General features: G+C 50.1%; 49 protein-coding genes and 1 rRNA gene (1 of these 50 only partly in view). 20 read left to right on the top strand and 30 right to left on the bottom strand.

Features of this window, described 5'->3' with window-relative positions:
- Positions 1 to 87 (bottom strand): 16S ribosomal RNA (locus BZG84_RS01640); the annotation flags it as partial.
- A 419-nt stretch (positions 88 to 506) separates the two neighbouring features.
- On the bottom strand, positions 507 to 1055 hold the full coding sequence (gmhB, locus tag BZG84_RS01635; RefSeq protein ID WP_077480456.1) for a D-glycero-beta-D-manno-heptose 1,7-bisphosphate 7-phosphatase: 549 nt from the start codon (positions 1053 to 1055) through the stop codon (positions 507 to 509).
- 124 nt (positions 1056 to 1179) lie between these two features.
- Here gmhB and tsaA point away from each other — a divergent pair, with 124 nt between their 5' ends.
- Positions 1180 to 1905: a tRNA (N6-threonylcarbamoyladenosine(37)-N6)-methyltransferase TrmO gene (tsaA, locus tag BZG84_RS01630; protein ID WP_077677948.1), complete on the top strand. Its 726-nt coding sequence runs from the start codon at positions 1180 to 1182 to the stop codon at positions 1903 to 1905.
- A 46-nt stretch (positions 1906 to 1951) separates the two neighbouring features.
- A complete protein-coding gene (locus BZG84_RS01625) occupies positions 1952 to 3667 on the top strand; it encodes a proline--tRNA ligase (RefSeq protein ID WP_069588640.1) in 1716 nt (571 codons plus the stop codon).
- A 46-nt stretch (positions 3668 to 3713) separates the two neighbouring features.
- On the opposite strand, the gene BZG84_RS01620 is transcribed toward BZG84_RS01625, so the two are convergent.
- On the bottom strand, positions 3714 to 4325 hold the full coding sequence (locus BZG84_RS01620) for a superoxide dismutase (protein ID WP_077480454.1): 612 nt from the start codon (positions 4323 to 4325) through the stop codon (positions 3714 to 3716).
- A gap of 169 nt (positions 4326 to 4494) precedes the next feature.
- Between BZG84_RS01620 and BZG84_RS01615 the strand changes: the two genes are divergently transcribed.
- From BZG84_RS01615 to BZG84_RS01600, 4 genes are all read left to right on the top strand, one after another.
- Positions 4495 to 5625: a patatin-like phospholipase family protein gene (locus tag BZG84_RS01615; RefSeq protein WP_077480453.1), complete on the top strand. Its 1131-nt coding sequence runs from the start codon at positions 4495 to 4497 to the stop codon at positions 5623 to 5625.
- 118 nt (positions 5626 to 5743) lie between these two features.
- A complete protein-coding gene (locus BZG84_RS01610) occupies positions 5744 to 6598 on the top strand; it encodes a GGDEF domain-containing protein (RefSeq protein WP_069588634.1) in 855 nt (284 codons plus the stop codon).
- Between the two features lie 61 nt (positions 6599 to 6659).
- Positions 6660 to 6863, top strand: coding sequence for a YaeP family protein (locus tag BZG84_RS01605; RefSeq protein WP_077480452.1), 204 nt, complete (start codon positions 6660 to 6662; stop codon positions 6861 to 6863).
- A 1-nt stretch (position 6864) separates the two neighbouring features.
- A complete protein-coding gene (locus BZG84_RS01600) occupies positions 6865 to 7053 on the top strand; it encodes a DUF4250 domain-containing protein (protein WP_069588631.1) in 189 nt (62 codons plus the stop codon).
- A 76-nt stretch (positions 7054 to 7129) separates the two neighbouring features.
- On the opposite strand, the gene BZG84_RS01595 is transcribed toward BZG84_RS01600, so the two are convergent.
- The 19 genes from BZG84_RS01595 to rpsB all read right to left on the bottom strand — a co-directional run bounded on the left by BZG84_RS01595 (position 7130) and on the right by rpsB (position 29086).
- A complete protein-coding gene (locus tag BZG84_RS01595; protein ID WP_069588629.1) occupies positions 7130 to 8479 on the bottom strand; it encodes a sodium-dependent transporter in 1350 nt (449 codons plus the stop codon).
- A 123-nt stretch (positions 8480 to 8602) separates the two neighbouring features.
- Positions 8603 to 9919 carry a tRNA lysidine(34) synthetase TilS gene (tilS, locus tag BZG84_RS01590; RefSeq protein ID WP_077677947.1) on the bottom strand — a complete coding sequence of 439 codons (1317 nt, stop codon included), beginning with the start codon at positions 9917 to 9919 and terminating at the stop codon, positions 8603 to 8605.
- A gap of 100 nt (positions 9920 to 10019) precedes the next feature.
- Positions 10020 to 10979: an acetyl-CoA carboxylase carboxyl transferase subunit alpha gene (accA, locus tag BZG84_RS01585; RefSeq protein ID WP_069588627.1), complete on the bottom strand. Its 960-nt coding sequence runs from the start codon at positions 10977 to 10979 to the stop codon at positions 10020 to 10022.
- Between the two features lie 55 nt (positions 10980 to 11034).
- Positions 11035 to 14514, bottom strand: a complete 3480-nt coding sequence (gene dnaE, locus BZG84_RS01580; RefSeq protein ID WP_077677946.1) for a DNA polymerase III subunit alpha — start codon at positions 14512 to 14514, stop codon at positions 11035 to 11037.
- 46 nt (positions 14515 to 14560) lie between these two features.
- A complete protein-coding gene (gene rnhB, locus BZG84_RS01575) occupies positions 14561 to 15160 on the bottom strand; it encodes a ribonuclease HII (RefSeq protein ID WP_077480448.1) in 600 nt (199 codons plus the stop codon).
- Positions 15150 to 16307: a lipid-A-disaccharide synthase gene (gene lpxB, locus BZG84_RS01570; RefSeq protein WP_077480447.1), complete on the bottom strand. Its 1158-nt coding sequence runs from the start codon at positions 16305 to 16307 to the stop codon at positions 15150 to 15152. Before lpxB ends, rnhB begins: the two co-directional genes overlap by 11 nt.
- On the bottom strand, positions 16307 to 17095 hold the full coding sequence (gene lpxA, locus BZG84_RS01565) for an acyl-ACP--UDP-N-acetylglucosamine O-acyltransferase (RefSeq protein ID WP_077480446.1): 789 nt from the start codon (positions 17093 to 17095) through the stop codon (positions 16307 to 16309). The genes lpxB and lpxA overlap by 1 nt, the downstream gene beginning before the upstream one ends.
- A gap of 2 nt (positions 17096 to 17097) precedes the next feature.
- Positions 17098 to 17550 carry a 3-hydroxyacyl-ACP dehydratase FabZ gene (gene fabZ / locus BZG84_RS01560; RefSeq protein ID WP_069588651.1) on the bottom strand — a complete coding sequence of 151 codons (453 nt, stop codon included), beginning with the start codon at positions 17548 to 17550 and terminating at the stop codon, positions 17098 to 17100.
- Positions 17551 to 17634: 84 nt separating this feature from the next.
- Entirely contained in the window at positions 17635 to 18660 is a 1026-nt protein-coding gene (gene lpxD, locus BZG84_RS01555) for a UDP-3-O-(3-hydroxymyristoyl)glucosamine N-acyltransferase (protein WP_077663042.1), read from the bottom strand.
- 18 nt (positions 18661 to 18678) lie between these two features.
- Positions 18679 to 19188, bottom strand: a complete 510-nt coding sequence (locus BZG84_RS01550) for an OmpH family outer membrane protein (protein ID WP_069588615.1) — start codon at positions 19186 to 19188, stop codon at positions 18679 to 18681.
- Positions 19189 to 19208: 20 nt separating this feature from the next.
- Positions 19209 to 21647 (bottom strand): outer membrane protein assembly factor BamA, encoded by a 2439-nt coding sequence (gene bamA / locus BZG84_RS01545; RefSeq protein ID WP_077480444.1) that lies wholly within the window; start codon positions 21645 to 21647, stop codon positions 19209 to 19211.
- A gap of 32 nt (positions 21648 to 21679) precedes the next feature.
- Positions 21680 to 23035 carry a sigma E protease regulator RseP gene (rseP, locus tag BZG84_RS01540; RefSeq protein ID WP_077480443.1) on the bottom strand — a complete coding sequence of 452 codons (1356 nt, stop codon included), beginning with the start codon at positions 23033 to 23035 and terminating at the stop codon, positions 21680 to 21682.
- The gene (ispC, locus tag BZG84_RS01535; RefSeq protein WP_077480442.1) at positions 23032 to 24228 is read right to left on the bottom strand and encodes a 1-deoxy-D-xylulose-5-phosphate reductoisomerase; all 1197 of its coding nucleotides are present in this window, start codon (positions 24226 to 24228) and stop codon (positions 23032 to 23034) included. Before ispC ends, rseP begins: the two co-directional genes overlap by 4 nt.
- Positions 24229 to 24246: 18 nt before the next feature.
- Complete coding sequence (locus BZG84_RS01530) at positions 24247 to 25098, bottom strand: phosphatidate cytidylyltransferase (protein ID WP_077663040.1); 852 nt, start codon at positions 25096 to 25098, stop codon at positions 24247 to 24249.
- A gap of 15 nt (positions 25099 to 25113) precedes the next feature.
- Positions 25114 to 25884, bottom strand: coding sequence for an isoprenyl transferase (locus BZG84_RS01525; RefSeq protein ID WP_077675160.1), 771 nt, complete (start codon positions 25882 to 25884; stop codon positions 25114 to 25116).
- Positions 25885 to 25959: 75 nt separating this feature from the next.
- Positions 25960 to 26517 carry a ribosome recycling factor gene (gene frr, locus BZG84_RS01520; protein WP_077482095.1) on the bottom strand — a complete coding sequence of 186 codons (558 nt, stop codon included), beginning with the start codon at positions 26515 to 26517 and terminating at the stop codon, positions 25960 to 25962.
- 53 nt (positions 26518 to 26570) lie between these two features.
- Positions 26571 to 27299 carry a UMP kinase gene (pyrH, locus tag BZG84_RS01515; protein ID WP_069588604.1) on the bottom strand — a complete coding sequence of 243 codons (729 nt, stop codon included), beginning with the start codon at positions 27297 to 27299 and terminating at the stop codon, positions 26571 to 26573.
- A gap of 83 nt (positions 27300 to 27382) precedes the next feature.
- Positions 27383 to 28225 (bottom strand): translation elongation factor Ts, encoded by an 843-nt coding sequence (tsf, locus tag BZG84_RS01510; protein WP_069588603.1) that lies wholly within the window; start codon positions 28223 to 28225, stop codon positions 27383 to 27385.
- Positions 28226 to 28357: 132 nt separating this feature from the next.
- Positions 28358 to 29086 carry a 30S ribosomal protein S2 gene (gene rpsB / locus BZG84_RS01505; RefSeq protein WP_069588601.1) on the bottom strand — a complete coding sequence of 243 codons (729 nt, stop codon included), beginning with the start codon at positions 29084 to 29086 and terminating at the stop codon, positions 28358 to 28360.
- 458 nt (positions 29087 to 29544) lie between these two features.
- Here rpsB and map point away from each other — a divergent pair, with 458 nt between their 5' ends.
- The 3 genes from map (at position 29545) to BZG84_RS01490 (ending at position 33492) form a co-directional block, all read left to right on the top strand.
- Complete coding sequence (gene map, locus BZG84_RS01500; protein ID WP_069588600.1) at positions 29545 to 30339, top strand: type I methionyl aminopeptidase; 795 nt, start codon at positions 29545 to 29547, stop codon at positions 30337 to 30339.
- A 53-nt stretch (positions 30340 to 30392) separates the two neighbouring features.
- Entirely contained in the window at positions 30393 to 33014 is a 2622-nt protein-coding gene (gene glnD / locus BZG84_RS01495) for a bifunctional uridylyltransferase/uridylyl-removing protein GlnD (protein WP_077480085.1), read from the top strand.
- A 100-nt stretch (positions 33015 to 33114) separates the two neighbouring features.
- Positions 33115 to 33492 (top strand): DUF3461 family protein, encoded by a 378-nt coding sequence (locus BZG84_RS01490; protein ID WP_069588596.1) that lies wholly within the window; start codon positions 33115 to 33117, stop codon positions 33490 to 33492.
- Positions 33493 to 33559: 67 nt separating this feature from the next.
- Here the strand turns inward: BZG84_RS01490 and truC are convergent, their stop codons facing one another.
- Both truC and BZG84_RS01480 read right to left on the bottom strand, forming a co-directional pair.
- Positions 33560 to 34315 (bottom strand): tRNA pseudouridine(65) synthase TruC, encoded by a 756-nt coding sequence (gene truC, locus BZG84_RS01485; RefSeq protein ID WP_077677945.1) that lies wholly within the window; start codon positions 34313 to 34315, stop codon positions 33560 to 33562.
- Positions 34312 to 34632, bottom strand: coding sequence for a YqcC family protein (locus BZG84_RS01480; RefSeq protein WP_069588592.1), 321 nt, complete (start codon positions 34630 to 34632; stop codon positions 34312 to 34314). Before BZG84_RS01480 ends, truC begins: the two co-directional genes overlap by 4 nt.
- 140 nt (positions 34633 to 34772) lie before the next feature.
- Between BZG84_RS01480 and BZG84_RS01475 the strand changes: the two genes are divergently transcribed.
- The 4 genes from BZG84_RS01475 (at position 34773) to BZG84_RS01455 (ending at position 37565) form a co-directional block, all read left to right on the top strand.
- Positions 34773 to 35825 carry a DUF3549 family protein gene (locus BZG84_RS01475; protein WP_077480083.1) on the top strand — a complete coding sequence of 351 codons (1053 nt, stop codon included), beginning with the start codon at positions 34773 to 34775 and terminating at the stop codon, positions 35823 to 35825.
- Positions 35815 to 36123: a DUF3301 domain-containing protein gene (locus BZG84_RS01470; protein WP_077480082.1), complete on the top strand. Its 309-nt coding sequence runs from the start codon at positions 35815 to 35817 to the stop codon at positions 36121 to 36123. The genes BZG84_RS01475 and BZG84_RS01470 overlap by 11 nt, the downstream gene beginning before the upstream one ends.
- A gap of 845 nt (positions 36124 to 36968) precedes the next feature.
- Entirely contained in the window at positions 36969 to 37202 is a 234-nt protein-coding gene (locus BZG84_RS01460) for a DUF2789 domain-containing protein (RefSeq protein WP_077480080.1), read from the top strand.
- 66 nt (positions 37203 to 37268) lie between these two features.
- Positions 37269 to 37565, top strand: coding sequence for a hypothetical protein (locus BZG84_RS01455; protein WP_077480079.1), 297 nt, complete (start codon positions 37269 to 37271; stop codon positions 37563 to 37565).
- Here BZG84_RS01455 and BZG84_RS01450 read toward each other — a convergent pair.
- Both BZG84_RS01450 and syd read right to left on the bottom strand, forming a co-directional pair.
- Positions 37533 to 38312, bottom strand: a complete 780-nt coding sequence (locus tag BZG84_RS01450; protein ID WP_077675169.1) for a Zn-ribbon-containing protein — start codon at positions 38310 to 38312, stop codon at positions 37533 to 37535. The two genes, BZG84_RS01455 and BZG84_RS01450, sit on opposite strands and share 33 nt — an antisense overlap.
- Positions 38309 to 38857: a SecY-interacting protein gene (gene syd / locus BZG84_RS01445; RefSeq protein ID WP_077480077.1), complete on the bottom strand. Its 549-nt coding sequence runs from the start codon at positions 38855 to 38857 to the stop codon at positions 38309 to 38311. Before syd ends, BZG84_RS01450 begins: the two co-directional genes overlap by 4 nt.
- Before the next feature lie 63 nt (positions 38858 to 38920).
- Between syd and queF the strand changes: the two genes are divergently transcribed.
- From queF to xni, 5 genes are all read left to right on the top strand, one after another.
- Positions 38921 to 39769 carry an NADPH-dependent 7-cyano-7-deazaguanine reductase QueF gene (queF, locus tag BZG84_RS01440; RefSeq protein WP_069588581.1) on the top strand — a complete coding sequence of 283 codons (849 nt, stop codon included), beginning with the start codon at positions 38921 to 38923 and terminating at the stop codon, positions 39767 to 39769.
- A gap of 120 nt (positions 39770 to 39889) precedes the next feature.
- Positions 39890 to 42241 carry a tetratricopeptide repeat protein gene (locus BZG84_RS01435; RefSeq protein WP_077677944.1) on the top strand — a complete coding sequence of 784 codons (2352 nt, stop codon included), beginning with the start codon at positions 39890 to 39892 and terminating at the stop codon, positions 42239 to 42241.
- A 73-nt stretch (positions 42242 to 42314) separates the two neighbouring features.
- Positions 42315 to 43874 (top strand): GGDEF domain-containing protein, encoded by a 1560-nt coding sequence (locus BZG84_RS01430; protein WP_077480075.1) that lies wholly within the window; start codon positions 42315 to 42317, stop codon positions 43872 to 43874.
- A gap of 103 nt (positions 43875 to 43977) precedes the next feature.
- Positions 43978 to 45333, top strand: a complete 1356-nt coding sequence (gene ppnN, locus BZG84_RS01425; RefSeq protein ID WP_077480074.1) for a nucleotide 5'-monophosphate nucleosidase PpnN — start codon at positions 43978 to 43980, stop codon at positions 45331 to 45333.
- Positions 45334 to 45410: 77 nt separating this feature from the next.
- Positions 45411 to 46196: a flap endonuclease Xni gene (gene xni, locus BZG84_RS01420; RefSeq protein ID WP_077480073.1), complete on the top strand. Its 786-nt coding sequence runs from the start codon at positions 45411 to 45413 to the stop codon at positions 46194 to 46196.
- Here the strand turns inward: xni and rlmM are convergent.
- The 4 genes from rlmM to BZG84_RS01400 form a co-directional block, all read right to left on the bottom strand.
- A complete protein-coding gene (gene rlmM / locus BZG84_RS01415) occupies positions 46193 to 47281 on the bottom strand; it encodes a 23S rRNA (cytidine(2498)-2'-O)-methyltransferase RlmM (protein ID WP_077639479.1) in 1089 nt (362 codons plus the stop codon). The genes xni and rlmM overlap by 4 nt on opposite strands.
- Before the next feature lie 108 nt (positions 47282 to 47389).
- Positions 47390 to 47770, bottom strand: coding sequence for a DUF423 domain-containing protein (locus BZG84_RS01410; RefSeq protein WP_077480071.1), 381 nt, complete (start codon positions 47768 to 47770; stop codon positions 47390 to 47392).
- Complete coding sequence (locus BZG84_RS01405; RefSeq protein ID WP_077480070.1) at positions 47770 to 48405, bottom strand: alpha/beta family hydrolase; 636 nt, start codon at positions 48403 to 48405, stop codon at positions 47770 to 47772. The genes BZG84_RS01410 and BZG84_RS01405 overlap by 1 nt, the downstream gene beginning before the upstream one ends.
- A complete protein-coding gene (locus BZG84_RS01400; protein WP_069588567.1) occupies positions 48402 to 49307 on the bottom strand; it encodes a transcriptional regulator GcvA in 906 nt (301 codons plus the stop codon). Before BZG84_RS01400 ends, BZG84_RS01405 begins: the two co-directional genes overlap by 4 nt.
- A 382-nt stretch (positions 49308 to 49689) precedes the next feature.
- On the opposite strand from BZG84_RS01400, the gene BZG84_RS01395 reads away from it, so the two are divergent.
- Together BZG84_RS01395 and csdE are read left to right on the top strand one after the other, a co-directional pair.
- A complete protein-coding gene (locus BZG84_RS01395) occupies positions 49690 to 50901 on the top strand; it encodes an aminotransferase class V-fold PLP-dependent enzyme (RefSeq protein WP_077480069.1) in 1212 nt (403 codons plus the stop codon).
- Positions 50902 to 50920: 19 nt separating this feature from the next.
- On the top strand, positions 50921 to 50986 hold the 5' portion of the coding sequence (gene csdE / locus BZG84_RS01390) for a cysteine desulfurase sulfur acceptor subunit CsdE (RefSeq protein ID WP_232112093.1). Its footprint extends 363 nt past the window's final position; the window shows 66 of its 429 coding nt (coding positions 1–66); it begins with the start codon at positions 50921 to 50923; its stop codon lies beyond the right edge, outside the window.

Genomic DNA, 50986 nt, shown 5'->3' with positions numbered 1-50986 from the left:
GCTTCAATACTGCCGTTTCCGCTCGACTTGCATGTGTTAGGCCTGCCGCCAGCGTTCAATCTGAGCCATGATCAAACTCTTCAATTAAAGTTTTTTCGAAACCGAAGTTTCAGCTCAATGAATACTGATTACTGTTTMTCTCCGAAGAGAAAAACGAATTGACTGTGCCGAACAACTATAAAAGTTGTCGTTTGGTCACTCAGTTCATCGAATAAATCTTTTTGTCTATTCTCAACGAGTGCCCACACAGATTGCATAGGTCAAATTGTTAAAGAGCGTCGCTCAATCTTGAGCGGGAGTGGCATTTTACGCCACCGAGGCAGTGAGTCAAGCTTTTTGTTTACTTGGCTTTGCTGCCGTTTGTTAGCGCGGTTTGCCGTGCCAACGAGGAGCGAATTATAGGGTGATAAATTTAAGTCGCAAGTCTTTTTTTCAACAAAATTAACCGTTAGAACAAATTATCACCAAAAAGGTACAAAAGTGTGATTCTGATAGGCTCGTGTGAATTAGCTCAATGCACTTGGGACATCTGCGATGGAATCCACCACGCAGGTTGCTAACGATTCCCCTTCCTCGGTCACAGGCTTTCCTGATCTCACGAGAATACGGGTAGTCACACCGGCAGCTTGTGCAGCCCTCATGTCATCGGCTTTATCACCGACCATCACCGAGCGTGACATATCAATATCGAGCTCTTGCTGAGCCTCAATCAACATACCCGGCTTGGGTTTGCGACAATCGCAATCAATCCGATACTCACCGACCCCTTCACTGGCATGATGTGGGCAGTAATAAATACCGTCAAAGTCCACGCCCTTGTCGGCAAAGTTCCAATCCATCCATTCCGTCAGCTGCAAAAAGTCTTGCTCAGAGTAATAACCACGGGCGATACCGGCTTGGTTGGTCACCAGCACTAATAGATACCCTCTTTCTTTTAGGGCGCGGCATGCGTCGAACACTCCTTCGATATACTCAAAATTATCGATATCCGCCACATAGCCGTGGTCGACATTGACCACACCATCGCGATCAATAAAAACAGCGGGAAAACTCACTCACAATTCCTCATTCAGTGTTAGGCGATAATTATGACATGCTGCGTGGTTGCTTGCATCTTTGCATACTCAATGAAACTCGCGTGTTAAGATTAGCGTGCGTCTATTAACCGAACTTCACCCTATGCAAGATACTTTCTCTATCTCTCCTGTTGGCACCTTGATTTCTCCGTTTAAAGAAAAGTTTGCTGTGCCGCGACAACCGGGCCTAGCACCCAGTGCCTTGGCATATATTGAGTTGCGTGATGACGCGAATCAGCTTGATGCAGTGAGAGGCATTGAGCAGTTTTCCCACCTTTGGTTACTATTCTTGTTCGATCGTAATTTAGATAAAGGTTGGTCCCCGACAGTTCGCCCCCCGCGTTTGGGTGGAAACGAGCGAGTCGGCGTCTTTGCCAGTCGTGCGACCTTTCGTCCTAATGGTATCGGCATGTCAGCGGTAGAGCTGGTTCGCGTTGAGTCTACGCCGGGTCAAGTTCGGTTAGTCGTACGGGGGTGCGATCTTGTCAATCGAACGCCAATTATCGATATCAAACCTTATATCCCCTACTCTGACTGTCTTGATAGTGCTCAGGGCGGGTTTGCTCAGCAAAAGCCTGACTTGATGCCGGTGCATTTCTCCAACCCTGCCCTCGCGACACTCTCTCAACATCCTGAGGGTATATACCAACGCCAAGTGATTGAAGAGGTGCTCGCACAAGACCCTCGCCCTGCCTATAAAAAGGGCAAGCCAGATACTAAGCACTATGCCGTCCACCTGTTCGATTTCAATGTGCGTTTCATGGTGTCTGACGACCAGATTCACGTTGAGGCCATAGAAGCTTTTGTCGAAACTCCCCCGCGCTGTTAATATGCCCTACTTATTATTGATCGCTAATATCAACGGATAACTTTAAATGCGTACCAGTCAATATCTGCTTTCTACTTTGAAAGAAACCCCTAGCGACGCAGAAATTGTCAGCCACCAGCTGATGCTGCGCGCAGGTATGATTCGTAAACTTGCTTCAGGTCTATACACTTGGCTGCCGACCGGTGTACGAGTGCTACAAAAAGTTGAGCGCATCGTACGGGAAGAAATGAACAAGTCAGGCGCTGTCGAGACGCTTATGCCAGTGGTACAGCCTGCAGATCTATGGCAAGAAACAGGACGCTGGGAAAAGTTTGGTCCGGAACTGCTTCGCATCGCTGATCGTCACGAACGTCCCTTTGTACTTGGACCTACGCATGAAGAAGTGATTACTAACTTGGTGCGCAACGAGATTAACTCGTATAAACAACTGCCGATCAATCTGTATCAGATTCAAACCAAATTCCGTGATGAGGTGCGGCCACGCTTTGGCGTGATGCGTTCACGTGAATTTATCATGAAAGATGCATATAGCTTTGATATCGACAAAGCGGGTATGGAGCAAAGCTACGAGAAAATGCGTGCTGCTTACTGCGCCATTTTCGATCGCATGGGTCTTGATTACCGCGCGGTACTGGCAGACACCGGGGCGATTGGTGGCTCAGCGTCACATGAGTTCCACGTACTTGCTGGTAGCGGAGAAGACCTGATTGCTTTCTCCACCGAGTCCGATTACGCCGCCAACATCGAAAAGGCAGAAGCACTCGCGCCTAAAGATCAGGCTGAGGCGCCAACCCAAGCGATGGAATTGGTCGACACGCCAAATGCAAAAACCATTGCCGAGTTGGTTGAGCAATTTAAGTTGCCGATCGAAAAAACCGTCAAGACCCTGTTTGTTAAGGCCTCTGATGAAGTAGACGCCGACCTGATCGCGCTGATTATCCGCGGCGACCATGAACTCAACGAAGTGAAGGCAGAAAACCTTCCTGAAGTTGCGGCGCCATTAACCTTTGCGACAGAAGAAGAAATTCGCGCCTTGGTCGGTGCCGGTCCCGGTTCATTAGGTCCGGTCAATCTTCCTGCGCCATTTATTGTCGATCGCAGCGTCGCGGTAATGAATGATTTCGGCGCCGGTGCCAACATTGACGACAAACACTACTTTGGCATCAACTGGGGCCGTGACGTTGAACTTGGCCAAGTTGCCGATTTGCGTAATGTGGTTGAAGGCGATCCTAGCCCATGTGGCAAAGGCACCTTGATGTTTAAGCGCGGTATTGAAGTTGGCCATATTTTCCAGTTGGGTAACAACTACTCGGAAAAAATGGGCGCAGGCGTCCTCGGCCAAGATGGCAAAAATACAACCCTAGAAATGGGCTGTTATGGTATTGGTGTGACACGTGTAGTTGCCGCTGCGATTGAACAAAACCATGATGAAAATGGCATCATTTGGCCAGACGCGATTGCACCGTTTACCGTTGCGATTGTGCCGATGAATATGCACAAGTCTGAGCGTGTCCGCGAAGCGGCTGAAAAGCTTTACGCTGATCTGACAGCTGCCGGTATCGAGGTACTCTTTGATGATCGTAAAGAACGTCCCGGGGTAATGTTCTCAGACATTGAGCTAGTCGGTGTACCGCATACCATCGTAATCGGTGAGCGCAGCATGGATAATGGCGTGTTTGAATATAAGCATCGCCGCGACGGTGAGAAAGTGCCGTTCGCTATCGACGACGCCTTGTCGTTTATCCAAGCAAAACTGGCTTAAGCCTTATCGTGTAATGAGTGAATGCCCCGCGTTGCGGGGCATTTTTTTAACCGATCGCTTGCTGATAGGCTTTTTCGGCAAATGACCAATTCACCACCTTCCACCACGCGTTCACGTAGTCAGGGCGTTTGTTCTGGTAGTTAAGATAATAAGCATGCTCCCAGACATCACACCCTAAAATCGGTTCACCTTTGACCTCTGCAATATCCATCAATGGATTGTCTTGATTAGCCGTTGAGGTGATCGCAAGCTGGCCATCCTCTTTCACCACCAGCCACGCAAAACCTGAACCAAACTGACCAATTGCCGCCTGACTAAAAACCTCTTTAAATGCATCAAGTGAGCCGAAGGTCTCGATAATCGCATCGTAGAGTGCGCCTTCTGGCGCAGGCTTAGGATTCGGCGTCATCGATTGCCAGTAAATCAGGTGGTTATAATATCCGCCCCCATGATTACGAATTGCTGCTGGCAGCGACGAGATATCTCGAAACAAATCCTCAACCGGCTCACCATCGCGGTCTGTCTCTTTTATCGCGGCCACGAATTTATCGAAATAGGTTTTGTGGTGACGCTGGTGATGAATGCGCATGGTCGCCTCATCAATATGCGGTTCGAGAGCATCATAGGCATAAGGTAAATCTGGAAACGAATAAGTCATCTTGTCACTCCATCGATTAATTGACCTCCTCACCATAGATCGAATTGATAATGATTTTCAACCTCATTATCTGTGGTGAAAAAGAAACGGATGTTGTGATGACCAACGTGCAACAGGGCGCGTGAAGTAACTATAATCAAGCTGTTAGCCTTTTAACGTCGTCGGTTATATGCCTACACACAAGCCTAAAATCGCTCTCGTTCTGACTGGTGGTGGTGCGCGTGCGGCCTATCAAGTCGGTGTATTGGCTGCCATTGCTGAATGGTATCCTCGCGTTCATACCAGTCCATTTACGATATATTCCGGCACATCTGCCGGCGCAATCAATGCGGTGTCTCTGGCTAGCTATGCGTCATCTTTTCGACTGGGTGTCAAAAAGTTGTCATGGCTATGGCATCGGCTCGATACGTCGCGTATTTTTGCCAGTCAGCCTATTGGCTTGTTAAGTCACCTCGCTAGCCAAACAGGACAACGCTTTCAATCACGCTATCAACCCACTTCACCTTTTGGCCTGTTAAATAATCGCCCATTGCGTGAATTGCTTAATCAAACCATTAATTTTAATAAGTTAAACTATCAGTTACTGTCCGGGCACCTTCATGGCCTATCGGTGACCGCTTCCAACTATCAAACCGGCCAATCAGTCAGTTTTTTTCAAGGCGATACCAGTATTTTGCCGTGGGAGCGGGCAAGGGCTGTCGGCCGACGCAGTCAACTCTCGACAGAGCATTTACTGGCCTCTTCAGCCATTCCCTTTGTATTCCCTGCCTCACGCATTGGCCATGAGTTTTATGGGGATGGTGCGATTCACCAAATCGCCCCTTTGCGACCGGCGATTAAAATGGGTGCGGAACGGATCCTCATTTTGGATTTAACCACAGGTATTCGCACTGCTGGCAATATCGACCCGTCAGCGCCAGGACTCGCGATGCTGGGCGGTCACCTGATGAACGCAATATTTGCTGATACCTTGTCTGCCGATTTAGAAAACTTGCAGCGCATGAACCAAATTCACCTTGCCCTGAACGACGCGCAGCGCCACCAGCTAGGATTAAGAAAAGTGAATGTCTTACACCTGCGTCCATCGGTCCCTTTCGAGCCCGTGGCCAAGCGGTTTTATCGTCATATGCCCTTTGCCGCACGCGCCCTATTAAGGTTTTTAGGCATCAATGCCTCACAAGATGCCACCTTTGCCAGTTATTTATTGTTCGAGCCGGCATATCTTCGCCAGTTAATTGACATCGGCTACCAAGACGCACAGAATCACAGATCCCAAATCCTCTCCTTGTTGATAGAATAGTCATCCAAAAAGAACGAGATAGATCGCAGCCAAACGACGTCTCTTCGCCTTGATAATAGGCTGGCATGGATTCTGCTTATTCAGCATGACCCACAAATCAGATAGCTGTTGATTATTAATGACTGCCTCGCATTTAAAGCAATTCACACACTCTGGCATCGCCCCGCGTAAAGTTCCGCTGGGTGCTGATCAGCGTTTGTTGTTGCTACAAAAACTGCAAGGACACCTCGATATCAAGGTATTGTTTGAGGTGTATGCACGAGAGGTAGAAAAGCAGATTGATATTGGTCGTATCATTTGGGAGCACGACGAAATCTCAAACATTATCCGTCGGGGTGAGCAACATACTTTCCGCCAAACCTTCGCGATTAAATTTAATAAGCAACCATTAGGGGTGCTGCAGTACTCCACTCCGTATAAACTTGATCCGGATGAAATTAGCCTATTACACACCTACCATAAGTTGCTTGCCGGTCCGCTGACCAATGCGGTTGAATATACCCGTGTAAAGAACATGGCACTGCTGGATGGATTAACCGGACTGCACAACCGAACCAGCTTTGAGCAGGATTTGCAGCACGCGGTTGCAGTTTGTGAGCGGCAAAATATTGGCTTGGTCATGATGATGTTCGATATGGATAACTTTAAACAAGTCAATGATAACTATGGCCACCTAGACGGTGATAAAGTGCTTCGTCGTTTTTCGCTGCTGGTCAAAGAGGCCGTGCGTGGTAGCGACCGCTGTTATCGCTTAGGCGGTGACGAATTCGCGGTGTTGCTACAGCCCGCCGGTGATGATTCAGTCGCCAATGTCACCCATAGAGTCAAACATCTGGTCACCAATGACCGATTACTCAGCGCGCACGATATCAGCGCGTCGGTTGGTTATGCCCAATATCGTAAAGGCGATAACAGTGTTTCACTTTATGAGCGTGCCGATCAGAGCATGTATCGCCAAAAACGCGCTCGCTAACCCTTTCCTCGACGGCTCTCCTTTCGCTATAGTGCGTGCAGTACTATTGAGGAGATCCATTATGAAAGTTGCAGATTGCTGTGAACTCATCCGCCAGCGCTATGCCGAGATTGGCAGTGGCGAACAAGGCTACATTCCTGCAGCTATCAGCTGCGCGCTGAAAGCATTAAATGATATCGCGAGTGACGAGAGTGTTTCGCCAGCTCGTCGTGAACAAGCCGCATTTGCTGCTGCCAATTTATTGATTAGCGATCACGAGGATTAAGATGGATTTGAAAAACTATGCCTCGATGGATCCTGTCATGCTCATGAGCATTATTAACATGAAGCTACGTGATGAGTTTGCCAGTTTAGAGGACTTAGTGCGTTACTATGATATCGACCGCGAGACCTTGTGTGCGCGCTTAGCGGATGCTGGCTTTACGTATTTAGAAGACGCCAAACAGTTCCGTTAACTCATCTCGCCTTGTCTGTTAAACAGCAATAAAAAAGCGGACTAATGTCCGCTTTTTTTCGTGCCATCATTCGCCTTTAGCCAAGTGAGACCCACAACACTGTGGCAACCAACACAGGACAAACAAACTTCACATACACAGGCCAGATTTTCCAGAACAGACTCTGCTCAATATCATCATAACCTTCGCGCAATGCAGCTAGCTTGCGATCACGCGACCAAATCCAACCACCAAATAGGCAGAAAAGGAGCGCCGCAAAAGGTTGGAAATATTGGGTCGCCACCTTCGCAACTAAGCCAAATAGCGCACCGAAGTTAAACACAATCACCGCACTGCAGAGCGCAATCACACCCCCTAACACCCAGCTGGTGATTTTTCGGCTTGAGCCCAAGCGCTCACTGGCCAGCGCTACAGGACACTCCAGCATAGAAATCGAGGATGTCAGTGCCGCGATGGTCATCAGCAAAAAGAAGACGAGAGACACATACGGGCCTGCCGCGCCTAAACTTTCAAATAATAAAGGCAACACAGTAAACACCAAGGTATCGGCACTGAGCAAACTGCCGTCTTGCGCGTAAATCTCAACGCCTTGATGCATGGCAACAAACATCGCTGGCAACACCACTAGTCCGGCAATTACCGCCACTGCGGTATCGACCAAAGTGACACTCAGTGCCATTTTCGGCAGGTTTTCTTTGTGGCTAAGGTACGAGCCATAAATCAACATGGAGCACCCGCCTATGGTCAGAGAGAAAAAGCCCTGTCCCATGGCTGCTAATAGCAAATCTTTGTCCATCACTTTGCTAAAGTCGGGGATCAGGTAGTGCTTTAAGCCTTCTGTCGCGCCGGGTAGCGTCATGATATAGACAAACATCGCAGCAAAGAGGACAAACAGCGCGGGCATGAGACGGGTTGACCAACGCTCAATCCCCTGCTTAACCCCCGCCTGTACGATCACAATGGTGAGCACATAAAACACCACCGCCCCAAAGAGATTACGTGATGCTGAGAAGCCTTTTAACCAAGCGGATGCGTCTGAAAACTGGAAAATGTCTGCCACTGCAGCCAATAAAAAAGAGACTAACCATCCGCCTACAATGCTGTAAAACGCCAAAACCATACAAGGTACGGCCAAGCCAATTAGCCCCACGCCACTGCCAAAACGCTTCAGAAGAGGGTTATCACTCAGCGCACGCATACTGTCCAACGGGTTAGCGCGGCCATGACGACCAATCGCCATTTCCACGACCAACATAGGAAAAGCAACGAGTAAGATCATCAGTAAGTAGACTAATAAAAATGCGCCGCCCCCATTGCTCGCCGCCTGCGTTGGGAACCCCCAAATATTGCCTAGTCCCACAGCCGCGCCGGCTGCAGCAAGGACAAAGCCTATTCGGGTGCCAAATAATTCACGACTCGATGCCATTACTTCTTTACCTCAATGTATCATTAGACTAGTACATTAAGTAATTCGGACAATTTTAGCAAGTGTCGTTTATCTGACTGGTGGTTTTATGAGCAGACAGATAATTGGCGGGTAAGGGATATGTTAAGCAGTGTTTTCTCGCTCCCAGACTAAACGCCATACCTTTCCGGCCGCTGCTTGACTGACAAAGCAATCCGCCACTGCGATTACACCGCGCTCGTCGCAAAGGATTGGCAAGCGACGCCGCTGCCAACTTGGAATACCGTATTCTTGATAAAGCTTCTTGAGTTTACGACGGCCTTGCCGCCCGGCAGGATGGGCGCTTAACCCGCTGGGATTAAACTGCACTGATAGCCAAGATTGTGGCAGAGAGCCTAATGCCAATCCTTGCGCGCGCTCTGTATAAGGAAGAAGCACCAAACGCCCGAGTCCATCCGGCAAATGTAGTGGTGATTGTGGCGTCAGTTTACCTTGCCATGCAGTGACATCCGCAGAGTCAGCAATAAGATACAAACGCTGCTGATAACGACGAATGCTCTTTCCATCAACCGACAGTTGCGGGTTAGCATCCGCTCTTGCCTGCACCACATCCTGGATCAGGGTATTAAGCTGGGCCTGAGTTAAAATCAGATCATGGTACTTCAACCAGTGTCGTAACATCGCTCGGCACAGAGCAAGATCCGTAAGAGGGAGATGCGCCAAAGACAAACTGTTGTCCGTATCGATGGCGTTTTCGACCAAAGGGGCGACAAATGTTGCTAAGAGTGCCGCTTGCTCTTGGCATAATTGCTGCGTGCGTTGCACGGCAGTGCGAAACCCCGGCCAACGCGCGTCAGCTTCTGGGAGCCATTGTTGACGGATAAAATTACGATCAAAGTGTGTATCTTGGTTGCTCGGGTCTTCCACCCATGCCAACCCTTTTTGACGCGCGTAGTGATGCAATTGCGCCCGCGACGCTGCCAACAAAGGACGGACTAAGAGCCCTTTGCCGAGTTTTCTCACAGTGGGCATTCCCGCCAATCCTTCCAGACCACTTCCTCGCTTCAATGCCAAAAAGAAGGTCTCGATTTGATCATCGCTGTGTTGCGCGGTAAGAACGAGTCCATGGGGTTGGAGTAACCCTTGAAAGGCTTGATAGCGTGCCTCTCTAGCTGCATGCTCTGTGCTTAACTCAGGGTCGAGAGTGACATGTTTTAGGATGAAGGAAAAACCCGCTTGCTCCGCCCAAACCTGACATTGTGCCGCCCACTTATCGGCATCGGCCTGCAAACCATGATGAACATGACACACAGAATAGTCGTGCTGCGGATGCTGGTCGCGATAACTGGCCAATAGATCCAGCAGTACCCGAGAGTCTAATCCCCCACTCAGGGCTAAAAGAATTTGTCGTGGCTGAGCCGTTAACGGCGCCAGCGTGTCTGTCAGGTATTGGATGAGCATAAGCATCTGTCATTGTGAGTCTGCGCCTATTGTTGCTGGCGCGTAGCAAAAAGAAAAGGGCCATTAGGCCCTTTCATTGTGCTCGATTGCCGAGTGGCAATTAGCAGTAACCATAACTGAGCAAACGCTGATATCGGCGGTCGCGTAGGCTTTCAGTATCCAATGCTTCCAAATCCGCGAGCTGGCTAATCAAGGTTTGTTTAATGCTTTGTGCCGTCGCTTTCATATCGCGATGCGCACCACCTAGAGGCTCTTCAATCACGGCATCAATCAAGCCCAGCTCTTTCAAGCGTGGTGCAGTCATCCCCATTGCGTCTGCCGCTTGCGGTGCTTTGGCCGAATCGCGCCACAAAATAGAGGCGCAGCCTTCGGGCGAAATCACTGAGTATGTCGAATACTGAAGCATATTGACGTAGTCACCAACACCGATCGCCAAGGCACCGCCTGAGCCGCCTTCACCAACCACATTACAGATCACCGGCACTGTCAGGCCCGCCATTTCCTTCAAGTTACGTGCAATGGCTTCTGACTGACCACGCTCTTCTGCCCCCACGCCAGGGTAAGCACCAGCAGTATCAATAAAAGTGATCACCGGCATGTTGAATCGCTCTGCCATTTTCATCAAGCGTAATGCTTTGCGATATCCTTCAGGCTTTGGCATACCAAAATTACGCTTTACCTTCTCGTTGGTATCACGGCCTTTTTGGTGACCAATTACCATCACCGGACGCCCTTCTAAGCGCGCAATACCGCCTACTAGGGCTTTGTCATCCGCATAGGCGCGATCGCCCGCCAGCTCATCAAACTCGTGAAAGATAAGATCGACATAATCATAGGTGTAAGGACGTTGAGGGTGGCGCGCCAGTTGTGCCACTTGCCACGCCCCTAAATCACCAAAGATCTTGCGCGTAAGCTCAAGACTCTTGGTTTCCAGTTGTTCAATTTCCTTATCGAGATTAACCGCATCTTCTCCGCCACGCTTGGAGACAGCGCGAAGGGCTTCGATTTTAGCTTCTAGCTCTGCGATCGGTTGTTCGAATTCTAAAAAGTTAAGACTCATACCAAGAGAATCCTATTGGTCACCGCCGGTGTACGCGAGGCGTCACCAGCTAAGCTTAGTTAAACTCTAATTCGACCTGCTCGTCGCCAAGCAAGCCTTTTAAATTATCGATCAGTTCATCAGCGGGGGTAATTCGCCACTCCGCCCCTAAACGTAACCGCGCCCGTGCATCACGGCGCTGGTAATAAAGATTCACTGGCACAGTCCCTGAGCGGTAAGGTGCCAACGTATCATGAAACCGTTCAAAAAACGGGGCATCAATTTGCTCTTCCATGATAGAGATGCCCAAACAGCGCGCATATTTTTCTCGCGCTTGGCTGATGTCCATGACTTCACGGGCCGTCATTTTAAGCCCACCATTGAAGTCATCAAAGCTGACCTGTCCTGAGACCACCAGAATTCTGTCTTTCTCAACCAGATCGAGATATTTGTCGAGTACGTCAGAAAAAAGCATCACTTCCATACGGCCCGAGCGATCATCGAGGGTTAAGATCCCAAGACGTGAACCGCGCTTGGTGGTCATGACACGCGCAGCAATCACAAGACCGGCGACCGTAGACACCACATCACGCTTAGTGGCATGCGCGTCTTCCAATCGCCATGTCACATAGTGTTTAAGCTCTTTACGATAGCTATTGATGGGATGGCCGGTCAAATACAGCCCTAGGGTTTCTCGCTCCCCTTCCAGCCACACTTTATCTGGCCAAGGTGCCACATTCGCATAAGCGTGCTCGACCTCTTCCGGGGCATCCGTGAGGACACCAAACATATCCGTTTGTCCGTAAGACTCGGCTTGATGATGCTGACTGGCCGCGCGAATAGCGTCATCGAGTGATGCCATCATTGCCGCACGATGAGGGCCAAGCCTATCCATGGCGCCTGCGCGAATCAAGCGTTCAATCACACGCTTGTTGACTTTTTTAGTATCAATGCGCGCACAGAAATCAAATAAGTCACGGAAGTAGCCATCTTGCTCTCGCGCCGCGACAATATTGTCGATCGGTCCTTCACCCACCCCTTTAATCGCGCCAATACCGTAGACAATCTCCCCTTTGTCATTGACGGTAAAGCGGTGCAAACCCGCGTTCACATCAGGGGGGAGCACCGTTAGTTTCATGCGACGGCACTCTTCCACCAGTCCGACAACTTTATCGGTGTTATCCATATCCGCGGTCATAACGGCGGCCATGAATTCAGCCGGATAATGCGCCTTTAACCACAGTGTTTGATAAGAGACCAAGGCATAAGCGGCGGAGTGTGATTTGTTGAAACCATAACCGGCAAACTTTTCCACCAAGTCGAAGATACGCATGGCAAGTTCGCCATCAATGCCGTTTGCGATCGCGCCTTTTTCAAAGATGTCGCGCTGCTTGGCCATTTCTTCGGGTTTTTTCTTACCCATCGCACGACGCAGCAAATCGGCGCCGCCGAGCGTATACCCGGCTAAGATCTGGGCAATTTGCATCACCTGCTCTTGATACAAGATGATGCCGTAGGTCGGCTCAAGGGTCTCTTTCAGTGACTCATGTTGCCACTTTTCATCGGGATAAGAGACTTGTTCTCGTCCGTGTTTACGGTCGATAAAGTTATCCACCATCCCTGATTGCAATGGGCCTGGGCGGAACAGAGCCACCAGTGCGATCATGTCTTCAAAACAGTCTGGTTGAAGACGCTTGATCAGCTCTTTCATGCCCCGCGATTCCAGCTGGAACACAGCAGTCGTTTCTGCCTTACGTAGCATCTCGAATGATGCTTGGTCGGCCATCGGAATCGCCGCGATATCGATAGGATCTTTGCCTTGCGCTTGTAAGCGAGGGTTAATCATTCCCAGCGCCCAGTCGATAATGGTCAGCGTCCGCAGCCCCAAGAAGTCAAACTTCACAAGACCGGCCGTCTCAACATCGTTTTTATCAAACTGGGTGACAGGGTGGTGCCCTTCACTGTCACAATATAGCGGTGCAAAGTCCGTAATCGTCGTCGGTGAAATCACCACCCCGCCCGCGTGCTTACCTGCGTTACGTGTCACCCCTTCGAGCATGCGGGCCATGTCGATCAACGCTTTAACTTCTTCGTCTGCGTTGTAAACCTCAACCAACTGCGGTTCAGCTTCAAACGCCTTTGCCAGCGTCATTCCCGGGTCGGGCGGCACCAATTTAGAAATACGGTCAACAAACCCATAGGGGTGGCCCAATACACGACCCACGTCTCGGATCACCGCTTTGGCCGCCATGGTACCGAAAGTAATGATCTGGGATACCGCATCCCGGCCGTACATTTCGGCCACGTGGTCGATCACCAAATCACGCTTATCCATGCAAAAGTCGACATCGAAATCGGGCATGGAAACCCGCTCTGGGTTCAAGAAACGCTCAAAAAGCAGATCGAACTCTAGCGGATCCAAATCAGTGATTTTAAGGGCGTACGCAACCAAGGAGCCGGCTCCTGAACCCCGTCCGGGTCCCACCGGAATATCGTTATCTTTTGACCATTGGATAAACTCCATTACGATCAAAAAGTAACCAGGGAAGCCCATTTGGTTAATCACGCCGAGTTCACGGTCAAGGCGCTCGTCGTATTCAGGTCGCTTGAGGGCGCGCTCTTTCTCATCAGGGAAGAGAAACGCCAGTCGCTCTTCTAGGCCTTCTTTGGAGCGTTTGACCAAGTACTGATCAATCTCCATCCCTTCGGTTGGGAAGTTCGGCAGGAAGTATTCATTAAGTCTGACCGGCACATTACAGCGCTTGGCAATTTCCACGCTATTTGCCAATGCTTCTGGGATATCCGCAAAGAGATCGCACATCTCTTGCTCGGTGCGCAGATATTGCTCGGCACTGTAGTTTTTCGGGCGACGTGGGTCGTCTAACGTATAACCATCGTGGATGGCCACGCGGATCTCGTGGGCGTCAAACTCGTCGGGCGAGATAAAGCACACTTCGTTCGTCGCCACCACTGGCAGGTCGTGCTCGGTGGCAAAGTCGACCGCAAAGTGTAGGTACACTTCTTCATCCTGACGTCCGGTGCGAACGAGCTCCATGTAATAAGCATTGGGAAAATGGGCTTGATAAAAACGGGCGCACTCTTCAGCAAGCGCTTTATTGCCTTTCAGTAAAGCTTTGCCCAAGTCTCCTCGGCAACCGCCAGATAATACAATCAACCCGTCAGCGTGTTCTACCAGCCACTCTTGGTCGATCACTGGCGTATGTTGAACATGGCCGCGCAAGTAAGCTTTGGAAATCAGTAAAGTGAGGTTTTTATACCCCGCTTTATCCGCGGCAAGAAGGGTCAGCTGGCATAATTCATCGCCAAACGCCTCCGACTGCACCTTAAAATCGGCACCAATGATAGGTTTCACACCCACATTATTCGCGGTGTTATAGAACTTTACCAACCCACAAAGGTTGCTAAAGTCTGTCAAGGCCATCGCAGGCATGCCCATTTCGGCCACTTTCTTAACCAGTGGCGGGACTTTGGACAACCCATCGACCATGGAGAAATCACTGTGAATACGTAAATGGACGAAACGTGGCTCAGACATAAAACTCGTTACTATCTAGGGATTGGAAATGATAAAGCGCCGTCACTTACGCTAAACCAAGGGCGCGTTTAACCGGTTTAAAGCTTTTTCTGTGCATTGGTAAAGCGCCATGCTCACTCAATGCGGCCATATGCGCCTTGGTAGGATAGCCTTTATGCTGGGCAAATCCATAGGCCGGATAGGCGATGTCCAACTCAGCCATTTCTCTATCACGGTCTACTTTCGCCAAGATCGACGCCGCACTGATCTCGGCGACGCGCAAGTCGCCTTTCACCACCGCTTGCGCCGGCATCGGGAGCGAGGGAACACGATTACCATCAATCAATGCGTAATCGGGAGTAACGGCTAGGCCTGCAATAGCGCGTTGCATCGCGACCATGGTGGCCTGAAGAATATTTAAGCGATCAATTTCTTCGGGCTCTGCGCGCCCTACCGACCACGCCAAGGCTTTGGCTTTGATTTCATCGTACAACGCGAGACGTTTTTTCTCACTCAGCTTTTTTGAATCGGTGAGCCCTTCAATCGGTTGATTCGGATCGAGGATAACAGCCGCCGTGACAACCGCGCCCACCAAAGGACCTCGCCCGACTTCATCCACGCCAGCAATCAAGCGTGCGTCAGGGTATACAAATGCCTCATCTGTCATGATTTTTTACTAACTCTAATACTGCGGAGGCTGCAGAGGCATCCGCATCTTTACGAATGGTTTGATGCAGCTGTGTAAAAGTCTCAAGCAAGGCTTGGTTATCGCCATCCAACATCCGTGAAACAGCTGCTGCCAGCGCCTCAGGCTCGCACTCTTCTTGCAATAACTCGGGCACCAAAGGGGCATCGGCGAGGATATTGGGCAAAGACACATAGCGCGTTTTGAGCAAACGCCGTGCTAGCCACGCAGTCAAAGGCTTCACTTTATAGCCTACAACCATGGGACGCTTCAGTAACATACACTCAAGGGCAACGGTACCAGAGGCCAGCAACACCGCATCAGAAGCACTGATCACTTGTCTTGCCGTATCATTCACCAAGGTAAATGACAATTCCGGCGCATGGGTTTGCCACGCCTGCTCGAATTGTGCACGGCGTGCGTCATTCACCAAGGCGACCACAAAGCCGAGATCAGGATACTGCTGTGAAAGACGCTGGCAGGTTTGCAAAAATGGCGGCGCCAACATTGCCATCTCACTCCCACGACTTCCCGGCAAGACGGCTAACCAACGTTTGTTGGTATCCAGCCCCAACGCTTGTTGTGCTTCGCGCTGATCGACTTGCATGGGAATGCTATCGGCCATAGTGTGGCCGACAAACGCGCAGGGCACGTTGAACTTATCGTAAAACGCTTTTTCGAAGGGTAAAAACGCCAAGACAAGATCGGTCGCGGCCGCAATTTTAAAAATACGCTTTTGACGCCATGCCCAGACCGAGGGACTGACATAGTGAACCGTTTTAATGCCGGCCTGTTTTAACGATGCTTCGAGACGTAAGTTGAAATCAGGCGCATCAATACCGATAAACACATCGGGGGGATGGGTAGTGAAGTATTTGACGAGGCTCGCTTTCACCTTCAGCAAACGGGGCAAACGGCCGAGCACTTCAACCAGCCCCATTACAGCAAGCTCTTCCATATCAAATAGGCTCTGGCAGCCTTGCGCAATCATGCGCGGCCCACCAATACCGACAAATTCAACATTGCCGTATTGGGCCTTAATTGCCTTGATAAGGCCTTCACCTAAAACATCGCCGGAGATTTCTCCGGCGACAATTCCCACTCGTAATGGACGTTCGCTGGGCAACATTAACGAATGATGCCTCGTGTTGAACGTTCAAAGAAGTCAACAAAAAGGGCCAAGGCAGGATCGTCCTCGACCTGACTAGCCAACGCCTGTTTGACCTCTTCAAGGGTTTTACCGGAACGATACATGTTCTTGTAAACCGCACGAATCGCACGAATCGAGGCTTTCTCGAATCCGCGACGCTTCAAACCTTCCACGTTAATACCGAAAGGCGCGCAATGATTACCCTGAGCCATCACATAGGGTGGTACATCTTGGACCACAATAGAACCGCCACCTAACATCGCATGGCTACCCACCACACAGAATTGGTGGATCGCAGACATGCCGCCCACAATGACGTAATCGTCGATGTGTACATGACCGGCTAGGGTCGCATTGTTGGCAAAAATACAGTGATTTCCGATCACACAATCGTGTGCCACGTGGGCGTTGATCATGAATAGGTTATCATTGCCAACTTTGGTCTCACCTTTGTCTTGTACCGTACCACGGTGCATGGTGACACTTTCACGAATGGTGTTGCGATCGCCAATTTCTAGCGTCGTGGGCTCACCCGCATATTTCAGGTCTTGGCACGCTTCACCGATCGATGCGAATTGATAGATGCGGTTATCTTGGCCGATACGCGTAGGCCCTTTAATCACGACATGGGTCATGACTTCGGTACCCGCACCAATCTCAACACCTTCTCCGATATAAGAAAATGCGCCAATCTTAACGTTTTCTCCCAATGTCACCCCGTCTTCTACAACGGCGGTCGGGTGGATATAGGCAGTTTCGTGGATCACAATTAGATCTCTCTTCTTGCGCACTTCAGTTCCGCCGAGCAGACAACGTCTCCGTCTACTTTCGCTACTCCGGTAAAGGCAGCAATTCCTCGGCGCTCTTTTATAAACTCCACCTCGAGGACCAGTTGGTCTCCCGGTGTGACAGGACGGCGGAATTTCGCGTTATCAACGCTTGCAAAATAGTATAGCTCGTTGTCTTTTGGCTTCCCGAATGTCTTAAATGCCAACAAGCCAGTGGCTTGAGCCATTGATTCAAGGATCAATACACCAGGAAACACAGGCAACTGAGGAAAGTGGCCGGTAAATTGAGGCTCATTCACGGTAATATTTTTTATCGCGTGAAGGTATTGACCTTCTTCATAATCGGTAACGCGATCAATCAACAAAAACGGATAGCGATGTGGTAGCAGCTCTTTAATTTCGTTGATGTGTAACACTTTGTTTTCGCGAGTCAAGGTAGTATTCCCGTTCAAATCCAATACTGACTTCTTTAACGCAAAACGGCCCGCGTTTTTGAGGCGGGCCTGCAATCAGTTGCGTTAAGCTTGGTTATCGAGCTGTTTTTCGAGCTCTTTTAGCCGCTTGTGCATCTCGTCAATCTTGAGCACACGCGCGGCTGTTTTCCGCCACTCGCGGTTGGGCTGTAACGGAATGCCGGACGAGTACATGCCCGGCTCAGTAATCGGTCGCATTACCATCGCCATACCTGTGATGGTAACGTTGTCTGTGATTTCCATATGGCCATTAAACACACTGGCGCCGCCGATGATGCAGTGCTTACCTACTTTTAGGCTGCCTGCCATCACAGTTGCACCAGCCACTGCCGTGTTTTCGCCGATCGATACATTATGCGCAATCTGACACTGGTTGTCGATAATCACGCCATCAGCAATGCAGGTATCGTCCAATGCACCACGGTCAATGGTCGTACACGCACCAATTTCTACCCGATCACCAATCACAACACGACCTAGCTGCGGGATCTTAATCCACTTACCTTTTTCATTCGCGTAGCCAAAGCCATCCGCGCCGATTACGGTTCCCGCCTGTACCAAGCAGTCCTCACCCAAAACCACATCATGGTAAATGGTGACATTGGCCCAAAGTTTGGTTCGTGCACCCAGTTTGGCGCCTTTGCCGACAAAACAGCCCGCACCAATCTGCACGCCATCACCAATTAAGGTTCCGGACTCGACCACCGCGTTAGGACCAATCGCCACGCCTTCACCCAGAATGGCATCTTCGGCAACTACCGCAGTCGGCGCAATGTCAGTGGCACAGGCAGGTGTGGTATCTAAAATTTGGGCCACTTTGGCATAAGCCACATAAGGGTCAGCAACCACCAAGGCATTGCCTTGGCAGTATGACACGTCCGCTTCTTTTAACATCACCGCACTGGCACGGCACTGTGCCAAGTGTTTGCGGTATTTCGGGCTCGATAAGAAGGTGATTTGCCCTTCTCTCGCTGAATTCATCCCTGCTAGCGAGGTTATTGTTACAGCACCGTCTCCGTGGAGCTGAGCGTCCAGTTTTTCCGCTAATTCAGCGAGAGTAATCGAAACCATGGGCTCCTCGATTGTTTGTTATTTTACTGCATTAATGACTTTTTCAGAGAGATCGTCGCCTGGGTTAGCGTACAAGATGGCATTGGCATCCAATACAATGTCGTAACCCTCTTGCTCAGCCACTTGATCGATGGCGGTTTTTAGCTTTTTGACCAGTTTAGACTCTTCTTGGCCACCACGCTTGCGTTGATCTTCCTGTAACGCTTTTACTTTTAATTTGTAGTCCGACTCCATCGATTGGAGTTCACGCTGCAGTTTGATGCGCTCATCTTCGCTCATCAGCTCGCCGTTGCGTTTCAGCTTTTCAACCCCTTCTGAGAGCTTTTCTTTCATGCGCTCAATTTCCGCTACACGGTCTTTGAATTCAGCACGCAGTTTTTCGTTTAGGTTGTTTTTTTGAGCCAGCTGAGACATCACCGCCCCAGTCGATACGTAGCCCACTTTCTGTGCAGCATCAGCCGCTGATGCGTACATGGACGTGGTCAGAATTGCGACACTAAGTCCCGCTGCTTTCAAAAATGATTTCACAATAGTCTCCTTTCTGATGATCAGAATGTGCGCCCGATAGTGAAGGTAAAGAACTCTTCATCATCGCCAGGCTGGCTTGTAATAGGTTTTGCAATTGAAAACACCAAAGGTGCCATCGGTGACATCCACTGTAGGGCTACCCCGTAAGAGGCACTGATATTGGATGGATCTGAGTAATCTTTCGTGCCAGCGGGATAACCATTTGCTACCAGTTCACTACTGTCAAACTCGGTGTCCCACACTGAGGCAGCGTCCACAAAGACACTGGTACGAATTTGCTGACGCGCTTCGTCAGAGGCAAACGGAGTGGGCACAATCAGCTCTAAGCTACCTTGTGCGATGGCGTTACCACCCACTGCATCACTCGAACCATAGCTACCTTCGCTATACTCTTTATCTCCGTCCGGCTGAACAGAACCGCCACTTTCTTTGTCTTTGTAAATGGCTTTGGGTCCAACAGTGTTCGAGCGGAAACCACGCAAGGTCGAGAAACCACCCGCGTAGTAGTTTTCATAAAACGGCAACATATGATCTTGGCCATTGATCTGGCCATAGCCATTGCCGTAACCAAGGCGACCGCGCATCAACAGCGTGAACTCATGCTCTTGAGTTAACGGCACATACTGACGGATATCATATTGCATTTTAAAATACTGGACGTCAGAGCCCGGCACTGTCATTCGGTAAGAAGCTCGCTGATAGTTACCTGCCGTAGGGAAATAACCACGGTTGAGGTTATTACGGGTCCATGAAACGGATAAATCAAAGTCATCAACTTCCAAACCACCATTGCTAGTTTGATGATCCTTGTGACGCTCCATAAACTTGTCAATTTGGTAATATTTACCGATGTTTTCAATTTTGTTGTGGGTATAGCCCAACCCAAAATCAATTGAGTTCAGTTCATCGGTCCAAAAGCCCCACGTCAGTTTCGACCCATAACTTTTATTTGTGTACTCGACGATGTTCGCATCTCGCGCCTCAAACTCGTTATAGAACACCTTGCCCCCGAGGCTAACACCATCGAGGGTAAAGTAGGGGTCACGATACTCAAGCGTCAGGTTCTTACGGTAATCGTTAACCATGGCATTAATACCAAAGCGATTACCCGTACCAGCAAAGTTATCTTGCTGTAAGCCGAGCTGTAAGCTTGCGCCTGACTCGGTACCATAGCCGATACCAAAGTTGATGCTGCCCGAGTTGGCTTCTTTGACTTTGTAATTTACATCAACCTGATCGTCGGTGCCTGGTACCCGCGTGGTGTCTACTTCAGCACTTTGGAAAAAACCGGTTCGGTTGAGACGTTCTTTACCGCGAGTCACAGCCTTGGCATTAAGCCAAGTGCCTTCAAGTTGACGCATCTCACGGCGCAGCACTTCATCCTTGGTGGTGGTATTACCGGTAAAACGAATGTTTCGTACATAGATGCGTTTGCCCGGCTCAACGTTGACCGTCAGCGACACTTGCTGATTCTTATCATCAAACGTCGGCAAGGTACTCACTTTCGGGTAGGCAAAGCCGGTTTCACCAAGGTGGCGCTTAATCGACTCCTCCAACGCAGTGACCTTATCCCCGTTATAGGTATCACCTCGGGTAAAGCCCACTAACGAGCGGTAGATTTCCTCATTCTCAGGATCGCCGCGGAAGCTTAGATCCGCCACTTGATAGGGCTTACCTTCGTTAACATTTAAGGTGATGTATACCCCTTTTTTATCCGGAGAAATCGCCACTTGGGTCGATTCAACGCGGAACTTCAAATAGCCGCGATTTAGGTAGTAGCTGCGTAGCTTTTCCAAGTCACCCGCCAGCACTTGCTTTTGGTATTTCTCGTTAGCCAAGAAGTTCCACCAAGGAACATCAACACGCAAGTCGAAATTATCGCGCAGCTCTTCATCACTGAAGACTTGGTTACCCACAAAGTTAATCTGCTCGATTTTTGCAGAAACACCCTCGGTGAAGACAAATTTCAAATCCGCACGGTTACGTGGTAAAGGTGTGACCACGGCTTTCACCGATGCACTATATTTTCCCACGCTGTAGTAGAAATCTTCTAAGCCTTTTTCAATCTTGCTGAGCTTGGTGCGGTCTAACGCCTCACCTACACGCAACCCTGATGCGGTCAGGTTTTCTTTCAGTTGCTCTTCTTTGATGGCTTTGTTGCCTGAAAACGAAATGCTGGCAATGGTTGGGCGTTCGATCACTTTCACTAAGAGTGCATCATCATCACGATAAACACGCACATCTTCAAAGTTACCCGATGCAAACAGAGCATTGATGACATCCGCGACATCGCCATCATCCACCTTGTCTCCAACACGCACCGGCATGGAGAGCAATGCGGCCCCTAAACTGACTCGCTGTAGGCCCTCAAAACGGATATCGCTGACTTGGAATGTATCCGCGTGCGCCACACTGCTACTGACTAAAAGAGACGCTATTAATAGTTTTTTCATCGCCATGTGCTTCTGACTTATCCTTGAATACTAACCGTTTAAAGTCGGGCGAAGTCGTTAAACAATGCCACTGCCATTACCATCATCAACACGGCAGCGCCGATGCGATACCCAAAGTCTTGTACACGCTCTGGTACAGGACGGCGCGTGACCGCTTCAATACCAAAGAACAATAAATGCCCGCCGTCTAAGACCGGTAGGGGTAGCAAATTGATAATGCCAAGGTTAACGCTGATCAGCGCCATAAACCCTAAAAATGAGATCAATCCGATCTCAGCTGTCATCCCTGCGCCTTTGGCGATAGAAATCGGCCCGCTCAGGTTATTGACGCCCACATCCCCTACAATCAGCTTTTTCACCATATTGACGGTGAGGCTGATAACCTGTCCGGTTTTACTGACTGCCTCAGGGATCGCCGCAAGCGGCCCATACTGCTGCGTAAAACGGTAAGCCTCCGGCCAAGGTGCCATTTGCGGCGCAATACCTGCGTAGCCGGTGACCTTGCCATTACTTTCACGCGCATCCGGTGTCAGGCTCAACACCTGCTCACGCCCGGCGCGCGTCACCGTCACCTGCAGCGGTTGATTCGGGCTTGCTTGTACCGCCTCAACCAATTCAGACCAGGCTTGTAATCTATTGCCATCAATCGCCACTAAGGTATCACCAGACTCAATGCCAGCTTTCGCAGCGGCACTGCCCTCCACTACCTGAGCCACATTGAGCGTTATCGCAGGACGGTAAGGGGTGATCCCTAAGGTTGTCAGCGGAGACTCAGTTTCTGGATTAAACTGCCACGCGGTTAAATCCAATCTGTAGTCCCGGCTATAACTGGATGCCACTTCTGGCTTTGCTGTTATGGTCATCTGCTCATCACCGATATGGTTGATGAGTGAGAAGTTAACAGCCTGCCAATCTGCGGTTTCGACGCCCGAAATGTGGGTAAGTTCCATACCCGGTTCAATTCCGGCCTCTGCCGCGATGGAGTTGGGGGTTATTTGACCAATGACGGGTTTAACCGCTGGGATCCCCATCATGAAAATCAACCAATAGGCGACCACCGCAAAAAGAAAATTGGCAATAGGCCCTGCGGCGACAATCGCACTGCGTTGCCACAGCGGTTGATTATTGAATGCACGTGGTTTGTCATGCTCAGCGACCGCCTCAATACGCTCGTCGAGCATTTTGACATAACCACCTAACGGAATGGCAGCAATGACATACTCAGTATCGTCTTTGCCTCGCCAGCGCCATAGTGCGCGCCCAAAACCAATCGAAAAGCGCTCGACTTTTACGCCACAGCGGCGCGCGACCCAAAAGTGTCCATACTCATGAATGGCCACCAACACACCGAGAGCGACAATAAATGACGCTGCGTTCCATAGAAATGCACTCATTTTGCAACCTTAGCAATGTGCTCCTTAGCCGTAATTCGCGCCATTCTATCCAGCTCCAGCAAGCAATCCAAGCTTGATGGCGAGCGAAGTGTGCTTTGTGATAACACCGCCTCATTAATCCGTGCGATGTCCATAAAGCCTATCTGGTCTTTTAAGAAGGCATCCACCGCTTGTTCATTGGCGGCATTGAGTGTCGTTGTCGCCGCTTGCCCGTGCTGGCACGCCTCAATCGCCAAAGACAAGCAAGGATAGCGGCGGGCATCCGGTGCCATAAAGGTAAATTCGCCAATTTGGGTAAAATCAAGCGGTGCAACTGACGTCGTCACACGTGATGGATACGCCATCGCGTGGGCGATAGGCGTGCACATATCAGGGGTGCCTAATTGGGCGAGTACCGAACCATCGCTCATTTGCACCATCGAGTGGATGACCGACTGAGGATGGATCACCACCTCTAGCTGATCGGCACGCGCATTAAATAACCAACGTGCTTCAATATACTCCAAGCCTTTATTCATCATGGTGGCGGAATCAACGGAGATTTTTGGTCCCATCGACCAATTGGGGTGAGCAACCGCTTCCGCTACGCTCACGGTATGCAAGGTCTCAGGTTCACGATAGCGGAAAGGCCCCCCTGAGCCTGTGAGCAAGATTTTGCTCACGCCCGCGGCACTCAGATCGCAGCGGCCGGGGTTAGCTTGTACAACCTGCGGTAAGCACTGAAAAATCGCATTGTGCTCACTATCGATAGGTAACAGCTCTGCGCCATATTGATAAACCGCATCAATAAAGAATTGCCCTGACATCACCAAGGCCTCTTTATTGGCAAGCAAAACGCGCTTACCCGCTTTCACCGCAGCCATGGTCGGCATCAAGCCTGCCGCCCCCACCACCGCAGCCATCACCATATCAACTTCAGGCAAAGATGCGAGTGTGCATAAACCTTGCTCACCGGCCAACACTTCTGTGTTAACCCCTTTCGCCTTAAGCGCTTGTGCCAGTTCCAATGCAGCGTTCTCATCGGCCATGGCCGCAAAACGCGGCCGCCAATGCAAACATAGGCGGGTCATCTTTTCCACATTGTTATTGGCCGCCAGTGCGGTCACTTCGAACTGTTGAGGATTTGCCTCAACTACAGAAAGCGTACTGGTTCCGATCGAGCCAGTGGCACCTAATACAGTGATTTTTTGCATGTGATACGCTCGTTTTACTTAATTCGCAAACGCGAAATACAGCACGGTAAAAACGGGAAATGCAGCGGTCAAACTATCAATTCTATCCAAAATACCGCCGTGGCCGGGTAATAAATTCCCACTGTCTTTCACGCCAGAGACACGCTTAAACATGCTCTCTGCCAAATCGCCCAGCACCGATGCTAACGCTGTAACCACAGCGATACAAAGCAGCGCGCCCACACTCGCAAAATGAATATCGAGAAGCTGCGCACCGGCCCATGTCACAGCAACGGCGGCAATCAGTCCACCGAGCAAGCCTTCCAGGGTTTTGTTGGGGCTCACCGCCGGTGCCATTTTATGCTTACCGAAGGCTTTACCAGCAAAGTAGGCACCGCTGTCGGCACACCACACCAACACAAACACCAGAAGTACCAGTTTCGCACCGTAATAGGTGGAAAATTGATAGTCTGCGGCGCGTAAAATCAACACGCTCCACATAAAGGGCAATAAGGTCAAAAGACCGAATAGTTGGCGCAATAAGCGACTGTGCGTCCAAAGCGCTCCGGATTTAGGAAAGGCTAAGACCAACCCGGTGGCAAACAACCACCATGCCGCGCCCGCTGCTGCTACCGAAAAGGGCGCCACTGCTAAATGGCTCAGCGCATAGGCACTAAAAGGGAGACTATAAATGGATAGCGCCACTGCCGCAGCTGGAACGATAAAGGTAAGCCACCTTGAAGAGTTGGACACAAACTGTGTCCACTCCCAATGACCGAGCAGCGTTACGGCAGCAATCACCGCAACAAACGCGGGAAAAGGTAAATAAAAGACAGCGGCGACCACCAAAGGGACTAACAAAGCCGCGGTTAATACACGTTGTTTGAGCAAACTGATTCCTCGTGGTTACTTATCAGTGGTTAGCATGGCTTTGATTTGCTCGCCGGTACAGCCAAAACGTCGTTCACGATTAACATACCAAGCGACCGCATCGAACAGACTTTGCTCGTTGAAATCGGGCCAATATTGTTCTGTAAAATACAACTCGGCATAGGCAGCTTGCCACAAGATGAAGTTACTAATGCGACATTCACCACTGGTACGGATCATTAAATCCACATCGGGTAAGTCGGATAGCATCAATTGACGAGCAATATCTTGCTCTGTGATATCACTGGCTTGTAATTGACCAGCAGCGACCTGCTCTGCGACACGGCGTGCCGCTTGGGTAATATCCCATTGCCCACCATAGTTGGCCGCAATATTGAGCACAAGACGCTCATTGCCTGCTGTTAATGCTTCGGCTTCGGCAATTTTTTGTTGTAGTGATGGATTAAATCGAGAGGTATCACCGATCACGCGAAGTTGGACACCATTTTTGTTCAAGCGTTTGACTTCGCGAGAAAGCACACTGATGAACAACTCCATCAGCACACTGACTTCATCTTCTGGCCGACGCCAGTTTTCACTGCTGAACGCAAACAAGGTTAGGGCTTTTACCCCAAGCTCCGACGCCGCCTTCACCGTTTTACGCACTGCTTTAACACCGGCTTTATGCCCAAATACACGGGCTTTGCCTCGCGCCTTTGCCCAACGTCCGTTTCCATCCATGATAACGGCAATGTGCTGCGGTAGGGCGGCAGACTCGAGCTGCGCATCAAGAGACTGGGAACTCATGTTTCTCCTTGGCAAATAAAAAGCGCTGTACTGCACGCACAGCGCTTTGACATTGGTGGTAAAGTCTAATGAGATTTAGACTTCCATCAACTCTTTTTCTTTTGCATCAAGAAGCGCATCAACATTCTTCACCGCTGCATCCGTCAACTTTTGAATCTCATCTTGTGCGCGACGTTCGTCATCTTCGGAGATTTCTTTGTCTTTTAGCAACGATTTAAGATCATTGTTGGCATCACGGCGGATATTACGTACTGCAACGCGGCCTTGTTCGCCTTCTGCGCGCACCAACTTAACCATTTCTTTACGACGTTCTTCCGTCAATGGAGGAAGCGGCACACGGATCACTGTACCTGCTGATGATGGATTAAGGCCCAAGTCTGCAGTCATGATCGCTTTTTCAACCGCTTGTGCTACTTGCTTGTCAAAAACAGTAATCGCCAAGGTTCGTGCATCTTCAGCAACAATAGAGGCGAGTTGTTTCAACGGTGTTGGTGCACCATAGTATTCAACCGTAATGCCTTCCAACAAGCTTGGGTGGGCACGACCGGTGCGAAGTTTTGAAAGATTGTGTTTAAGCGCTTCTACACTTTTATCCATACGCGCTTTGGCGTCTGCTTTAATATCGTTAATCACTGGAGGTATCCTTGCGATTGAATTTTACTGTCCGATTATGCCACTAAATCGGCTTAGCTGTTAGTAATCAGAGTGCCTTCTGTTTCACCCATCACGACACGGCGTAAGGCGCCCGGCTTATTCATATTAAACACACGGATCGGCATTTGGTGATCGCGTGCTAACGTAAATGCGGCCAAATCCATTACTTTCAACTCTTTTTCGAGTACATCTTGGTAACTCAAGGTTGAATAAAGCTCAGCATCTGGGTTTTTGGTTGGGTCATCACTGTATACGCCGTCGACTTTCGTTGCTTTGATCACCACGTCAGATTCAATTTCAATGCCGCGTAGGCACGCCGCTGAATCCGTGGTAAAGAAAGGGTTACCCGTTCCGGCAGAGAAAATCACCACACGGCCATTACGAAGCTGGCTAATCGCTTCAGCCCAGTTATAGCTGTCACACACACCATTAAGTGGAATGGCGGACATCACTCGTGCGTTCACATAGGCACGATGAAGTGCATCACGCATTGCCAAACCGTTCATCACGGTGGCCAGCATACCCATGTGATCGCCCACAACACGGTTCATTCCCGCTTCGGCAAGACCAGCGCCACGGAATAAATTACCGCCGCCGATGACTAATCCGACCTGAACACCTAACTCGACCAATTCTTTAATTTCTTGTGCCATACGGTCTAGCACAGTTGGATCGATACCGAATCCATCGTTGCCCTGCAGGGCTTCACCACTGAGTTTAAGTAAAATGCGTTGATATGCAGGCTTAGGATTTGTAGTCATGTCACTACCTTATATTAGGCACTAAGTTAGGGAAGAAGGTTATGGAAAGGCCGCGGCGAATACCGCGGCCTTAATCAGAAAAATTAGCCTTTTTGTGCAGCAGCTACTTCTGCAGCAAAGTCTACTTCTTCTTTCTCGATGCCTTCGCCCACTTCAAAGCGGATGAAGTTAGTCACTTCGGCACCTTTTTCTTTCAGCATTTGGCCCACAGTTTGCGCTGGGTCCATAACAAATGCTTGACCAGTCAGAGAGATTTCGCCGGTGAATTTCTTCATACGGCCAACAACCATTTTCTCTGCGATTTCAGCAGGCTTGCCTGATTGCATCGCGATATCAACCTGGATTTGTTTTTCTTTCTCAACCACGTCAGCTGGTACGTCTTCTGGGTTAACGTACTCAGGCTTAGATGCAGCAATGTGCATAGCAACGTGCTTGATGGTTTCTTCGTCAGCGTTTGCAGCTACAACCACACCGATGCGGTCGCCGTGACGGTAAGAACCTACTTTCGCGCCTTCGATGAATGAAACACGACGGATGTCCATGTTTTCACCGATTTTTGCAACTAGCTCAGCACGCTGCTGTTCGAATTTTTCTTTCAGCGCGTCGATTTCTAGGCCTTCTGCCAAAGCAGTTTCAGCCACTTGGTTAGCAAATGCAGCAAAGTTAGCATCTTTAGCAACGAAGTCAGTTTCACAGTTGATCTCAACGATCGCTGCTTTGCCTTCGTTTTCTTTAACCAGAATCACGCCTTCAGCAGCAACACGGCCAGCTTTTTTCGCTGCTTTAGCCGCACCACTTTTACGCATGTTTTCGATCGCGACTTCGATGTCTGCGTTCGCTTCAACCAGTGCTTTTTTACATTCCATCATGCCAGCGCCGGTGCGCTCGCGCAGTTCTTTAACCAGGGCAGCGGTAACAGTTGCCATTGTTCAATCCTCGATTCGAAACTATTTGGGTAAAAAACAGGGGCCCGACTTCGGCCCCTGCTAACCATACTTAGCTTACAGCATGAAAGATGACACGCTGATGGCTAAGAACGCTCACAAGGAGCTGTTGTCTTACTCAGCGACTTCAACCAGCTCGTCTTCTGCTTGCGCAACGATGTCTTGGCTACGGCCTTCTTTGTATGCGTCAGACGCTGCGTTCAGGTAAAGTTGGATAGCGCGGATTGCGTCATCGTTACCTGGGATTACGTGGTCAACGCCGTCTGGGTTAGAGTTAGTATCTACTACCGCAAATACTGGGATACCCAGGTTGTTCGCTTCTTTGATAGCAATGTGCTCGTGATCCGCATCGATAACGAACATTGCATCAGGCAGGCCGTTCATGTTTTTGATACCACCCAGAGACTTCTCAAGTTTTTCCATCTCACGAGTGCGCATCAGCGCTTCTTTTTTGGTCAGCTTTTCAAACGTACCGTCGGTAGACTGGGTTTCCAGGTCTTTCAGACGCTTGATAGACATACGAACGGTTTTCCAGTTGGTCAGCATGCCGCCCAACCAACGGTTGCTCACATAAAACTGCTCGCAGTTTTCTGCTGCCGCTTTTACCGCTTCGCTTGCTGCGCGCTTAGTACCAACGAACAGGACTTTACCTTTACGCTCACCGATTTTTGACAGTTCAGCCAAAGAATCGTTAAACATTGGTACAGTTTTCTCAAGGTTGATGATGTGTACTTTGTTGCGAGAACCGAAGATGAAAGGCTTCATCTTAGGGTTCCAGTAACGGGTTTGGTGACCGAAGTGTACGCCCGCCTTGAGCATGTCGCGCATTGAAACAGTAGCCATGATAATTTCCTCTTGGGGTTAGGCCTCCACATATCCCATTTGACCGACCCGCACAGGGCACCCCGGACAATGTGACGATATGTGTGTGATTTAAAATAAAAAGTGTTTAGTGAAATGCCATCAGGATGAAACCTGACAAAAACAGATTGATCACAATGACGGATTTCGGCGCGCTTTATACCACATAAAGTAGGCAAAAATCCAGATAAATTGCCCAAGCGAGGGCCGGTTTGTCGTATTGCCGCACCACTGCCCAAACGGCGAAAGGTGTGGTTCTGGTTTCCAGAAACCGCCCAGCTTGATACCATGTGCTCACTTCAATGTGTCTGCCCCGCGCTACCGGTGACCAAAGCGTAGCAGGTCAAAGCAGCGCATGCCTGATTTATCAGGGTGTGAGGTCCCTCACGCTCTGACGCTCATTGCCTCGATGAGCGAGACGAATTAAGTGAGAAAGCAAAATGACGATCCCAATTAAAACAGCAGAAGAAATAGAAAAAATGCGCGTTGCCGGTCGGTTGGCCGCAGAAGTGCTGGAAATGCTGGCCCCACATGTAAAGCCAGGCGTTACCACGCGTGAACTGGATGATATCGCGCACAAATATATGACTGAGGTGCAGGGCACCACACCCGCCACCTTGAATTATCACGGCTTCCCTAAGTCCATGTGTACCTCTATCAACCACGTGGTTTGTCACGGGATCCCTTGTGACGAGGATGTGCTCCAAGATGGTGATATCGTCAACATCGACGTCACCGTCATTAAAGATGGCTATCACGGCGATACATCGAAAATGTTTTTGATTGGTGAGGTCTCGTTGGAAGACAAGCGCCTTTGCCGTGTCACCCAAGAAAGCCTTTATCATGCCATCAAAAAGGTGAAGCCAGGCGCTACAGTTGGTGACATTGGTACGGCTATCCAAAAATTCATCAAAAGCAGCAACACTCGCTACTCGATCGTAAAAGAGTACTGTGGACACGGTATTGGCGCGAGCTTCCATGAAGATCCACAAGTGGTGCACTACAAAAACAACGACCGAACCATCCTCAAACCTGGTATGTGTTTTACCATTGAGCCTATGATTAACGCAGGCAAATACGGTACCGTACTAGATGAAGACGATGGTTGGACGGTTTATACCATTGATGGCAAGAAGTCAGCGCAGTGGGAGCACACCCTGTTGGTGACCGAAACTGGGGTGGAAATCTTAACGCTTCGTGAAGAGGAAACCATCCCGCGCCATATCAACCACTAAGATTCTGATAAAGGCCGGGCTTGCTCCGGCTTTTTTATGCGCAAAGGAACGCCATGACAGACACAGTGATCACGCCACAAAGTTTGACCCAAGACCAATTGAGCCCAGCGGCACTCAAAGCCCAATTTCAGCACCTCCTTGAGCAACAGAAGCAAGACTTCCTCGCCAATGTCCCGGTGCCTGAGCTGGTCTATCAGCGTAGCGATTACATGGATGCGCTGATGCAGAGGCTTTGGCAGCATTTTGGTTTTGACCAGCACCCTCACCTCGCCTTGGTTGCCGTGGGTGGCTATGGTCGGCGTGAGCTCCACCCCCTGTCTGATATTGATCTGCTATTACTTTGCCAAGGGCCGTTAGACGCGCACCAGCAACAAAAACTCAGTGAATTACTGACCTTATTGTGGGATCTCAAACTTGAAGTAGGCCATAGCGTGCGCACGGTCGATGAGTGCATCAGTGTCGGACTTGACGATCTGACGGTAGCGACCAACCTGCAAGAAGCACGCTTGTTATGCGGCAGTGAGCGGCTATTCAATGCGCTAGAGCAGCGTGTTCATGCGGATGACTTTTGGCCCAGTGAGCGTTTTTATCGCGCGAAAGTGGAAGAACAGAAAGCCCGCCATCGCCGCTATCATGACACCGCCTACAAGCTGGAGCCAGATCTGAAATCAAGCCCCGGTGGACTGCGCGACATCCACACCCTCGCCTGGATCGCCCGACGCCATTTTGGTGCCACCAGCTTGCGTGAGATGAGTCACTATGGCTTTCTTACCGATGCCGAGTATCGCGAACTGAATGAGTGCCAAAACGTACTCTGGCGGATTCGCTTCGCGCTTCATTTAGAACTGCGCCGCTATGACAACCGACTGACCTTCGCGCATCAAACCTCCGTTGCCGAATTGCTAGGCTATCGTGGCGAGGGAAATCGTGCGGTAGAGCAAATGATGAAAGACTTCTTTCGCACGCTCGGTCGGATCGGCGAGCTTAACAAGATGTTGCTGCAAATCTTCGATCAAGTGATTATCGACAATGGCCGTCCGGACCAAATCGACATGCTGAGTGACGATTTTCAGCGCCAAGGCAATGCGATCGAAGCGCGCAAACCGGCACTATTTCAAGCACGCCCTGACACCATTCTCGATATGATGCTCCATGTGGCTGACGACACCACCATAGAGGCCATATCGGCGCCGACCCTTCGCCAACTGCGCACTGCACGTCGTCGACTGAACCATTTTTTGTGTCAACAACAAGACGCTCGCGAAAAATTTATGGCCTTGGTGCGCCACCCCAATGCGCTGCATAAAGCCTTTAGTTTGATGCACCGCCACGGCATTATGTCTGCCTACCTGCCGCAGTGGAGTCAGATCGTCGGACAAATGCAGTTCGACCTGTTCCACGTTTATACCGTGGATGAGCACACCATTCGCTTGCTTAAACACATGCGCCTTTTTGACAATGAGGCCAACCGAGAACGCCACCCCATTTGTTGTGATATTTTCCCTCGACTCGCACGCCGCGAGTTACTGCTAATCGCAGCTATCTTTCATGATATCGGCAAAGGGCGCGGCGGCGATCACAGTGAAATTGGGGCCATCGAAGCCCATGACTTTTGCCTTGAGCACGGCTTATCTCGCCCTGAAGCGAATATAGTCAGTTGGCTGGTGCGAAATCACCTCCTGATGTCAGTGACTGCACAACGTCGCGATATTTACGATCCCGATGTGATCACCGATTTTGCCAAAGAAGTGCGCGATGAAGAACGGCTTGACCTGTTAGTGTGTTTGACCGTCGCCGATATCAATGCCACCAACCCTGACTTGTGGAATAGCTGGAAACGCACCTTGATTGCAGAGCTCTATTACTCGACGCAAAAAGCCTTGCGCCGAGGGCTAGAGAATCCGCCGGATGTCCGTGAACGGATCCGCCATAACCAACACTTAGCAGCGGCCATGCTGCGCAAGCAAGGGCATAGCCCGCGTGATATTGAGCTGCTTTGGCAACGTTTTAAAGCCGATTACTTTCTGCGTCATACACACAAGCAAATCGCTTGGCACAGTGAACATTTGCTCCACCATCCAAGTGATCAACCTTTGGTGTTGGTGAGTAAAAAGGCGACCCGAGGCGGAACCGAGATTTTTGTTTACTGCCCAGATAGGCCCAGTTTATTTGCGCGCGTGGTTGCCGCACTAGATAAGAAAAACCTGAGTGTCCATGATGCACAGGTCATGACCAGCAAAGACGGCCATGCACTCGATACCTTTATGGTCATGGATCAAAATGACGAGGCGATTCCCCTCGACCGTCACCCTCGGATCATCGAGGGGGTCGCCAAGGCCATTGAAGAAACGGGCAAGATCACCATTCCGCGTCGTCGAGCGCCGCAAAAACTCAAACATTTTACCGTCAAAACACAGGTGCTCTTCTTGCCAACTAAAAATGGCCGCCGTACCTTGATGGAGTTAGTGGCCCTGGATACTCCGGGGTTACTGGCTCGCGTTGGAGCTGTGTTTGCGCGACAAGGTGTCAGTGTTCATGCAGCGAAGATCACGACCATTGGTGAGCGGGCAGAAGACTTTTTTATTGTAACGGACGCCCAAAACCAAGCTCTGACATCTGAACACCAAGCGCAACTAAAAACCGCGCTAGAGAAGACGTTATCGCAAGCAAAATAGCCAAAGTGGTCACGGTAATTGGTGTGGCTGACGGGCTACACTGAGCCCTGTATCGAAACGCTGGCTCACAGCGTCTACGACGTCAACTTATGAGGTGGTTATGTACCAACAGTTAAAAAATATCGGCGTTGAGCATCCAGAGAAAATCGAGCGTTATTCACTGCGCCAAGAAGCCAGTTATGACACGCTGAAGATCTATTTTGAAAAGCAAAAAGGCGAATTGTTCGCCAAGAGCATGAAGTTTAAATATCCACGCCAGCGTAAAAATGTGGTCGTGGACAGTGGCACCGGGCGCTTTCGTGAAGTCACAGAGATCAATCGCAGCTTATCACTGGTGATTGATGAACTGGACCAAATCGTCCAGCAAGAACAAGCCGAACATGATGTAAAACAGAAGATCCTGACCGATCTACGTCATCTTGAGAAAGTCGTCGCCAGTAAAATTGCTGAAATTGAATCTGAGCTGGAAAAACTCTAAATCACACCGACAACCCAAACGCTAAGAAAGTCCAACAATGCGTCGTGCTGTTCGGCACGACGCCCTGCTAATTTCCCATTAAATCCGCGTTATCAGGCCATTGCCACGCAAACGCCTCCATTAGCACTTGCCACTGAGTGTCAATCGGCGCCGTCACCGTTAGAGACTCACCAGACACAGGGTGTTTAAAACGCATCTGGCTTGCGTGCAACAGTAGACGGTGACAATCAAAGTGGTGACGAAAAACTCGGTTGTGTCGTCCATCGCCATGAGTGGTGTCGCCAATGATCGGATGGCTGAGATGATGCATATGTCGACGTAACTGATGTTTGCGACCGGTATGCGGCTGCATCGCCACTAAACTATACCGGCTGGTCGCATAACGCCCCGTCGCAATGGGTAACTCTATCTTCGCTAATGGCTGATAGTCGGTGATCGCCGATTTCGCTTCCGGCGCTTGGCTGGCATGCTTATCGGCAATTTTGTCTTGCTCTTCCACCAGCGGATAGTCAAGCTGGCCGGCGTCTGCAATCCAGCCTCGGACGATGGCATGATAGCCCTTTTTAATCTGGTTATTGGCAAACTGTGGCATCATCGCCGAGGCAACATCACTGGATAGGGCAAACACCAAGACGCCAGAGGTGGGTTTATCGAGCCGGTGGAGTGGATAGACATGTTGACCAATTTGATCCCGTAAAGTTTGCATCACAAAACGGGTCTCACCTTTGTCCAACCAAGAGCGATGAACCAGCATGCCGGCAGGCTTATTGACCACCACCAAGTGATCGTCTTGATATAAAATACTAAGCGGCAGGTCTGTCATTGATCGGCAAACAAGCTATCAATCCGCACAACCACAGCGACCACCTCACGATGCCCGGCCTGCTCTTTCATTGCCTCTTCCACATAAGGTGAAATTTCAAAGTTACGCGGTAAGGTCTGCCCAGCGTCAATCAGTGCACGCATCTTAGGTACAAAAATCCATTGCAGCCATTCGTGACATGCCAAGGTATCGACAGCAAAAGGCTCAGTGCTCGCAAGACGCTCAGCCGACGGTGGCGTCGTTTGCCATAGCGCGTGATCATTTAGCACTTGCTCCAACTCATCAAGAAGTTGGATACATTGAAAGTGAAGACTCATTGATACCCTCATCACTTAGTGTTTACGGAAACGGCGAAGCATACCATGATCAAGCGAAAGACAACACGTACAAGGCAAGCATCTGCTGGGTGAAAACTGATATACTCCCGCCCATCAAGCGAAAACAGCGAGCGGATACCATGGAATCTTTTCACGCGCTGAGCACCCTTTTTGATCATGCCCAGTGTCAGTTTAGCGTCTACGACTTAGGCCGACGTGTTTGCCTTCTCGACGATGCAGAGTTTCGGGCCGTTGAGGCGAACCAACAACCTTACCCTTACCCACTGCGCCATCATGCGCATATGGCTGTCGCGTTCTGGCCAAAAGGCGGCGCACCTTGGGTATGGTTTTTGAAAATGCCACTGGATGAGCGAGGGCTACTCAGTCACACCGCGATGGGCGACTTTCTGCAATATGTCAGCGCGGCCATGGGGGAGAATTTAAGCGCAACGCCGAACAAAGCGCAGCGTGAGAAGCTGGCTAACAACCCTTACACCTTCACCCCAACCGATGACAAGATGGCGATGTTTCATGCTTCGCTCACCTACTCGCTCGGTCGTCCCGCTAGCCAATATTACGAACAGGCTCAACACTATTTAAACGGTGAACTCGGCTGGGATAACTGGCAAGGCATTGGCCTACAAGGCTTGGCAGATATTTGCGTGCGTATGCACGAGCAAAACAATGCCACGCGAGTAAGAAAAGCGATCGCCAATATGCCAACCACGCCGCAATATGCATTGTTGGGATGCTTGGAGCACTGCGCCTTGAGCGACAAGCTTGCTGCCACCTTGCGTACGCTATTTAGCGATTTGTGTGAGAGCCAAGAAGTCGACCTCTTTTTCGTTAGCGCACTATTGCGCGCCCATGCGGGTGCACCAAAAGCACAGCGCGATCAATTGATCCGTGCCGTATTAGATAAACGCGCACTCCACCATCAAGAGATCTTTGTCGCCATCGCGGGACGGTGCTGGGATGGATTAACCGATGATGCAGTATTGGATGCCTTTTTAATTGCGATTGCCGACCAGCATGACCCGGCGCTATTCCAACAAATCTATGCCGATCTGGTGATGATGCCTGAGCTTCGCGGTGCATTATTAAGCCGCTTGCATGGCAATACCTCTCCGGCACTGACTCAGGCGATGGCTCGTCTGCAATCGGCAGTGAAACAACCCCATCATGATCACTGATCTTGTTACCCTGTTACTCGTCTTTGTCGTCGCGATGCTGTTTTGGCAACAGCGCCGGCAAAGCGAGCACGCGCATCGATACATTCAGCATTATTGCCAACATATGGGACTTCAGGTGTTATCCATTGCGCGCGGTAAGCATCGGCTCACACACACCGATCAGGGCTGGCGCTGGGTAACACATTACTGGTTTGAATTTTCATCGACCGGGCAAGATAGCTATACCGGCCATGCGCGGTTGCGAGGATTTCGCTTAAAAAGCATCGACACGCCGGTCCATACCATGCCTGTACAATAAGGCCCATACCGACACAATCGCGCCATATTCGCGCAAATGGATAAGCTGTACTAGAGTAACAGAATGATGCACACGTCGCGCGACACGCGAGCAGTACGTGACAGGGAGTCACCGGAAAAGATGGGGTAACCGCTCATGTTTACCGGCTACAAAAAGGAAGGGCGCAGCTTGCGCCGCGCCCGAGAGTTTTACTTGCAGCTATCCTGCTACTAAAAGGTGCTCCCTGCATCATTCCTTGATCAGTCGCCGATTCCTTCAGCGTCGTTCCATGTCTCTCCGTCTTGGAGGTGTCCTTTCGTCATCCTGACAAACCGAAATTCCCGTTTTCGATAAGCTCTCCATCCTGGAGGTGTCCATGACTTCGTCCTGAAGTGTTCCTTAAGCCCTCATCCTGGGTTGTCCTAAGTCTTCCTGACGTACAAGCTTCCTGCTTGTAGAGAACGGTTCCATCCGATATCCTTCTGCAATCCTTGCCAGCGCTTCATCCTGAAGTACTGCCTCATCCTGAGGTACCGAGTCCGTGGTGATTCCTGTTCCCTGTGTCAGTTCCCTTCCGACACCGATAAGATTACGCGACTGAGCCTTTGGCACAAGGCATCACAACGTGCGCGATGTCTCAATTTTATCCCAATTATATAAAATAAAACATAAAGTATTGTTTTTATTAAACTAAAACCCAACCTCTTCTCGTTTAACCCGGTACGATTCTGCTTTTCTCCCACGCCTTTGTAAGAGATATCTCACAAGCGAACCAGCACTTTGTCCCTACCAGAGTACAAGGCAAGCTGTCTAGAGGATTGCTATAGTCAAATAATGGATGCATAGACTAGGTTTGAGGAGCGACAATGGAAACTTTCCAGCACGATTTAACGCACTTATTTGAGCAATTAGGCCTAGCAAGCGATCAGCAGGCTATCGAGCAGTTCTTAACCAGCCATTGTCTGGTCGATGGTCAATCTTTGGTAGATGCGCCGTTTTGGAACACCGCCCAACGGACTTTTATCCATGAGGCGTTACAAGAGGATGCCGATTGGGCCGAACAAGTCGACACCCTTGATGCTTTGTTGAGAAAATCTTAGATTACGACGAGGTCAGCGCGGCAGCGAGTTAGCCAAGCGCACGTATTAATGAGATTGAGAATCACGATGAGTTATCAAGCGGCACTAGAACGCGCAATCCACACCTTGGTCCAAAAAGGGCAATCAGTCACCGTGGCAAAGCTGAAAGCACAGCTCGATACCCCGGTGCCGTTGCCCCTCATTATTCAAGCGGTAAAAAGTGCCAAATCTAATTCACCGTTACCCGACATGGCCGAGGCAGAGACTGCTCCTTCAGAGGCAATGCGAATTGCGGCGCTCGAGCAGCACGTCTCCCAGCTAACGGCTCGTCTGAGCGAATTGGAAGAGCGCTTAAGTGAGCTTGAAGTCCCACGAAAGGTTTGAGACCAGACGACAAGCCTCGCACTTGAACAGGAAAATATCGTGTAGTGGTGTTTCCAATCGCCACTGTCCACCACATTTAGGACAAGGGCGCGCTAACTCACTGTCCTTATCTTTACCACCGACACGGTATTGATAATAATACGTGGGAATACCCGTGAGGTATTCAATCCGTCCACGCAAATCCCAGCCGCGTTGGAACAATCGAGTTTGCGGGTTTTCTAGCTCGTTAAGCCCGGCAAACTCCGCATCACTGGCACCCGCCATCTGCAATTCATCACACGCTTGCCATTCCGTTTGCCACTTGATCACTGACTTGTGGTCGCCATTGAAAGTTGCGGGTAAGCGATATAAAGGGATCGGCAATAAGGTATCGCCACATCGTAATGGCGAGCAGGTGTGCACAAAGGTGGTGTATAGCACCTGCCAGCTCGGCGAGGTGCTCGGCGCCGCTTGTTCGGAGTTAAGGTCTCGACCTAAAAGACGTACCTTAGGCTGAGTCAAACAGGCCTCGGACAGTTGATTCAATGCTCGCTTGACTTGAGGGCTATGAAATTTTGGCTGCAACGCATCTTCATCCGGACAAACAACCCGAAGCTGAAACTGCCCTTCTTGCATCAGTATCGGAAATTCACGCCCCAACACCTGACCGTTGTAACGCAACGCATCCATCAGGCCATTAATCGCTCGGTCAACCGCGCTTACCGTTGTATTGTCGAAGCACTCGAAGGTTAGCTCGGTGAGGATCATGATACATCAACCTCTAACACCTCAATGAATTGCTCAACATCGTCTGCCAACACCTCTCGTGAGCCTTTATTGAGTACTTCTCTCACCACTTGGCCCGTCACATTATCAATAGCAACAATCGTCATTTCATCATCAGTGGTCGCAATAAATACACTCGGGGAGCATTTACGCTGACGCTGCATCATTAAATGCCCAAGAATGTTTTCTTGTAAGCGGGCCAAGTCATCTTCACTCCACACTTGCAGCAAATTGAAGCGCTCACCGCCAAAGTGCACCGGCAAATCCGCGCAGTACATAAAGTTATAAAAGTCTTTAATGTCGCTGTGCAGACGTAACTCAATCGCATTCTCCACGTTGGTGAAGTCTGCCAAGGTATCACGCTGAACCGGTTGCCATTGCACTTGGTGGGCATTTTCGCTCTCCACACACGGTGACGCTAAGCCTAAATACGCGTCCGTGCACGGCAAGCACTGCTGCACCTTTCGCCATTTGGCAACATATTTCTGGGCTAGCGCCCAAAGGGCGTTATGTAATGTGTTCTCCATTAGCAACCTATAGCAAGATTCAGTAAACTTTACCCATTCTACTTGAATCGATGGCAAATCCGTATGAGCAATTACCAAGATGCCGATGCCCTAGCCGGTCTGTCGCTAGGCCAACACACTGACTACCCGACGCAATACGACCCGTCACAGCTACGCGCGGTCCCGCGTGAGCTGAATCGTCAAGCCATTGGCCTGAGCAATGAGACTGTGCCCTTTACCGGCTATGACACCTGGACGCTTTATGAGCTGTCTTGGTTAAACCAAAACGGCCTTCCGCAAGTGGCTATCGGTGAGGTACGCCTACCCGCTTCGAGCCCAAACTTGATTGAGTCCAAATCGTTTAAACTGTATTTAAACAGCCTCAATCAAACCCGCTTCGAGAGCTGGCAAAAGGTCGCCGATGCTCTACAGAAGGATTTGTCTGCCTGTGCAGGCGAAGAGGTGGATGTGACCCTATCGCCACTGAGCGAGCTTGAAGGCGAGACCATTGCTGGAATGGCAGGTGAGTGCATTGATCATCAAGATATCAGTATTGATGATTATACTTTTAATCCTGATTGGCTCGATGGCGCCGCGCAAGGGGCGATTGTGTCAGAAACGCTGCACAGCCACTTGCTAAAATCCAATTGCCTGATCACCAACCAGCCTGATTGGGGGTCGGTGCGCATTGCCTATAAAGGGAAAAAAATTAACCGCGAGAAGCTACTGCGTTATCTAGTGTCCTTCCGTGAACACAACGAATTCCACGAACAATGTGTGGAACGTATTTTCATGGACATCATGCGTTTTTGTCAGCCAGAAAAGCTCACGGTTTACGCGCGTTATACACGTCGTGGCGGACTCGACATCAACCCTTATCGCACCAACATGGGTAAAACGCCGAGCGAAAATAACCGACTCGCCCGTCAATAACCATGATTCAGCGACGTCTCGTTGCGGCCTATGTGCCGCAACGTTGAGTCAGCGCGCAGACATGGCTGTCTCAAACTGGCAGCCTTCATTTTTGTTCAGACGCATTTTTGAGGATAGCGCATGCGCTTTAGCCGCCCCTTCCTAGGCCTGCTCTTATGGTTAACGTCGTCCATGGCGTTGGCTTCTATCCATTCCTCGCCTGTACTAACCAATGCAGAAGAACTGTTAGCCACCGCGCCTGAGCAATCGTTAGAGATCAGTAACCGTTTCTTAGCGCAGCGACGACTCACTACGGGTGCAAACCGCTCTCACGTCAATAACGATACCGATCGCTCAATTCGCACCCCCTTGCATACGGTGTACGCCTATTTGATCAGTGCTCGTGCTTACGCACACCTTGAGCAACCGCTAGAAGCCAAAGCGGCATTACAAAAAGCCTATCAAGTCGTCGAAGAGCACGAGCTCAAACACACACTGGTGCAAGTGATGCTGACCGAAGCGTCCCTCACTTGGCATTTAGTCGGCGATGATAAACAGGCATTGCATAAACTGGATGAAGTCGATGCAGCATTGAATGCGCTTCCTGATAACAGCCTCAACATCCACGACGTGCGTTTTAACAGCGCCTTGTTGCGCGCCAATATTCTCGCCGCCACGGCAGACAGTGAAACGGCGCTCATCGCTTATGAGCGTGCACGTAGCCAATTATCCACTCATCCGGAAAACCTACGTGATAAAGTCGAGTTTCAACTCTCATTGGGGGCTTTCCTACTCGATGAAAAACAGCATGAAAGCGCATTGACCGAGTTGCTCAGTGCATTTTGGATAGCCAGTGAAAATGAGTACACCGCGCTTATCGCTCGCGCCAACATGCAACTTGCGCAATTGTACTTTCAGCAAGGCGTGCTCAAACAAGCCCTCGAACACGCGAACCAAGCAGCAGCGTTTTTTGAACACTTTTCACTGAGCCGTCAGCTTTCCGCTTCCCAGCGTTTATTGGCCGCGATTTACGAACAACAAGCGCGTTATAACTTTGCGTTAGTGCATTACTTTAACGCGCTTGAAATTGAGCAAAACCTGTCCAGACCTAAGCCTCTGGCCGAGGTCCACTTTGCCATTGCAAGAACCTATTTCGAGTTATCTCACTACCCATTAAGCGACCGCTATATTCAAGATACGTTACGCTTAGCCGGTGCAATGCCCAACTCGCAGCTCACAACCCAAGCAATCCTGTTGCAAGGGCAAATTCATTTAGCCCTGTCTAAGCCCAAACTGGCCGAAAAAGAAATCCAAACTGCGCTTGAACAGGCCCAAGTCCAGCAAGACCTCGCCACCGTCACACATGCGTATCAGGCTTTATCCGCGGCGTTGGAAGCTCAGGGGCAGTATCAACAGGCACTCGCCATGCAACGCGAGTACGAACGCTTACGCGCCCGTCAAACCGAAACAGAGCAACAAAGCCAAGCCGATACGTTCAAACAACAGCAACGTGTGGTCGAGCGCCAATTACAAATGGACGAACTACAGCGTCAACTCGATGGCGCGCGTCAAGAGCAAATCCATTTGCAAAAAGTTAACTATTTCTTGCTCGGTAGCCTTGGTGTGCTGCTGGTCATCGTCTATTTGCGCCACCGCGCCGCCGTAATACGCCAAATCGAGCTTGAGCAATTGCGTGACGATTTTTATGCCCACCCTCGTACTGGACTGCGCAACCTACGGATGCTCAATGCCAAGCTGCCCCGTTCGTTAGAAAAAAGTAATGCTAATTTTGAGCAATGGTACTTAAACGACATGATCCACCAGCCACTTAGTGACCGGCTGAGATTCGCAATGTTTGATGTCGCCTTTTTAAAGGATTTATTTTTGCACCATGGCTATCAATATGCGCAGGATATCGAACGTCAGCTGGGTGAATATCTCTCCGATAAAGTCACGGGAACCGGTCGCCTATACCACTTTGCCGATGCCTTATTCATTTATATTGAAACCAACTGGGAAGAAGATGCCCAACCCGACGCCCTTGCCCATTTTGTTCAATCTTTGATTGAAGATTTTGTCGCACATTATCATCAGCAACCCGACGACAGTGATCAGGATGATACGCGATCAGCAAATATCAGCCTCTCAACTCAGGTTTGTGTCGGGCTGGCTGAATATCCTTTCTTGCCGCGAGCGTATACCTCGATCAACGATCAGGAATTGATTGAAATTCTCCTCACAGCTACCAATAAAGCATGTGAGCTCGCGGAGCAAAGTGGTGATAGCCATTGGGTACATTTAAGCGCCATTGATACCGCGCCTGCCGCCAGCTTCGTCAATACCAACTTACGACATGCCTGCCTGCGCGGTATTGACTCCGGGTTAGTGAAGGTTAAAACGTCAGCGAACACATCAATTAACTGGCAGACGGATCACGAATCTGATAAAAAGCGAGGGTTAATTATTGATGATCGAAGCAATAAATCGGTATAGCTAGAGGCGTTTGGCTGGCGAATCCCGCCGCCTGTTGCGTCATCGCAAATGTTGTCAGGTGTATCCCCGAGAAATGAATAAGTCCAATCCACAGCCGGTAACGGCAGGCACCGCGTCTGCGGTCCAAGAAGATACGCCATACGCGTATCGGGACTTGGCCTTAAAATCACGTCGTGAGATCCATATTCTCAAGCGCTTGGTGACTCGCTTTGTCGCGACCTGTACCGGAAAAAGCTCGCTACTCGATAAAAAGTTGGCTGAATTCCGTGAGCTGTTACATGTTACGCAGGATGTCAGCCCTCTGATCCCGCGGTTAGCGATTATAGAACGCATGGTGGGTCAGCACGATATGACACAAAAGAAAGTCGAGTCGCATCTTAGTGCGCAGTTTCATGCTAGTGGCGAAACACTAAAGCGCGTGCCCGGCTTACCAGCACAACTGAAGCGCGACTTGCGCGATCTTTTATCTCAACCGGCGGACGATCAAACCACCCGCACCCAACAGTTGGTCAAGTTACTCCAACTCTATGAGCGCGCTGTCACCTTGCAAGCGGTACGTCCCAGCGCTCGACACTCGGAGACTACCCTCGAACAGGATCAAATTCGCCGTGTTGCCGATGAATTGCAAAACCTAATCACTGAACTTGATCTCGACGGGGAAGCAGGTCAACGCTTGCTCGATATTCGTCAACAGCTACTCGACGCATTCTCGCCTGCGACCATCATTGCACTCACGTTAGAATCGCTCAAGCTCATCCTAGAGGCGACACATGCCGAGCGGCGGGCCTCGCAAGCATTTTTGGCGCAAGTGAATGATAATCTGATTGCGATCAGCCAACAAAATACCCGCGCCTACGACCATGCCCACAGCTTGCGCCAAGACCATCAGCGTATTGATACCCTGCTGGGCGGCACTATCGCTAACATTGAACGCGATCTGAATGCACCTAGCGCCGATGCCACTGCACTGAGTCGCTCGTTAGCGCATGCGCTGGCCGATCTCAAAGCGCTCGCCGACGAGAATAAAGCGCTTAAAAATCGCGAGCAGTCTTTGGTTGAACAACTGGCGCATAATCAAAACCAACTAAACGCAGTTGCCGAACAAACCATGGATCAAAGACGCCGCTTGGGAGACCAAGAGCGTAAGCTGTTACTCGATCCGCTCACTCGAGTCTACAACCGCGCGGCAATGCACGACCGTCTTGAGCATGAATATCGTCTATGGCGTAAATACCAACATGACTTCTGTCTCGCAGTGATCGACATCGATCACTTTAAAGAGGTGAATGCCCAATTCGGTCACCTTGTCGGTGATAAAGCTCTCAAGATTATCGCACGCAGTATTTATCAGTGTCTGCGTGATACCGACTTTATCGCTCGCTTTGGTGGCGAAGAGTTTGTGGTTTTACTGCCTGATGCGGATGAAAAGACCCGTACCGATATTCTGGCCAATGTGAGCCATACCATTCATAAGTTGCCGTTGAAATTCAAAAACCAACGCGTCTCGATTACCGCATCGATTGGTGCCACGCTCTTCTCCGGCTCAGACACACCAACACATGTACTTGAGCGTGCCGACCAAGCCCTCTATCAAGCGAAAAACGCCGGTCGCAACCAAATCATTTGGTGTTAATTTTTTCTGGTCAATCTGCCAACCTGTGTGTATTTTTAATTAACACACTGATTTTTATAGCACCGCTCTGCCCTTCCTAATTTGTCTTCGAGAGGTTGTCGCTATGATCACACACATTAGCCCTATCGGCACCATGGACCTGCTTTCTCAAATCGAGGTTGATCGTCTAAAAGCGAGTGCAAGCAGCGACTTATACCGCCTTTATCGCAATTGCTCACTGGCCGTTCTGAACTCAGGCAGCCACACCGATAGCTCCAAAGCCTTGTTGGAGAAACATACCAACTTTGAGATCCGCGTATTGCGTCGAGAGCGGGGAATCAAACTAGAGCTGGTGAATCCACCCGACCATGCATTTGTCGATGGAAAAATTATTCGCGGTATTCAAGAACATATGTTTTCCGTCTTGCGCGATATTATCCATGTCAATGTACAGCTCGAGCATAGTCCGAATCTCAACCTCACTAGCTCCGCTCATATCACCAACCTGATCTTTGGCATCTTACGCAACGCAAAAACACTGCGGCCGCGAGTCGACCCTAATCTCGTCGTCTGCTGGGGCGGTCACTCAATCAATGATATTGAGTACCAGTACACCCGAGAAGTTGGTCATGAGCTGGGATTACGTGAGCTAGACATCTGCACAGGGTGCGGCCCCGGCGCAATGGAGGGGCCAATGAAAGGCGCCGCGATTGGACATGCGAAACAGCGTATCTACGATAGTCGCTTCATCGGTCTTACCGAGCCATCTATCATTGCCGCCGAGCCACCGAACCCCATGGTCAACGAGCTAGTGATCATGCCTGACATCGAAAAACGCCTTGAAGCTTTTGTCCGTATCGCCCACGGCATTATTATCTTCCCTGGCGGGGCAGGGACCGCTGAGGAACTGCTCTACATTCTCGGTATCATGATGCACCCAGAGAACCGTGAACAACCACTACCCATTGTGCTAACTGGGCCAAAAGAAAGCGAAGACTATTTCCGCAATATCGACACCTTCATTCGCGAAGTCCTTGGCGACCAAGCGACCCGATATTATGAAATTGTGATTGACGATCCGGCCAAAGCCGCGCGTTTAATGAAAAATGCGATGCCAGCGGTAAAAGAACACCGTAAAGCCACTGGAGATGCATACTCCTACAATTGGTCGCTCAAAATCGAGCCGGAATTCCAACTTCCATTTGAGCCAACCCATGCCAACATGGCAAATCTGAATCTGCATATGAACCAACGTCCTGAACTGCTGGCATCGGCATTGCGCCAAGCATTTTCAGGTATTGTGGCAGGTAACGTTAAAGATGAGGGGATCCGTAACATTGAGCAACATGGCCCGTTTAAAATTGACGGTGATAAAGTACTGATGGCGAAAATGGATAAGCTGCTGCAAAGCTTTGTCGATCAGCAACGAATGAAATTACCGGGCACTGAGTATGTGCCTTGCTATCAAATCGTCTCTTAATCCCATCGGGCGGCTTTGCCCACCCGTGTAAACTGGTACAATGGGCAGCATGCTGCTCATTGTTACCGGTTAAGTCTATGTCCAAGCTTCACGTTGTTATCATTGATGCCATGAACCTCATTCGTCGCGTTCATGCCGCCCAACCCGATACTCATACCCTTGAGGCAACCACACAGACCTGCCTGAAAACACTCGATAAAATCATCAGTCACAGTGAGCCCAGCCATATTGTTGCGGTTTTCGATCATACCGGCCAAGACAGAGGTTGGCGTGCCGATATCCTACCTGAGTACAAGCAGGGCCGGAAACCCATGCCCTCCGACCTCGAACAAGGGTTGGACACCATTCAAGATGCATTCTGGCAGCGTGGTGTTGACTCCTTACTCTCACAAGGAGATGAGGCTGATGACATGATCGCAACGCTCGCATTAAAAGTCGCGGCCCATCACGAGCAAGTCACCATTGTTTCCACCGATAAAGGCTATTGCCAACTCTTACAGCCCACATTGCGGGTACGGGATTACTTCCAACATCGCTGGCTTGATTTGGCATTTGTGGAAAAGAGTTTTGGCGTTCGCCCTGAGCAGTTGTGTGACTTCTGGGGGCTCGCCGGCATCAGCAGCAGTGAGATCAGCGGCGTGCCGAGTATTGGCCCGAAAAACGCAGCCAATTTACTGTCCCAGTATGGCGATCTCGACGCCATACTTTCGGCTAATGATCTGGCTGAAAAGTGGTCGAAGAAGTTAGATGGTCACCACGATCTCGCACGCAAATGTAAGGCCGTGGCACAACTAAAAACGGATATCCCACTGGGCTTTAACCTACAGGATATCCGCTTTCAGCCAACAACAGTCAGTGCCTAACCATTCAGCGAGTGTTGACGTTTTACACGACGTAAGTACACGGTGATTTCTTCACGATCGTGATAAAGGTGTTTCGCCTTCATCTCGTAGGGAATGTTGTGCTGCTTTAAAAACTCACCCAAGGTGTCGAGGTTATAAGAAACCTGCTCATATCGACGGCTCATGGGGAGCTTCAAGTTGAACATGGCCTCTTTCGCCCATCCTGCAATCAACCACTCCCCCATGAGTTGAGCGACGCGGGAGGGTTTTTCGATCATGTCACAGACCAACCAAGTCACATTTTTTCTCGTGGGCTCAAACTTAAAGCCATCTTCGGCATGATGGAATACTTGGCCAGTTTCCATCAAGCTTTCATCCATCGCGCCGTTATCAACCGCATGCACAAACATCGAACGCTTCACTAACTGGTAAGTCCACCCGCCGGGACAAGCCCCCAAGTCGACCGCCCATAATCCGGGCGCGAGTCGCGTATCCCACTCTTCTTTAGGAATAAAGTGATGGAACGCTTCTTCTAACTTTAAGGTCGAGCGACTCGGTGCATCGGCAGGAAATTTCATACGCGGGATGCCCATGTAATGCGGTGAGTTATTGGTGGTCAATGAGTAACCCACAAAGCATGTCCCCGGCGCGATAAAGCAAAGATGAATAACCGGCTTTTTAGGATTGTCTTTTGCTAACATCACGCCCTGCTTTCGCAGTGCCTGACGCAATGGAACGGTGAACTTACGACAAAATTTCAATAAGGCTTTCGCCTCGTCATTATCAGGCGTCTCCACCCGCAAGTCTCCCGCTTTGGGCAGCGCATCTGCAACAGCCAAAATCGGAGAAATTCGGTCGTCCGGATCCAGATCAGAGAGCGATGCGGTCACCGCAATCATTTGCCGAGCAAAGATCAGGGAGTCGAGCGGCAGATCACGAACAATCTGCTCAGCCTCACCGTCTTGGTAGCATTCAAACAGCACATAGGCGCTGTTGTTAATCACTCGCGGAAATCCGTAAATACCCAGCTCAGTGGTTTTTTGTTGAATTTCCGCCGCACAGTCTTTTTCAAACCCTGCACGACAGTAAAGCAAAACCTGATTCATGACTTCCTCTGGTTTGGGTCACCGTCACGATTACCGTGACAAAAAACAAGCTGCGCATTATATATGCCAAGCGGTTAGGAAAGAAATGCCAACCCTGACGATTTTGGTTTACTGGCGACCTACGCGCCATGCTCCAAACGCCAATGCGCCCCAGCCGACTAAAAAGCTTAGCCCTCCGAGCGGGGTGACAGGCCCGAGCCAAGTCATGTGTGTCAATGCCAAAAGATACAAGCTGCCACTAAAACAGAGTATCCCGACCCACCATGCGATACCCGTTGTAACTACATAGCGCTCAGGCAGTTGAGGCGCAACCGCCCCAAGACACAACAACGCCAAACTGTGCCACATTTGATAATTGACGCCGGTTTTAAAAATCGCGAGCTCATAGTCGTTGAGCGTCGCTTTCAGGCCATGTGCGGCAAATGCGCCGAGCGCCACCGCTAATCCGGCACCAAGCGCCCCTGAAATAAGCCAATACTGACGCCTCATCAATTTGCTCCTTGTTGGTGAATAAACTGGCACAGATGCGAAACGGCGGTTTGGCGATTTTGCATCTCTGTCAGTCCCGAGGCTTTGCGAGGTTTAAAGCTATGATCGCCATCGGGCAAGAACGCGACCTCGACACTGGGCGATAGTGAATAACTCACCACCTCTTCTTGGCGGCCAAAGGTGTCTCGCTCACCTTGCAAAATCAATACAGGACGAGTGACTGACGCTAAATGTTCGCCCTTGTATTTTTCAGGTTTGCCCGGCGGATGAAATGGAAAGCCCAGACAGATCACACCTGAAACACTTGGATTTTCGGTTAAATGACTGGCCATTCTGCCCCCCATCGATTTACCGGCCAGCCATAAACGGCTGGTCGCAGGACGCAGACAGTTAACCTGCTCAATCACAGCTTCAAAACAGCTCAGCAGAGCAGGCGCACGGTCTGGCGGGCGTTTTTTACCATCGACTTTTCGCTTATCCATGTAAGGGAAATTAAATCGTACCACACAAGTATGCTCGCTCAATCGTACTGCCATATCGGCCATAAATTCATGATCTTTGTCCGCGCCCGCACCGTGAGCAAAAATAATCCAATCCGTTGCTGTCTGCTCACCATCAATCAAAAGTTCTGTCATAAATTCATCTTCTCCTGCTCTTTCGCAGCCGTTTCTAGCATCCACTCTCGAAATGCCGCAATCCGACCGGTTTCCGCATCACGCTGTTGACTGACCAAATAAAAGCCATTGTCACTTTTGAGCACTTGTTCAAATGGATGTACAAGTCGTCCTGACGCCAATTCAGGTTGGGATAACACATTATTACCTAGCGCGACACCTTGGCCGTGGGCTGCCGCTTGTAACACCATGGAAGAGTGACTAAAGATAGGTCCATGTTCCAAATTGATATCCGTCAGTTGATGCGCCTTCGCAAATGCTTTCCACTCTTTGCGTGAGCGATCGTGCAGTAGCACATGGTGTTTGAGATCATCAGGACAAGTCAGTGGCTTACCGGACTCTAACAATAAGGGCGAGCAAACCGGCAGTAGGCACTCTTGGTATAAAAGATCGCAACGTAGCCCCGACCAATTCCCTCGGCCGTAGTAAATAGCCACATCCACATCATCCGTCAGTGAGCCATCTTCCAAATCAACTGCTTTTATCCGAACATCGATATCGGGATGCGCTTTGTTGAAATCAGCTAAACGAGGCACCAACCATTGAATAGCAAAACTCGGCGGAAGACTGATGGTGAGCGCCCCTTTGGCACTCCGCTCCAATACTTTATCGGTCGCATAAGAAAGCTCGGAAAAAATATCTTTAATATCAAGAAAGTAACTCTGTCCTTCTTCGGTTAGCAGCAAAGATCGGTTGCGACGCCGAAATAGCTTAAGGCCAAGGAACTCTTCCAGCGCTTTGATTTGGTGGCTAACTGCAGCCTGAGTCACAAAAAGCTCTTCGGCAGCCCGTGTAAAGCTTAAATGTCGCGCCGCGGCCTCAAACACTCGAAGCGCGTTTAGCGGTGGGAGACGCCTTGCCATAAACAGCTCACCTCTTGTCATTAGTTTTTCTAATCGTTGACATTATAAATTGTCGATTGCTGATATACCAGCAACCTCCTATAGTGCATCCCGCATCCACAAGTGACGTCTCTCTATTTAAGACTGTTTCCGTGGTTGCGATGTTGTGTTTGCATTTGTCTAACACTGGTTAGACAGGTAGTCGTATCTACCACTTTTAACTTCCTGTATTTTGACATTGTCTGTCATTACATATTTGTTGGCACTGAGCTTTGCTCAGTGCTTTTTTTTGTCTGTTTGATAACGCCTATCCACGCGATGCATTCTCTGAGCGATAAAGTTACTTGAGTTCCAGCCAAGAGATAGGGATCATAAGCAAGATTCAGTTTGGACAGCTCGTACTATGACGCAACATTTCGATATTCACGCACTACGCGCCCAATTTCCTGCCTGCGAAAATCCGGACTGGGTGTACCTCGACAGTGCCGCTACGGCACAAAAGCCCCAAGCAGTGATTGATGCCATCAGTGATTTTTATTCATCGCCATTAGCTAATGTACATCGTGGCCAGCACCAAGCGTCACTCACTGCAACCGAGAAGTTCGAACAAGCGCGTCGGGATGTCGCAGCATTTATTGATGCCAAACCCAATGAGATCATCTGGACACGAGGCGCCACCGAATCGATCAATTTATTGGCTTACAGCCTGAGCCAACATTTCACTGCACAGGATGAGATCTTGGTCAGTGAAATGGAGCATCACGCCAACCTGGTTCCATGGCAATTAGTCTGTGAACGCACTGGCGCGACCTTAGTCAAAATCCCCTGCTGTCCGCTCACCGGCCAGCTCGATTTACATGCGTACCAACAAGCACTGAATACTCACACGCGGATTGTTGCTGTCAGCCATGTCAGCAATGTTACGGGTACCCGCCATCCTATCGAAAAGATGACTGCCATGGCGCATCGTTATGGTGCAATTGTGATCGTTGATGGTGCACAAGGTATAGTTCATGACCCCATCAGCATGGCTGAGCTTGATGCTGACTTTTACGTGTTTTCCGGCCACAAGTTATACGGGCCAACGGGGATTGGCGTGCTTTACGGCAAACACGATAGTCTCGCCGCACTGCCCGCTTTTCACGGCGGTGGCAAAATGATCACTGACGTAAGCTTTGAGCAGCATACTCTCGCCCCGCTCCCTGCTCGCTTTGAGGCCGGTACCCCAAATGCGGCTGGAGCGATTGGACTGGCAGCCGCGATCCAATGGTTAACACAATATGACTTGCGCGCAATAGACGCTCATCTCAGCACCTGTTATCAAGCTCTTGTCGAGGGTCTGAAGCAACGTCCTGCCATTCAGCTTATCTGTCCACAACCGCATAGTACTATGGTGTCTTTCGTGGTGGATGGCGAGCACCACGCGGACATTGCTGAGCTACTCGGCCAACAAAATATCGCGGTGCGTTCGGGCCATCACTGTGCGCATCCGTTTATTAAGGCGCTCAATATAGAGGGCACAGTCCGTGTATCTTTGGGTGCCTATAATAGCCAAGAAGACATTGACCGCTTCCTGACTGCACTGGATAAAACGTTATATTTACTCGGTGTTTAATCGCTAATTAATAGGATTCATGATGGACTTACCCTCTCACCCATTTGGCAGTGAGCTCGACCAACACACCGTTGCCGAGATGCTG

It is taken from the genome of Salinivibrio sp. PR932 (assembly GCF_001996125.1).
GTDB classification, from domain to species: domain Bacteria; phylum Pseudomonadota; class Gammaproteobacteria; order Enterobacterales; family Vibrionaceae; genus Salinivibrio; species Salinivibrio proteolyticus.
This window is presented reverse-complemented; position numbering and strand designations above follow the sequence as displayed.

Coding starts and splice junctions, on each gene's coding strand:
- BZG84_RS01455 (WP_077480079.1), top strand. CDS start 37,269: ATGAGTTATCAAGCGGCACTAGAACGCGCAATCCACACCTTGGTCCAA.
- tilS (WP_077677947.1), bottom strand. CDS start 9,919: ATGCTCATCCAATACCTGACAGACACGCTGGCGCCGTTAACGGCTCAG.
- BZG84_RS01430 (WP_077480075.1), top strand. CDS start 42,315: ATGAATAAGTCCAATCCACAGCCGGTAACGGCAGGCACCGCGTCTGCG.
- tsaA (WP_077677948.1), top strand. CDS start 1,180: ATGCAAGATACTTTCTCTATCTCTCCTGTTGGCACCTTGATTTCTCCG.
- BZG84_RS01605 (WP_077480452.1), top strand. CDS start 6,660: ATGAAAGTTGCAGATTGCTGTGAACTCATCCGCCAGCGCTATGCCGAG.
- ppnN (WP_077480074.1), top strand. CDS start 43,978: ATGATCACACACATTAGCCCTATCGGCACCATGGACCTGCTTTCTCAA.
- BZG84_RS01395 (WP_077480069.1), top strand. CDS start 49,690: ATGACGCAACATTTCGATATTCACGCACTACGCGCCCAATTTCCTGCC.
- BZG84_RS01615 (WP_077480453.1), top strand. CDS start 4,495: ATGCCTACACACAAGCCTAAAATCGCTCTCGTTCTGACTGGTGGTGGT.
- tsf (WP_069588603.1), bottom strand. CDS start 28,225: ATGGCAACTGTTACCGCTGCCCTGGTTAAAGAACTGCGCGAGCGCACC.
- accA (WP_069588627.1), bottom strand. CDS start 10,979: ATGAGTCTTAACTTTTTAGAATTCGAACAACCGATCGCAGAGCTAGAA.
- BZG84_RS01405 (WP_077480070.1), bottom strand. CDS start 48,405: ATGACAGAACTTTTGATTGATGGTGAGCAGACAGCAACGGATTGGATT.
- BZG84_RS01620 (WP_077480454.1), bottom strand. CDS start 4,325: ATGACTTATTCGTTTCCAGATTTACCTTATGCCTATGATGCTCTCGAA.
- glnD (WP_077480085.1), top strand. CDS start 30,393: ATGACAGACACAGTGATCACGCCACAAAGTTTGACCCAAGACCAATTG.
- BZG84_RS01610 (WP_069588634.1), top strand. CDS start 5,744: ATGACTGCCTCGCATTTAAAGCAATTCACACACTCTGGCATCGCCCCG.
- queF (WP_069588581.1), top strand. CDS start 38,921: ATGAGCAATTACCAAGATGCCGATGCCCTAGCCGGTCTGTCGCTAGGC.
- ispC (WP_077480442.1), bottom strand. CDS start 24,228: ATGCAAAAAATCACTGTATTAGGTGCCACTGGCTCGATCGGAACCAGT.
- truC (WP_077677945.1), bottom strand. CDS start 34,315: ATGACAGACCTGCCGCTTAGTATTTTATATCAAGACGATCACTTGGTG.
- pyrH (WP_069588604.1), bottom strand. CDS start 27,299: ATGACTACAAATCCTAAGCCTGCATATCAACGCATTTTACTTAAACTC.
- BZG84_RS01400 (WP_069588567.1), bottom strand. CDS start 49,307: ATGGCAAGGCGTCTCCCACCGCTAAACGCGCTTCGAGTGTTTGAGGCC.
- BZG84_RS01595 (WP_069588629.1), bottom strand. CDS start 8,479: ATGGCATCGAGTCGTGAATTATTTGGCACCCGAATAGGCTTTGTCCTT.
- BZG84_RS01475 (WP_077480083.1), top strand. CDS start 34,773: ATGGAATCTTTTCACGCGCTGAGCACCCTTTTTGATCATGCCCAGTGT.
- BZG84_RS01450 (WP_077675169.1), bottom strand. CDS start 38,312: ATGATCCTCACCGAGCTAACCTTCGAGTGCTTCGACAATACAACGGTA.
- lpxB (WP_077480447.1), bottom strand. CDS start 16,307: ATGTTGCCCAGCGAACGTCCATTACGAGTGGGAATTGTCGCCGGAGAA.
- xni (WP_077480073.1), top strand. CDS start 45,411: ATGTCCAAGCTTCACGTTGTTATCATTGATGCCATGAACCTCATTCGT.
- BZG84_RS01525 (WP_077675160.1), bottom strand. CDS start 25,884: ATGAGTTCCCAGTCTCTTGATGCGCAGCTCGAGTCTGCCGCCCTACCG.
- rseP (WP_077480443.1), bottom strand. CDS start 23,035: ATGAGTGCATTTCTATGGAACGCAGCGTCATTTATTGTCGCTCTCGGT.
- map (WP_069588600.1), top strand. CDS start 29,545: ATGACGATCCCAATTAAAACAGCAGAAGAAATAGAAAAAATGCGCGTT.
- BZG84_RS01410 (WP_077480071.1), bottom strand. CDS start 47,770: ATGAGGCGTCAGTATTGGCTTATTTCAGGGGCGCTTGGTGCCGGATTA.
- syd (WP_077480077.1), bottom strand. CDS start 38,857: ATGGAGAACACATTACATAACGCCCTTTGGGCGCTAGCCCAGAAATAT.
- rnhB (WP_077480448.1), bottom strand. CDS start 15,160: ATGACAGATGAGGCATTTGTATACCCTGACGCACGCTTGATTGCTGGC.
- BZG84_RS01600 (WP_069588631.1), top strand. CDS start 6,865: ATGGATTTGAAAAACTATGCCTCGATGGATCCTGTCATGCTCATGAGC.
- BZG84_RS01435 (WP_077677944.1), top strand. CDS start 39,890: ATGCGCTTTAGCCGCCCCTTCCTAGGCCTGCTCTTATGGTTAACGTCG.
- lpxD (WP_077663042.1), bottom strand. CDS start 18,660: ATGGTTTCGATTACTCTCGCTGAATTAGCGGAAAAACTGGACGCTCAG.
- rpsB (WP_069588601.1), bottom strand. CDS start 29,086: ATGGCTACTGTTTCAATGCGCGACATGCTCAAGGCGGGCGTACACTTC.
- BZG84_RS01625 (WP_069588640.1), top strand. CDS start 1,952: ATGCGTACCAGTCAATATCTGCTTTCTACTTTGAAAGAAACCCCTAGC.
- BZG84_RS01470 (WP_077480082.1), top strand. CDS start 35,815: ATGATCACTGATCTTGTTACCCTGTTACTCGTCTTTGTCGTCGCGATG.
- BZG84_RS01480 (WP_069588592.1), bottom strand. CDS start 34,632: ATGAGTCTTCACTTTCAATGTATCCAACTTCTTGATGAGTTGGAGCAA.
- rlmM (WP_077639479.1), bottom strand. CDS start 47,281: ATGAATCAGGTTTTGCTTTACTGTCGTGCAGGGTTTGAAAAAGACTGT.
- dnaE (WP_077677946.1), bottom strand. CDS start 14,514: ATGTCTGAGCCACGTTTCGTCCATTTACGTATTCACAGTGATTTCTCC.
- bamA (WP_077480444.1), bottom strand. CDS start 21,647: ATGGCGATGAAAAAACTATTAATAGCGTCTCTTTTAGTCAGTAGCAGT.
- BZG84_RS01490 (WP_069588596.1), top strand. CDS start 33,115: ATGTACCAACAGTTAAAAAATATCGGCGTTGAGCATCCAGAGAAAATC.
- BZG84_RS01460 (WP_077480080.1), top strand. CDS start 36,969: ATGGAAACTTTCCAGCACGATTTAACGCACTTATTTGAGCAATTAGGC.